Annotated in this window: 59 protein-coding genes and 1 tRNA gene (1 of these 60 cut by a window edge); 33 read left to right on the forward strand and 27 right to left on the reverse strand. The window is 70.1% G+C overall.

Going from position 1 to position 50,534, the window contains the following annotated elements; translation table 11 throughout:
* Positions 1-583, forward strand: partial view of a diphthine--ammonia ligase gene (locus DJ82_RS11460; RefSeq protein WP_094581844.1) — the 3' portion only. 134 nt of this gene lie to the left of the window's left edge; only the last 583 of its 717 coding nucleotides appear in the window; its start codon lies off the left edge, out of view; the stop codon is at positions 581-583.
* Positions 584-619: 36 nt separating this feature from the next.
* On the opposite strand, the gene DJ82_RS11465 is transcribed toward DJ82_RS11460, so the two are convergent.
* Both DJ82_RS11465 and DJ82_RS11470 read right to left on the reverse strand, forming a co-directional pair.
* On the reverse strand, positions 620-1,873 hold the full coding sequence (locus DJ82_RS11465; RefSeq protein WP_094581845.1) for a Glu/Leu/Phe/Val dehydrogenase: 1,254 nt from the start codon (positions 1,871-1,873) through the stop codon (positions 620-622).
* Between the two features lie 108 nt (positions 1,874-1,981).
* A complete protein-coding gene (locus tag DJ82_RS11470; protein WP_094523843.1) occupies positions 1,982-2,881 on the reverse strand; it encodes a CoA ester lyase in 900 nt (299 codons plus the stop codon).
* Positions 2,882-2,962: 81 nt separating this feature from the next.
* Here DJ82_RS11470 and DJ82_RS11475 point away from each other — a divergent pair, with 81 nt between their 5' ends.
* A complete protein-coding gene (locus tag DJ82_RS11475; protein ID WP_342764962.1) occupies positions 2,963-3,463 on the forward strand; it encodes a MaoC family dehydratase in 501 nt (166 codons plus the stop codon).
* A gap of 23 nt (positions 3,464-3,486) precedes the next feature.
* Here DJ82_RS11475 and cyaB read toward each other — a convergent pair whose 3' ends face one another.
* On the reverse strand, positions 3,487-4,128 hold the full coding sequence (cyaB, locus tag DJ82_RS11480; protein ID WP_094581846.1) for a class IV adenylate cyclase: 642 nt from the start codon (positions 4,126-4,128) through the stop codon (positions 3,487-3,489).
* Positions 4,129-4,243: 115 nt separating this feature from the next.
* On the opposite strand from cyaB, the gene DJ82_RS11485 reads away from it, so the two are divergent.
* Together DJ82_RS11485 and DJ82_RS11490 are read left to right on the forward strand one after the other, a co-directional pair.
* Complete coding sequence (locus DJ82_RS11485) at positions 4,244-5,179, forward strand: peptidylprolyl isomerase (RefSeq protein WP_094523840.1); 936 nt, start codon at positions 4,244-4,246, stop codon at positions 5,177-5,179.
* 118 nt (positions 5,180-5,297) lie between these two features.
* Positions 5,298-5,558 (forward strand): hypothetical protein, encoded by a 261-nt coding sequence (locus tag DJ82_RS11490; RefSeq protein WP_094523839.1) that lies wholly within the window; start codon positions 5,298-5,300, stop codon positions 5,556-5,558.
* Between the two features lie 26 nt (positions 5,559-5,584).
* Here DJ82_RS11490 and DJ82_RS11495 read toward each other — a convergent pair whose 3' ends face one another.
* From DJ82_RS11495 to DJ82_RS11510, 4 genes are all read right to left on the reverse strand, one after another.
* Positions 5,585-6,205 carry a transcriptional regulator gene (locus DJ82_RS11495; protein ID WP_094581847.1) on the reverse strand — a complete coding sequence of 207 codons (621 nt, stop codon included), beginning with the start codon at positions 6,203-6,205 and terminating at the stop codon, positions 5,585-5,587.
* Between the two features lie 74 nt (positions 6,206-6,279).
* Positions 6,280-6,960, reverse strand: coding sequence for a P-loop NTPase (locus DJ82_RS11500; RefSeq protein ID WP_094581848.1), 681 nt, complete (start codon positions 6,958-6,960; stop codon positions 6,280-6,282).
* A gap of 62 nt (positions 6,961-7,022) precedes the next feature.
* Complete coding sequence (locus DJ82_RS11505) at positions 7,023-7,397, reverse strand: YlbF family regulator (RefSeq protein WP_094527208.1); 375 nt, start codon at positions 7,395-7,397, stop codon at positions 7,023-7,025.
* A gap of 93 nt (positions 7,398-7,490) precedes the next feature.
* On the reverse strand, positions 7,491-8,162 hold the full coding sequence (locus DJ82_RS11510; RefSeq protein WP_094581849.1) for an alpha/beta hydrolase: 672 nt from the start codon (positions 8,160-8,162) through the stop codon (positions 7,491-7,493).
* Positions 8,163-8,262: 100 nt separating this feature from the next.
* Here DJ82_RS11510 and DJ82_RS11515 point away from each other — a divergent pair, with 100 nt between their 5' ends.
* The 3 genes from DJ82_RS11515 (at position 8,263) to DJ82_RS11525 (ending at position 11,257) form a co-directional block, all read left to right on the forward strand.
* Positions 8,263-8,964, forward strand: coding sequence for a hypothetical protein (locus DJ82_RS11515; RefSeq protein ID WP_094581850.1), 702 nt, complete (start codon positions 8,263-8,265; stop codon positions 8,962-8,964).
* Positions 8,965-9,076: 112 nt separating this feature from the next.
* On the forward strand, positions 9,077-10,120 hold the full coding sequence (gene dph2 / locus DJ82_RS11520) for a diphthamide biosynthesis enzyme Dph2 (RefSeq protein WP_094523834.1): 1,044 nt from the start codon (positions 9,077-9,079) through the stop codon (positions 10,118-10,120).
* 60 nt (positions 10,121-10,180) lie between these two features.
* On the forward strand, positions 10,181-11,257 hold the full coding sequence (locus tag DJ82_RS11525) for a HAMP domain-containing sensor histidine kinase (RefSeq protein ID WP_094581851.1): 1,077 nt from the start codon (positions 10,181-10,183) through the stop codon (positions 11,255-11,257).
* Positions 11,258-11,268: 11 nt separating this feature from the next.
* Here the strand turns inward: DJ82_RS11525 and DJ82_RS11530 are convergent, their stop codons facing one another.
* Complete coding sequence (locus DJ82_RS11530; RefSeq protein ID WP_094558298.1) at positions 11,269-11,718, reverse strand: TIGR00725 family protein; 450 nt, start codon at positions 11,716-11,718, stop codon at positions 11,269-11,271.
* Positions 11,719-11,812: 94 nt separating this feature from the next.
* On the opposite strand from DJ82_RS11530, the gene DJ82_RS11535 reads away from it, so the two are divergent.
* The 3 genes from DJ82_RS11535 (at position 11,813) to DJ82_RS15005 (ending at position 15,221) form a co-directional block, all read left to right on the forward strand.
* The gene (locus tag DJ82_RS11535; protein ID WP_094523831.1) at positions 11,813-12,469 is read left to right on the forward strand and encodes an HAD family hydrolase; all 657 of its coding nucleotides are present in this window, start codon (positions 11,813-11,815) and stop codon (positions 12,467-12,469) included.
* Positions 12,470-12,578: 109 nt separating this feature from the next.
* A complete protein-coding gene (locus DJ82_RS11540) occupies positions 12,579-14,945 on the forward strand; it encodes an ATP-dependent DNA helicase (protein WP_094523830.1) in 2,367 nt (788 codons plus the stop codon).
* Positions 14,946-15,068: 123 nt separating this feature from the next.
* The gene (locus tag DJ82_RS15005) at positions 15,069-15,221 is read left to right on the forward strand and encodes a hypothetical protein (RefSeq protein WP_170938322.1); all 153 of its coding nucleotides are present in this window, start codon (positions 15,069-15,071) and stop codon (positions 15,219-15,221) included.
* 1 nt (position 15,222) lies between these two features.
* On the opposite strand, the gene DJ82_RS11545 is transcribed toward DJ82_RS15005, so the two are convergent.
* From DJ82_RS11545 to DJ82_RS11560, 4 genes are all read right to left on the reverse strand, one after another.
* Complete coding sequence (locus DJ82_RS11545) at positions 15,223-16,398, reverse strand: Xaa-Pro peptidase family protein (RefSeq protein ID WP_094581852.1); 1,176 nt, start codon at positions 16,396-16,398, stop codon at positions 15,223-15,225.
* A gap of 103 nt (positions 16,399-16,501) precedes the next feature.
* A complete protein-coding gene (locus DJ82_RS11550) occupies positions 16,502-17,113 on the reverse strand; it encodes a translation initiation factor IF-2 subunit beta (protein ID WP_094523829.1) in 612 nt (203 codons plus the stop codon).
* 384 nt (positions 17,114-17,497) lie between these two features.
* On the reverse strand, positions 17,498-18,040 hold the full coding sequence (locus DJ82_RS11555; protein ID WP_094581853.1) for a hypothetical protein: 543 nt from the start codon (positions 18,038-18,040) through the stop codon (positions 17,498-17,500).
* The gene (locus DJ82_RS11560) at positions 18,037-18,651 is read right to left on the reverse strand and encodes a hypothetical protein (protein WP_094523827.1); all 615 of its coding nucleotides are present in this window, start codon (positions 18,649-18,651) and stop codon (positions 18,037-18,039) included. Before DJ82_RS11560 ends, DJ82_RS11555 begins: the two co-directional genes overlap by 4 nt.
* Before the next feature lie 462 nt (positions 18,652-19,113).
* Between DJ82_RS11560 and DJ82_RS14610 the strand changes: the two genes are divergently transcribed.
* Positions 19,114-19,770: a hypothetical protein gene (locus tag DJ82_RS14610; RefSeq protein WP_141211991.1), complete on the forward strand. Its 657-nt coding sequence runs from the start codon at positions 19,114-19,116 to the stop codon at positions 19,768-19,770.
* Between the two features lie 353 nt (positions 19,771-20,123).
* Positions 20,124-20,417 (forward strand): hypothetical protein, encoded by a 294-nt coding sequence (locus DJ82_RS11565; RefSeq protein WP_094523826.1) that lies wholly within the window; start codon positions 20,124-20,126, stop codon positions 20,415-20,417.
* Positions 20,418-20,506: 89 nt separating this feature from the next.
* Here DJ82_RS11565 and DJ82_RS11570 read toward each other — a convergent pair.
* Both DJ82_RS11570 and DJ82_RS11575 read right to left on the reverse strand, forming a co-directional pair.
* A tRNA-Met gene (locus DJ82_RS11570) sits at positions 20,507-20,581 on the reverse strand.
* Between the two features lie 128 nt (positions 20,582-20,709).
* Positions 20,710-20,919 carry a hypothetical protein gene (locus DJ82_RS11575; RefSeq protein WP_094581854.1) on the reverse strand — a complete coding sequence of 70 codons (210 nt, stop codon included), beginning with the start codon at positions 20,917-20,919 and terminating at the stop codon, positions 20,710-20,712.
* 152 nt (positions 20,920-21,071) lie between these two features.
* Between DJ82_RS11575 and DJ82_RS11580 the strand changes: the two genes are divergently transcribed.
* Entirely contained in the window at positions 21,072-22,688 is a 1,617-nt protein-coding gene (locus DJ82_RS11580) for a long-chain-fatty-acid--CoA ligase (RefSeq protein WP_094581855.1), read from the forward strand.
* A gap of 86 nt (positions 22,689-22,774) precedes the next feature.
* Here DJ82_RS11580 and ftsY read toward each other — a convergent pair whose 3' ends face one another.
* The 7 genes from ftsY to DJ82_RS11615 all read right to left on the reverse strand — a co-directional run bounded on the left by ftsY (position 22,775) and on the right by DJ82_RS11615 (position 27,129).
* A complete protein-coding gene (gene ftsY / locus DJ82_RS11585; protein WP_094558291.1) occupies positions 22,775-23,881 on the reverse strand; it encodes a signal recognition particle-docking protein FtsY in 1,107 nt (368 codons plus the stop codon).
* Between the two features lie 8 nt (positions 23,882-23,889).
* Complete coding sequence (gene pfdA / locus DJ82_RS11590; RefSeq protein WP_094523822.1) at positions 23,890-24,345, reverse strand: prefoldin subunit alpha; 456 nt, start codon at positions 24,343-24,345, stop codon at positions 23,890-23,892.
* A complete protein-coding gene (rpl18a, locus tag DJ82_RS11595) occupies positions 24,345-24,521 on the reverse strand; it encodes a 50S ribosomal protein L18Ae (RefSeq protein WP_094523821.1) in 177 nt (58 codons plus the stop codon). Before rpl18a ends, pfdA begins: the two co-directional genes overlap by 1 nt.
* A gap of 318 nt (positions 24,522-24,839) precedes the next feature.
* Positions 24,840-25,505, reverse strand: a complete 666-nt coding sequence (locus DJ82_RS11600) for a translation initiation factor IF-6 (RefSeq protein WP_094523820.1) — start codon at positions 25,503-25,505, stop codon at positions 24,840-24,842.
* A gap of 1 nt (position 25,506) precedes the next feature.
* Positions 25,507-25,785: a 50S ribosomal protein L31e gene (locus DJ82_RS11605; protein WP_094523819.1), complete on the reverse strand. Its 279-nt coding sequence runs from the start codon at positions 25,783-25,785 to the stop codon at positions 25,507-25,509.
* Positions 25,786-25,938 (reverse strand): 50S ribosomal protein L39e, encoded by a 153-nt coding sequence (locus tag DJ82_RS11610; protein WP_094523818.1) that lies wholly within the window; start codon positions 25,936-25,938, stop codon positions 25,786-25,788.
* A 72-nt stretch (positions 25,939-26,010) separates the two neighbouring features.
* Positions 26,011-27,129 (reverse strand): M20 family metallopeptidase, encoded by a 1,119-nt coding sequence (locus tag DJ82_RS11615; RefSeq protein WP_094581856.1) that lies wholly within the window; start codon positions 27,127-27,129, stop codon positions 26,011-26,013.
* Between the two features lie 431 nt (positions 27,130-27,560).
* On the opposite strand from DJ82_RS11615, the gene msrA reads away from it, so the two are divergent.
* From msrA to DJ82_RS11655, 8 genes are all read left to right on the forward strand, one after another.
* A complete protein-coding gene (gene msrA / locus DJ82_RS11620) occupies positions 27,561-28,097 on the forward strand; it encodes a peptide-methionine (S)-S-oxide reductase MsrA (RefSeq protein WP_094523816.1) in 537 nt (178 codons plus the stop codon).
* Between the two features lie 550 nt (positions 28,098-28,647).
* Positions 28,648-29,052, forward strand: coding sequence for a 6,7-dimethyl-8-ribityllumazine synthase (gene ribH, locus DJ82_RS11625; protein ID WP_094524008.1), 405 nt, complete (start codon positions 28,648-28,650; stop codon positions 29,050-29,052).
* Between the two features lie 34 nt (positions 29,053-29,086).
* Positions 29,087-30,241: a pyridoxal phosphate-dependent aminotransferase gene (locus tag DJ82_RS11630; protein ID WP_094524009.1), complete on the forward strand. Its 1,155-nt coding sequence runs from the start codon at positions 29,087-29,089 to the stop codon at positions 30,239-30,241.
* 133 nt (positions 30,242-30,374) lie between these two features.
* Complete coding sequence (locus DJ82_RS11635; protein WP_094557648.1) at positions 30,375-30,887, forward strand: universal stress protein; 513 nt, start codon at positions 30,375-30,377, stop codon at positions 30,885-30,887.
* 85 nt (positions 30,888-30,972) lie between these two features.
* Positions 30,973-31,275, forward strand: coding sequence for an Asp-tRNA(Asn)/Glu-tRNA(Gln) amidotransferase subunit GatC (gene gatC / locus DJ82_RS11640; protein WP_094557649.1), 303 nt, complete (start codon positions 30,973-30,975; stop codon positions 31,273-31,275).
* Complete coding sequence (gene gatA, locus DJ82_RS11645; RefSeq protein ID WP_094581857.1) at positions 31,276-32,583, forward strand: Asp-tRNA(Asn)/Glu-tRNA(Gln) amidotransferase subunit GatA; 1,308 nt, start codon at positions 31,276-31,278, stop codon at positions 32,581-32,583. It abuts the gene before it with no gap.
* A gap of 90 nt (positions 32,584-32,673) precedes the next feature.
* Positions 32,674-33,408 carry a hypothetical protein gene (locus DJ82_RS11650; protein WP_094581858.1) on the forward strand — a complete coding sequence of 245 codons (735 nt, stop codon included), beginning with the start codon at positions 32,674-32,676 and terminating at the stop codon, positions 33,406-33,408.
* Between the two features lie 117 nt (positions 33,409-33,525).
* The gene (locus tag DJ82_RS11655; protein ID WP_094524013.1) at positions 33,526-34,032 is read left to right on the forward strand and encodes a DUF5797 family protein; all 507 of its coding nucleotides are present in this window, start codon (positions 33,526-33,528) and stop codon (positions 34,030-34,032) included.
* A 443-nt stretch (positions 34,033-34,475) separates the two neighbouring features.
* Here the strand turns inward: DJ82_RS11655 and DJ82_RS11660 are convergent, their stop codons facing one another.
* Together DJ82_RS11660 and DJ82_RS11665 are read right to left on the reverse strand one after the other, a co-directional pair.
* Positions 34,476-34,799 carry a hypothetical protein gene (locus DJ82_RS11660; RefSeq protein WP_094524014.1) on the reverse strand — a complete coding sequence of 108 codons (324 nt, stop codon included), beginning with the start codon at positions 34,797-34,799 and terminating at the stop codon, positions 34,476-34,478.
* Positions 34,800-34,872: 73 nt separating this feature from the next.
* Complete coding sequence (locus DJ82_RS11665) at positions 34,873-35,415, reverse strand: carboxymuconolactone decarboxylase family protein (RefSeq protein WP_094524015.1); 543 nt, start codon at positions 35,413-35,415, stop codon at positions 34,873-34,875.
* Between the two features lie 106 nt (positions 35,416-35,521).
* Between DJ82_RS11665 and DJ82_RS11670 the strand changes: the two genes are divergently transcribed.
* Both DJ82_RS11670 and DJ82_RS11675 read left to right on the forward strand, forming a co-directional pair.
* Complete coding sequence (locus DJ82_RS11670; protein ID WP_094581859.1) at positions 35,522-36,451, forward strand: 1,4-dihydroxy-2-naphthoate polyprenyltransferase; 930 nt, start codon at positions 35,522-35,524, stop codon at positions 36,449-36,451.
* A gap of 3 nt (positions 36,452-36,454) precedes the next feature.
* Positions 36,455-37,597 carry a mandelate racemase/muconate lactonizing enzyme family protein gene (locus DJ82_RS11675; RefSeq protein WP_094581860.1) on the forward strand — a complete coding sequence of 381 codons (1,143 nt, stop codon included), beginning with the start codon at positions 36,455-36,457 and terminating at the stop codon, positions 37,595-37,597.
* A gap of 21 nt (positions 37,598-37,618) precedes the next feature.
* Here DJ82_RS11675 and DJ82_RS11680 read toward each other — a convergent pair whose 3' ends face one another.
* Positions 37,619-38,035 carry a halocyanin domain-containing protein gene (locus DJ82_RS11680; protein ID WP_094524018.1) on the reverse strand — a complete coding sequence of 139 codons (417 nt, stop codon included), beginning with the start codon at positions 38,033-38,035 and terminating at the stop codon, positions 37,619-37,621.
* A 99-nt stretch (positions 38,036-38,134) separates the two neighbouring features.
* On the opposite strand from DJ82_RS11680, the gene DJ82_RS11685 reads away from it, so the two are divergent.
* Entirely contained in the window at positions 38,135-38,590 is a 456-nt protein-coding gene (locus tag DJ82_RS11685) for a DUF5799 family protein (RefSeq protein ID WP_094581861.1), read from the forward strand.
* Between the two features lie 38 nt (positions 38,591-38,628).
* On the opposite strand, the gene DJ82_RS15010 is transcribed toward DJ82_RS11685, so the two are convergent.
* Positions 38,629-38,772 carry a hypothetical protein gene (locus DJ82_RS15010; protein WP_170938366.1) on the reverse strand — a complete coding sequence of 48 codons (144 nt, stop codon included), beginning with the start codon at positions 38,770-38,772 and terminating at the stop codon, positions 38,629-38,631.
* 68 nt (positions 38,773-38,840) lie between these two features.
* On the reverse strand, positions 38,841-40,943 hold the full coding sequence (locus DJ82_RS11690) for a hypothetical protein (RefSeq protein ID WP_094581862.1): 2,103 nt from the start codon (positions 40,941-40,943) through the stop codon (positions 38,841-38,843).
* A gap of 145 nt (positions 40,944-41,088) precedes the next feature.
* On the opposite strand from DJ82_RS11690, the gene DJ82_RS11695 reads away from it, so the two are divergent.
* Positions 41,089-42,099 (forward strand): phosphotransferase family protein, encoded by a 1,011-nt coding sequence (locus tag DJ82_RS11695; RefSeq protein WP_094581863.1) that lies wholly within the window; start codon positions 41,089-41,091, stop codon positions 42,097-42,099.
* A gap of 31 nt (positions 42,100-42,130) precedes the next feature.
* Here the strand turns inward: DJ82_RS11695 and DJ82_RS11700 are convergent, their stop codons facing one another.
* A complete protein-coding gene (locus DJ82_RS11700; protein ID WP_094581864.1) occupies positions 42,131-42,928 on the reverse strand; it encodes an aldo/keto reductase in 798 nt (265 codons plus the stop codon).
* A 161-nt stretch (positions 42,929-43,089) separates the two neighbouring features.
* On the opposite strand from DJ82_RS11700, the gene DJ82_RS11705 reads away from it, so the two are divergent.
* The 8 genes from DJ82_RS11705 (at position 43,090) to DJ82_RS15380 (ending at position 50,504) form a co-directional block, all read left to right on the forward strand.
* On the forward strand, positions 43,090-43,857 hold the full coding sequence (locus DJ82_RS11705) for a helix-turn-helix domain-containing protein (protein WP_094581865.1): 768 nt from the start codon (positions 43,090-43,092) through the stop codon (positions 43,855-43,857).
* A 91-nt stretch (positions 43,858-43,948) separates the two neighbouring features.
* A complete protein-coding gene (locus DJ82_RS11710; RefSeq protein ID WP_094581866.1) occupies positions 43,949-44,332 on the forward strand; it encodes a BlaI/MecI/CopY family transcriptional regulator in 384 nt (127 codons plus the stop codon).
* A complete protein-coding gene (gene nosZ / locus DJ82_RS11715) occupies positions 44,329-46,407 on the forward strand; it encodes a TAT-dependent nitrous-oxide reductase (RefSeq protein WP_094581867.1) in 2,079 nt (692 codons plus the stop codon). Before DJ82_RS11710 ends, nosZ begins: the two co-directional genes overlap by 4 nt.
* A 46-nt stretch (positions 46,408-46,453) precedes the next feature.
* Entirely contained in the window at positions 46,454-47,215 is a 762-nt protein-coding gene (locus DJ82_RS11720; RefSeq protein WP_094581868.1) for a hypothetical protein, read from the forward strand.
* Positions 47,215-48,756, forward strand: a complete 1,542-nt coding sequence (nosD, locus tag DJ82_RS11725; protein ID WP_094581869.1) for a nitrous oxide reductase family maturation protein NosD — start codon at positions 47,215-47,217, stop codon at positions 48,754-48,756. Before DJ82_RS11720 ends, nosD begins: the two co-directional genes overlap by 1 nt.
* Before the next feature lie 2 nt (positions 48,757-48,758).
* The gene (locus tag DJ82_RS11730; protein ID WP_094524028.1) at positions 48,759-49,496 is read left to right on the forward strand and encodes an ABC transporter ATP-binding protein; all 738 of its coding nucleotides are present in this window, start codon (positions 48,759-48,761) and stop codon (positions 49,494-49,496) included.
* On the forward strand, positions 49,489-49,971 hold the full coding sequence (locus tag DJ82_RS15375) for an ABC transporter permease (RefSeq protein ID WP_241881505.1): 483 nt from the start codon (positions 49,489-49,491) through the stop codon (positions 49,969-49,971). Before DJ82_RS11730 ends, DJ82_RS15375 begins: the two co-directional genes overlap by 8 nt.
* Positions 49,968-50,504: an ABC transporter permease subunit gene (locus DJ82_RS15380; RefSeq protein WP_241881506.1), complete on the forward strand. Its 537-nt coding sequence runs from the start codon at positions 49,968-49,970 to the stop codon at positions 50,502-50,504. Before DJ82_RS15375 ends, DJ82_RS15380 begins: the two co-directional genes overlap by 4 nt.
* The last annotated feature ends 30 nt before the right edge of the window (positions 50,505-50,534 follow it).

Here is a 50,534-nt window from a genome sequence, read left to right on the forward strand (position 1 = left end):
CACGCCGGCGACGGAGCTCGCCGAACTCGCGGCCGAGAGCGTCGGGATCGACCTCGTCGAGGTCTCGCCGGACGACTTCGGCGCGGACGACGTCGACGACGCGGGCGCGCAGGGCGACGCCGAGCTGGAGCCGATGGAGGCGGCGCTCCGGGAGGTCGCCGCCGACGACGACGTCGACCTCGCCGGGGTCACCGCCGGCGCGGTCGAGAGCGAGTACCAGACCAGCCGGATCCGAGGCATGTGCGACCGCCTCGAGATCGACCTGTTCGCGCCGCTGTGGGGCGAGGACCCGGTCGCGCTCGCGGAGGCGATGTTCGACGCCGGCTTCGAGATCCGGATCGTGCAGGTCGCCGCTTACGGGCTCGACGAGTCGTGGCTGGGGCGGCGCTTCGACGCCGACGCGCTCGCGGAACTGATCGACCTGCGCGAGGAGTACGGCGTCCACCCCCTCGGCGAGGGCGGCGAGTTCGAGACGTACGTCGTCGACGGCCCGCACATGGACCGCCGGATCGAGTTCGAGTACGACGCGGTGTGGGAGGGCGACCGCGGCCACGTCGAGGTGCGAGACGCGCGGCTGGAGTGAGCTAGCGACACAACGCGAAACGCCTCTGAAAGCGCGCTACGGCCAGCTGCCGGCCTGGTCGTATGCGTTCACGATCCGACCGATGGCGACGACGTAGGCCGCGGTGCGGAGGTCGCGAACGTCGCGGTTCTCGTAGGCCTCGACGATGCCGTCGAACGCCTCCGTGATCACGCGTTCGAGCTCCTCGTTGACCCGCGACTCCGTCCAGCTGAACCGCTGTCGATTCTGCACCCACTCGAAGTACGAGACGGTGACGCCGCCCGCGTTGGCGAAGATGTCGGGGACGACGTAGACGTCCTTCTCGGCGAGGACGTCGTCGGCGTCGGGAGTGAGCGGCCCGTTCGCGGCCTCGACGATCACGTCGGCCGCGACGTCGGTCGCGAGGTCGCCGTCGATCGCGTTCTCCAGCGCCGCGGGCACGAGCAGGTCGACGTCGAGCGTCAACAGCTCCTCGTTCGTGATCGGTTCGGCGTCGCCGTAGCCGGAGACGGCGCCGGTCTCGCTCTTGTAATCCTTCACCGCCCGCGGGTCGAACCCGTCGGGGTCGTGGATACCCCCGGAGGAGTCCGAGACCGCCACCACGTCGGCACCGAGGTCGTCGATGAGGGCGGCCGCGACGGAGCCGGCGTTGCCGTACCCCTGTACCGCGACCGTCGCGCCCGCGAGGTCGCGGTCGAGCCAGTTTAACGTCTCGCGCGCGGCGAGCGCGACGGAGCGACCGGTCGCCTCGACGCGCCCCTCGCTGCCGCCCGAGTCGATCGCCTTCCCGGTGATGACGCCGGGCGCGGTCGTGTTCTCAAGCGTCTCGTAGGTGTCTTTGATCCAGTTCATCTCCCGCTGGCCGGTGTTGACGTCCGGCGCCGGGATGTCGCGGTCCTCGCCGATGATCGGGCGGAGCTCGGTCGCGAAGGCGCGCGTCAGCCGCTCTAACTCGATCTCCGAGTACTCTCCGGGGTCGATCGCGATCCCGCCCTTCCCGCCGCCGTAGGGCACGTCGACGACGGCGCACTTATACGCCATCCAGCCCGACAGCGCCTTCACCTCGTCGCGGGTGACGCCCGGGTGATAGCGGATCCCCCCCTTGTACGGGCCGCGATCGCCGTTGAACTGCGAGCGGTACGCGCGGACCGTCTCCAGCGATCCGTCGTCGAGTTCGAACGTCAGATTCGTCTCCAGCAGTCGCTCCGGGTTCTTCAGCCGAGTGAGAATTCCCGGCGGCGCGTCGAGGTGCGCCGCGGCGTCGTCAACCTGTTCCTGCAGACTTTCGAACGGATTCGCCTGATCGCCCATGTGAACTCGTCTCCGGGGACCGGGGTTAATTGTGACGGACGATCAGCGGGATGCGGGATCGCGGTTGGGGGGCGCGGCGAACGGCTCCGCTTCCGCTCGCCGCGGTCCCTATCGCGGGTCGAGCCCGGCGGCCGCCGCTCGCTCGACGATCCGCTCCGCCCGCGCGATCAGCGGGGCGTCGATCATCTCGCCGTCGACGCTGAAGACGCCGCGGTCGTCCCGGTCGGCCTCGTCGCAGGCGTCGAGGACCCGCGCCGCCCACTCGACCTCGTCGGGGTCGGGCGTGAACGCCTCGTTGATAGGCTCGACCTGCGACGGGTGGATCGCGAGCTTCCCGTCGTAGCCGAGCGTGCGCGCGAACGCCGTCTCCTCGCGGAGCCCCGCGGTGTCGGAGAAGTCCGTGTACACCGTATCGAGCGCGTCGACGTCGGCGGCGCCGGCCGCGAGGACCGCGTGCTCGCGGGCGTACAGCACCTCGGTTCCCTCGTCGGTGCGCGTCGCGCCCAGGTCCGCCGCGAGGTCTTCGGCGCCGAAGACCAACGCGTCGGTCGGTTCCGCGTCGGCGATCGCCTCGGCGGCGAGCACGCCCCCCGCCGTCTCGACGAGCGCGAACACGGCGGGGTCGAGCCCGCGGTCGGTACACAGCGCGGCCGCACGGTCGACGCGGTCGGCGCCCTCGACCTTCGGGAGCATGACCGCGTCGAGTCGCGGCGAGCGCTCGGCGTCGTCGGTGCCGGGCTGGACGTCACCGGTCGCCGCGCTCGCTCCGACGAGCGCGTCGAGGTCGGCGGCGGGGTCCGTCGCCGTGAGCCGGACGCAGACCTCCGTATCGGGGTCGAAGTCGGGATCGGCGAGCAGGCCGCGGACGGCGGCTCGGGCCTCGTCCTTCCGGCCGGGGGCGACGGCGTCCTCGAGGTCGAAGCAGACCACGTCAGCGCCCGTCGCCGGCGCCTTCCGCATGAGTTCCGGGCGATCGCCGGGGGAGAACAGGAGGCTTCGTCGGGCCATGTCGGGCACTCCTCGCGGCCGAACATAAAGAGCCGGGCCGTCCGAATCCGAGACCCGCCCGGCGCCCGGAGCGGTACCGATTTGCCGCGGCGGGTCGACGGTCGGTCCATGACGGGACGCTACTACGAGGAGTTCGAGGTCGGGGAGACGATCGAACACGCGCGGCGGCGGACGGTGAGCGAGGCCGACAACCAGCGCTTCTGCGACATGACGATGAACCAGCAACCGCTCCACCTCGACGCCGATTTCGCCGAGGGGACGCAGTTCGGCGAACGGCTCGTCAACGGGCTGTACACCCTGTCGCTCGCGGTCGGCGTGTCGATCCCGGAGACGACCGACGGCACCATCGTCGCGAACCTCTCGTACGACGACGTCGAGCACCCGAACCCGGTGTTCCACGGCGACACGATCCGCGCGCGGTCGACGGTCACGGACAAGCGGGAGACCAGCGACGGCGAGCGCGGCGTCGTCACGATGCACGTCGAGGCGTTCAAGCTGGTCGAGGACGGCGACGACGTCCTCGTCTGCGAGTTCGACCGGACCGCGCTCTCGAGGAAGCGGCCGGACGGGAACGGGAGCTGACCCCTGTCACGAGCCGGACCCGACTACCCGTCGTCGCTCGCGTCGGCGTCGTCTTCCGCCAGCAACAGCCCGAGGTACGACGTGCGGACCTGCTCCGCGCCGTCGAGTCCGAGCCGGTCGAGGGCGTCGAGCGCGTCGTCCCTGACGGCCTCGATCGCTCCCTCCTCGGCGACCGCGCGCTCGATCTCGACGAACTCGCCGAGCCCGTCGACCGCGTCGAGCGTCACCGTGAATCCGTCGTACGCCCAGAACTCGCGGCGCTTCTCGACGGTTGCCGCCGGTTCGAACCCCAGCCCGGAGAGGATGCCGGCCGCGGCCTCCGGGTCGGCCACCTCGGTCTCGTGTTCCGCGCGGGTCTTCGACCCCTCGTCGAGCAGCGGCCCCTTGTACGTGATCTTGGTCGTTTCGGGCGCTGTCGGTGGGGCGTTCGACCCGGGGTCCGGACCCTCCGCCTCGTCCGCCGCGTCGGCCGGGGAGATTCCACTCGGAAGCGGCGTCTCGCGGCGGACCCGAAGCGCCTCGTCCGTCTCGGCGAAGTCGCGGTGCGGCGCGTCGTAGTAGGCGTCCCGCTGGCGACGCCCGTCGACGCGCTCGGCGCCCGCCTCGCGCAGGCGCTCGCGGACCGCGTCGACGTCGGCCGGCACCTTGATCTCGACCTCGAACATACCCGGATTCCGCCGGGCGCGTTCTTAAGCGCCGCGGGACGCTAACTCCGGCGCGACGCGGTCGCCGCCGCGTCGAACCGTGCGCCTTAAGGGTGTAACAGGTGACGTTCAGGGTATGAGCGATCAGGAGCAAGCGGACGCGGCCGAGGACGCCGACGAGGCCGAGACCGAAGCCGAGACCGAGAGCGCCGGACTCGCGGACGGCGACTTCGTGCGGGTCGCGTACACGATCCGAACGGCCGACGACGGCCGGGTCATCGACACCACCGACGAGGAGACGGCCGAGGAGGCCGAGATCGACACCGAGGAACACGAGTTCGAACCCCGCGTCATCGCGCTCGGCGCCGGTCACGTGTTCCCGGCGGTCGACGAGGCCTTCGTCGGCGCCGAGGTCGGCGACGAGGGCGTCGTCGACGTCCCCGCCGAGGACGCCTTCGGCGCGTACGACCCCGACGAGGTCGAGACCGTCAAGGCCGACAAGATCCCCGAGGACAGCCGGTACCCCGGCGCGCAGGTCCAGATCGACAACCAGCAGGGCTACCTCGAGACGATCATCGGCGGCCGCGCCCGCGTCGACTTCAACCACCCGCTGGCCGGCGAGGACCTCGAGTACGAGTACGAGATCCTCGAGCTCATCGACGACCGCGAGCAGCAGGCCGCCGGCATGCTCGGGATGTACCTCCAGGACGCGCCCGAGGTCCGCATCGAGACCGTCACCGAGGAGGAGGAGACGGTCACCGAGGACGACGAGGGCGAGGAGGTCGTCGAGACCGATGAGGTCGAGAAGGACGTCCTCTACGTGACGGCCACGCAGGCGATGCAGATGAACCAGCAGTGGATGTTCCAGAAACAGCAGATCGCGCAGGACCTCATGGGCCGGCTCGACCTCGACCGCGTCGTGGTCGAGGAGGTCATCGAGGGCGGCGGCATGGGCGGGCTCGGCGGCATGATGGGCGGCATGGGCGGCGCCGGCGCCGGCGACATCGAGGACGCGCTCGAGGACGTCGACGTCGACGCCGACGAGATCGTCGACGAGCTCGACGAGGAGTAACCCCCTTCGCGGCGTCTCGGCCGGACGACGAACCGATCCTTTTTGACCGACGGTCGACCCACCCAGAGACATGGAAACCGACCGGCCGACGGAGAGAGACGCGGAGGGCGGCTGACCGATGGAGATCGAACGGGCGCGGGACGACCTCGTGGTCGCCGCGAGCGCCGGCGCGACGACGGTCGCGGTCGCGGTGCTGTCCGGGGTCGCCGGCGTCGTCGAGGTGGGGACCCTGCCGACGCTCGCACCGATCGCGGTGTACGCCGCCTATCTCTTCTCGCGGAAGGGCGGCCCGTACGGACCGCTCGACGAGCCCCGGAACTGGGCGGTCGCGGCGGCGCTCGTCGGCGTAGTCGTGGCCGTCGCGGCCGCGGTGCTGTAATCGAACCGGATCGAGAAACGCCCGATTCAGGCGATGTCCCGGCTCGTGTCGACGGAGACCGAATCGGTGAGCTTCAGCTTGAGCGGCTCCTCCAGCGCCGCGCCGCCGCGGAACTTCGGGACGACGAGTCGGTTCACGATCTCCGTTCCGGTCACCGCGGTCCGGAGGTCGAAGACGACGTCCGCGATCTGCTCGGTGACGACTCGGTTTCGGTCGGCCGCTCCCCCTTTGAGCGCGTGAAGCACCGCGAGCCCGTCGGCGTCGTCGACGCGCCGACGGAGATCGCCGAGGAACGCGCCGTACTCCGCGCCGTCGTCGGACTCCAACGGGCCGACGGAGTCGACGACGATCGTCCCTCGCTCCGACAGCTCCGCGGCCGCGTCCAGCGCGGTCGCGAACGGGTCGTCCCCCGTCGCGTCCTCGACCACCGTCTCGTCCGCCTCGTCGTCGAGCGTGAGGCTCGCCTCCACCGCGTCGGCGGAGCGCACCGTCGTTACGTACCGGCATTCCCGGACCCGCGCGAGTCGGTCCAGGATGAGCTCGGACTGACTGGCGGGATCGGCCTCCAGCGCGACGACGCTGCCGCTCGGAATGCCGCCGCCGAACTCCCTGTCCAGCACCGAAATTCCGGTCGGGAGCGCCTCCATACGATCGCTGTCGTCTCCGGGGGTTTGGCTCTGTCGGTGACCGCCAAACCGCGATCGGGACGCGGAATCGACGGTCAGGCGATCCGCCATCGCCCCGCTCCGTACCCCCGCGCGAGTCGCCGCGCGAGGTCGTCGTACGCCGATCGAACGGCCGGGTCCGAGAGCGGCGCCGGCGCCCGAGCGGGGATCCGCCCCACCACCGGGCAGCCGAGCAGATCGGCGACCGGATCCGGGACGGACGACGCGCGGACGGCGACGACGCCCAGCGGCGGGCAGTCCAGCCGCCGCGCGATCGCGGCCGTCTTGGCGGCGTCGCGCAGGGCCGCTCGCCGGAGGGGCGTCACCAGGAGCGACCGATCGGCCGCGCGGAGCGCGGCCGCCGCGTCCGGCGACGCGCCCGCCGGACAGTCGAGGAGCGCCGCGGCGTCGTCGGGGACCGCCTCGCCGAGCGATCCGAACGTCGGACCGGGATCGACGGGGTCGGGGTCGTCGGGGGCGGCGAGCACCGTCGGCGACCGACGGTCGAGCGGGATCGAACCGCCGCCGAGGACCGCGTCGACGACGGTGGGGCGGTCCCGAGCGCCGGTCTCAGCGGTCCCGTCCGCGGTCTCCGACGCCAACCGCGCGAGGTTCGGGAGGTCCCAGTCGGCGTCGGCCGCGACCGCTCGCGCGCCCCGCCGCGACAGCGCCCGCGCGAGCCCGAGGGTCGTGGTCGTCTTCCCGCTCCCGCCCTTGCCGCCGGCGACTGCGATCACGCGCCGGGTTGCGTCGCTATCGGTGATAAAAGTCGACAGGAGAGCGACCGCGGAACCGCCCGTCAGTCCTGACAGCAGCCGCCGGCCTCGCCGCCGAAGTCGACCGCGAGGGGTTCCGAGATGGCCTCGTTGACCGTCTCGAGGGTGTCGGTCAGCTCGTCTTGCGCGTCGAGGAACTCCCGCATGGTGGGCATCGAGTGGAGCTCGTCCTGCGCCGCCTGCACCTTCTGGAGCCCGGAGTTCGTCGCTTGTCCGGTCTCGCGGGCCTGCATGAACTCGGCGCGCAGCTGTTCGAACTCGTCGATCTTCGCCTGGACCTCCTCGTCGCGCTGTACCGCCTCGCGCGCCTCCTCGAAGCGCTCGTACTCGGTGGTTCGGGCGATCCGCTCGCCGAGCTCGCGACCGAGGTCCTCGATGGAGGCCTGTTCGACGCTCATGACCGATCGTTGGCGCGGAGCGGCTTCAACCTGCCGGAGCCGGGGGTCCCGCCCTCCGATCCGTCGGGGACCGCGTCCGCGTTGGCCGCGCCCTCACGCGGCTCGCGCCTCGACGAAGGCGACGACGTCCGCCAGCTCCTCCTGCCCGATCCCGTGGCCGCCCGGGTAGTTGCCCCGGGTGACGTCGGCGCCGATCGCCTCGAGGCGGTCGGCGGCGGCGGCCGAGCGCGACGCCGGGATCACGCGGTCGCCGGCCCCGGCGCCGACGAGGACCGGCTTCCCCTCGATCCCGTCGGGCGCGAGGTCCGAGTGCGCGTCCGCGAGGTAGCCGTGGAGCGCGACGACCCACGCGTACCGGTCCGGCTCCTCTACGAGGAGCGAGAGGCTCGTGATCGCGCCCTGACTGAAGCCGAGCAGCCCCATCCGGTCGGGGTCGATGGCGTACGCCTCGGCGGCGGCGTCGACGCTCTCGGCGACGAGATCGAGGCTGCGGCGGAAGTCCGCGGCGTCCGGCTGGCTCGATTCGAGGCCGCCGGCCGAGAGGTCGAGTTCGTACCAGGTGTATCCGCCCTGCAGCGGGTCCGGCGCCCGGAGGCTGACCACGTGGAGGTCGTCCGGCAGGTGGCGCGCGACGGGTAGCAGGTCCTCCTCGTCGGCGCCGCGGCCGTGGAGAACGAAGACGGCGGGCGCGTTCTCCGGACCGTCGTCCGGCGCGACGTGGACGTGTTCGAGGGGGAGGTCGGCGTCGGGCGCGGTGTCTGGCATGGGTGCCGACTTGTCGAGGGCGGCTGTTAGGTCCGTCGGCCGCGGCAGCCAGGCCCGTCGCGGCGCAGCTTATTTGACCGCCCCCGCGAGTGCTTCGCGTATGCGTCCCCGTGCCCTCCTCCCGCTGGTCGCACTGCTCCTCTGCGTCACCGCAGCGGTCGCCGTCCCGGCCGTCGACGCCCGTGCGCCCCCGACGCCGGTGTGCGGCGTCTGCGACCTCGATCGGACGACGCCGAGCGGCGACCCCGTGGTCGCCGGCGAGAGCTCGCTCACCGTCACCGTCCACGAGAACGGATCGACCACCTGGCTGGCCCGTGCCGATCTCAGCGCCGGCGGCGACGCCCTCGCCGCGAACGACTCCCTCCGAGACGCGGTCGCCTCCGAGGCGGCGGCCGACGGGATAGCCGACCCGCGGGACGTCGACGCCCGGCTCGACGGAGACGCCCTCGTCGTCGAGTACCGCGACCCGGGCGCCGCGGAGCGATCGGTCGGGACCGTGGTGTTCACGCCCCTGACCCCGGCCTCGCCGAACGCGCCGATGGTCTCCGGCGGCGAAGGGGGCCGATACCTCGCCGCAGACCGACTGACCGTGCGGGCCGGGTCCGGGCTCGCGCTCCGCGGCGCGGCGCCGGCGACGGACTCCGGGGACCGCTTGGTCTGGACCCCGACCGCGATCGGGGACGGCGACGCGGTCCGCCCCTCGCTCGATGTCGCGCGCGACCCAGTCGCGATCAGGGAGGACGCCCTGCTTCCGGGCGTCCGGGCCTGGGTCGCTCGACGGCTCGTCGGGAACACGCTGTGAGGCCGAGCGGTTCCCCCCGACGCGTCGGCCGGGACGTCGCCGTGCGGGCGAACTCCGGATCGATCGCGGTCGAACGCGCCGTTTAACCGTCCTGCCGCACAACTCGGGCCATATGAGCGGCTCCACGGAGGGCGACCTCACCAAGACCGGGATGGCCCTGAAACACGACCGCGAGTGGGACTACGAGCTCGACCGGATCGTCGAGGCCATCGAGGAGCGCGACGCCTCCAAGGTCGGCCTCCAGTTCCCGGAGGGACTCAAGCGCCGCGGCCCGAAGGTCGCCGACGACCTGCGGGAGGCGGCGCCCGACGACGTCACCTTCATGCTGTCCGGGCAGCCCTGCTACGGCGCCTGCGACCTCGACACGTACCTGATGCGCCGGACGGACGTGTTCGTCCACTTCGGCCACACGCCCATGAAGGAGTCCGACAGCATCGTCTACGTCCCCCTCTTCTCGAACGTCGACCCGTTCCCGATCATGGAGGACGCGCTGGCGGAGGAGCTCGACGACCCCGAGGAGAACCCCGACGTCGGCCTCGTCACCACCGCCCAGCACATGAACCGGTTCGAGGAGATGACCGACTGGTTGGAGGAGCGCGGCTACGAGGTCCACACCCGCCGGGGCGACGACCGGCTCACGAAGGAGGGACAGGTGCTCGGCTGCAACTACGCCTCCGCGGACATCCCCGCCGACCAGGTGCTGTACGTCGGCGGCGGAAAGTTCCACCCCGTCGGCCTCGCGATGGAGCACCCGGAGAAGCGCGTCGTCATCGCCGACCCGGTCAACAACGCCGTCTCGGTCGCCGAACACGACCAGTTCCTCAAACAGCGCTACGCCTCGGTCCACAAGGCGATGGGCGCCGAGAAGTGGGGCGTCATCTTCTGTACGAAAATCGGCCAGGGCCGGTGGGAGACCGCCCAGGAGATCGTCGAGAACAACGAGAACGCGTACCTGATCACGATGGACGAGGTGACACCGGACCGCCTCCGCAACTTCGACATGGACGCGTTCGTCAACACGGGCTGTCCCCGCATCACGACCGACGACGGCCCGCGGTTCCACAAGCCGATGTTGACGCCGGGCGAGTACGAGGCCGCCATCGGCGAGAAACCCCTCGACTCGATCGAGTTCGACACGTTCCACGACACCTGGTAAGCCCGCGGCGGCCCTCCCGGTAGTTATACGTCGAGCGCGGCAACAGTAGACGAACACCAAATGGGTGCGCCCGGCGACGGCATCGCGATCGTTCTCGTTACGAAGACGCCGGAGCGAGCGGCGGCGATAGCGACGTCGCTGGAACGCGCGGACGACCGGCTCGTCGCCGAGCCGACAGCGGACACCGACGCGGCGCTGCGTGTCCTCCGGGACACGCCCGTGGACTGCCTGGTGACCGCGGGCGGACTCACCGACCCGACCGGGGTCCCGTTCGTCGAAACCGCCCGCGACCGACACCCGGAGCTCCCGATCGTGTTCTGCCCCGACGAGGCGCTCGACGCGGCGGCCGTCGGCGACGCGTTCGAGGCCGGCGCCACCGACGTCGCGCGGTCGTGCGGCGAGTCGGACCGGACGCCCGTTCTCGTCCGCCGCATCTCGAACGCCGTCGCGTCCGCTCGCGCGGTCGCCGAGGCCGAGCGACAGCGGCGGCGCCTCGAAGCGTTCACGAGCGGCGTGTCTCACGACCTGCGGAACCCGCTCACCGTCGCACAGGGACGGATCGAGTTAGCGCGCAGGGAGGGAGACGTCGGACACGTCGACGACGCGGCGGCCGCGATCGATCGAACGTTCGAGCTGATAGACGACCTGTTGACTCTCGCGAAACAGGGCGAGCGACCGCGGGAACTCGACTCGGTCGAGCTCTCGGACCTCGCCGAGCGGTGTTGGGCGAACGTCGCCACCGGCGACGCGACGCTCGTCGCCGACGGCGACCGACGGCTGCTGGCGCATCCGAGCCGACTGAAACAGCTGTTGGAGAACCTGTTCCGAAACGCGGTCGACCACGGGGGCGACGACGTGACCGTCTTCGTCGGAGACGTCTCGCCGATGTACACGACGACGCGCGCCGAGACCGACCTGCCGACGGGGTTCTTCGTCGAGGACGACGGGCGGGGAATCTCCCAGGACGAGTGCGAGGACGTGTTCGACGTGGGATACACGACCGCGGAAGGCGGCACCGGGTTCGGTCTCAACATCGTCAGGGAGGTGGCTAACGCGCACGGGTGGGAGGTCTCCGTGTCCGAGGGCACGCGAGGCGGGGCTCGGTTCGAGATCACGGGCGTCGAGAGCGGCGGTTGACCGCCGAGCGGTCAGTTCGGCCCCGCGGCGCTCTCGACGTGCTCGACCGCCTCGGTCGGGGTGTCGACGTCCTCCACGCCGGCGACCTCGTGCGTGTCGAGCCCGGCGACGGCGCGGCCGTGCGCGAGCGCCAGTCCGATCTCCGAGAGCGTGCCGTGCGAGCCGTCGATCGCGATCGCGGCGTCGCCGTTGAGCACCACGAGCGCGTTGCGGGCGTGACCCAGCCCCGTCGCCATCGGGACCGTGACGTGCGGGTTCGCGTCCGCGCGGCGGGCGGTCGGCAGGATCCCGATCGTCTCCCCTCCCGCGTTCGCGGCGCCGCGACACACCGCCGCCATCACCCCGCCGAGCCCACCGCAGACGACCGTGTGGTCGCGTTCCGCGAGCCGTTCCCCCACCGCTTCGGCGACCGCCGCCGTCTCGGGCGAGACGGAACTCCCGCCGATGACGCTGACGCGCATACCCCGGGACGGGCGGCGGACGCGTATAAAAGAGCCGGCGGTCGCGTCGCGGCGTTGGTGAAACCCTTTTAAGGGCTGAGCGACTCCGGACTGTATGACGTACGATACCGTCGTGTTCGACAACGACGGTGTCCTCGTGGGCCGCACGCGCTTCGACGTGCTCCGGGATGCGACCCGGAACGCGTTCGAAGAGTGCGGCGTCGAGGAGCCCGATCCGGACGACGTAGAGCGCATGACCATCGGTGCGACCCCCGGAAGCGTGGGGACCGTCTGTCAGACGTACGACCTCGATCCCGGGTCGTTCTGGCGGACTCGCGACGACGTGGTCTCGAAGGCCCAACAGCAGGAGGCCCGCGCGGGGCGGAAGACCCCGTACGACGACCTCAACGAGCTGCAGAGCCTCGACGTGGAGATGGGAATCGTCTCCTCGAACCAGCAGGCGACGGTCGACTTCCTCGTCGACCACTTCGACGGCTTCGAGCGGTTCGGCGCCGCGTACGGCCGCGAGCCCACGATCCACTCGCTCCAGCTCCGCAAGCCGAACCCCCACTACATCGAGCAGGCGCTCGGCGACCTCGATGCGGGCAACGCCCTGTTCGTCGGCGACAACGAGTCCGACGTGCGCGCGGCCGAGAACGCGGGCATCGACTCCGCGTTCATCCGCCGCCCGCACCGCCGCGACTGGGAGCTGAACGTGTGGCCGACCTGGGAGATCGACCGGCTCTCCGACCTGCACGACATCATCGGGTAGGATCGCCGGCGGCGGGGGACCGCCGCGGCCGCCCGTCGGTAGCCGCCGCGGCCGCCGCGGCCGTCGTCTCTCTCAAGGTTTAACTCCGATGGGAAGCTACGCGGCCACAGTGACGAACCCCCCGCCGTGGTCCGACCTCTTCGGCCACGAGGAGCCGTATCCGGAGCAGGCCGACGGGATCGACGCCGCCGTCGACGCCGCCGAGGACGGCGGCTTCCTCTCGTTAGAGGGCGCGTGCGGGACCGGCAAGACGATGCTCGCGCTCACCGCCGGGCTCGACCGGGTCCGCGACCCCGACTCCGACTTCGAGCGCGTCTTCGTCCTCACGAGCGTCAAACAGCAGCTCCGCCAGTTCGAGACGGATCTGGGGACGATCAACGCGAACCTCCCGGACGAGTACGACCCAGTCTCCGGACTGACGCTGGTCGGCAAGGCCGACGTCTGCCCGTACGCCCGCGAGAACCGCGGCGGGGTCGACCGCGAGAACGTGTACGAACGCTGCGAGGGGCTCCGCGAGCGCACCCGAAACCTCGTCGGCGACGGCGGCGCGACCACGACGTCGAACCTCGTGAGCGAGGCGCGGAGCCAGCAGGTCGGGCTGATGGACTCGGGGAGCGACACCGGATCGCACGGTGACGATTCCGCCGCCGCCGACTACCTCAGCGTCGACGGCGAACCCACCCCGTACCGCCCGGACACCGAGGAGTACGAGGGGACCGAGTTCTGCCCCTTTTACGCCGGGTTCCTCGACGACCTCCCGGAGGACGGTGACCCCGCGGAAGCGGTCCCGTTCGACGTGACCGACATCGGTCACGTCGACAGCGACGAACTGGTCCGGCTCGCCGCGGGTCACGGCTCCTGTCCCCACTCGATCATGGGGGCGCTCGTCCCCGAGGTCGAGGTCGTGATAGGGAACTACTACCACGCGTTCGACCCGGTGACGACCGGGACGTTCACGGGCGCACTGCTCGACGACGCGACGTTCGTCGTCTGCGACGAGGCGCACATGCTCGAACCGCGCGTCCGCGATCTCGTGAGCGACGCCGTCGCCGACGCCAGCCTCCGCGACGCCGAGAACGAGCTCACCCGCGTGGTCCAGCCGCTCTCCTTCGAGACGGCCGGCGCCGAGTCGGACGACGCGGAGCTCGTGCGCGGCGAGCTGGCCGACGCGGACGTGACCGTCGAGGAGATCGAGTCCGTCCGCGAGTTCTACGCCGACCTCCGCGGCGAGCTCGACCGCCGGGTCACGGAGCGACTCGACCGCGAGCGCCCCGACTGGCGGGCGTCGATGCGCGAGCTCGACGACGACGAGATCGCGCTCCGCGACCCCGAGGAGCCGGCGAGAGACGAGATCACGGCGTGGGCGGAACGCGAGGGGTACGGCGACCGCGTCTGGGCGCGCGCTCACCAGGTCGGTGCGGTCGTCAAGCGCGTCCTCGACTCGCTGGAGGAGGAGGACAAAAAGCGGGCGGCGCCCGGCGTCGGGCGCACCCTCAACGCCTGGTATCGCGAGGGCCACGAGGAGTTCTTCCGGGCGATCGATCTGGAACGGACGTGGGACGAGACCGCGCCGCCGGACTCGTGGCGGCGCGCCTACAACGCGAGCCTCGCGCTGTACAACTGCCTGCCGAGCGAGCCGATCGGCGACCGGCTCGCCGAGTTCGGCGGCGGCGTCCTCATGAGCGCGACGCTGGAGCCGATGGACGTGTTCCGCGAGGTGACCGGGCTCGATCACCTCGAATCGCAGGGCCGACCGGTCGTCGAGCGGACGTATGGGCTCTCGTTCCCCGAGGCGAACCGCGCGAGCCTCGCCGTCGACGCGCCGAAGTTCACCCACCAGAACCGCGGCGCGCCCGGCGAGTCGAACGACACCCGGCTCGCGCACCTGGACGCGACGGCGGCGGTGGCGGCCCGCGAGGGGAACGTGCTCGTCGGCACGCCGAGCTACGCGGAGGCGACGTGGATGGCCGAGTCGCTCTCGGAGCGGCTGGACAAACCGGTGCTCCTCGACGAGTCCTCCGGCGACCGCGCCACGGAGTCGCTGAAAGACGACTTCTTCGCGGGCGAGGGGAAGGTGCTCGTGACGAGCCTCCGCGGCACGCTCACCGAGGGCGTCGACTACCGCGGGGACCGCCTGTCGGCCGCCGTGGTCTGCGGGGTCCCGATCATCAACACGTCCCGGCCGCGGACCAGAGCCGTGATCACCGCCTACGACCGCCGCTTCGAGTCCGGGTTCGAGACGGCGCTCACGGTGCCGGCCGTGCGGAAGGCCCGACAGGCGGTCGGGCGGGTCATCCGCGGGCCGGACGAGCGCGGGGTGCGCGTCCTGCTCGACGCCCGGTACGCCCGCGAGTCGTGGAACAGCGTGCGGGAGTACCTCCCGGAACACGAGCGGGAGGAGTACCAGCCCGTGAGCCCGGACATGCTCGGCCTCGCGCTCGATCGGTTCGAGCGGCGAGCCGACGGCGGCGACTGACTCGAACGGCCGCGGCGAGCTGCGGTGATGTGCGGCGTTGCGGCCCTGAAACGGTCAAATAACAATTGCTTAAACCGCGGTACGATGCGTTTAACTAGGTCACGACAGCCCATGGCGGGTCCTATGAGTTCCGCAACGCAAAAGCCGAAGTACCACGTCGTCTGCCGGGAGTGTTCGGTCGAGCGCCTGTACGAGGACGGCGACGAGGCCACCGACCTCGAGCGGAAGCACACCAAAGAGACCGGTCACCGGATCGTCGTCGGGCGGGTCAAGTAGCTCACACGACGTTCGCGTCGATGTCGCGCGGGAAGTGCGTCAGCGTCTCGGTGCCAGACTCGGTTATCGCGACGGTGTCCGAGTGGCGGTAGCCGTACTCGTCGGTGTAGAGTCCGGGCTCTATCGTGTACACCTGTCCGGGGGCCATCACGGCGTCGTCGCCGTCGTAGCGCTCGCCCCAGCCGCGGTCGATGTACGGCGGCTCGTGGGCGCCGAGCCCGATGTTGTGACCGACGTGATGTCGCGCGAGGTCGGTCACGCCCTGCTCCTCGAAGTACTCCCAGACGACCTCGTCCACCTCGGCCACCGGGACGCTCGGCCCGAGCGCGTCGATCGCGAGGGTCTGCGCCTCCAGCATGAGCTCGAAGTAGTGCTCCTGCTCGTCGGAGTAGTCGCCGACGAACATCGTCCGCTCCAGCTCGGAGCGGTAGCCGTCGACGTTCGCGGTCGCGCCCGTGACGAGGACGTCGCCCTCGGCGAGCCGCTCGTTCGGGGTGTGGCCGTGGGGCAGCGCGGTCTCGCGACCAGAGATGTAGCCGGCGTGGACGGGACCGCCGCCGCGCACCCGGACGCTGTACGTCTCCCCGAGCGTGTCGAGCATCGCCCGTGAGGCCTCCGTCGAGGCGCGCTGCGAGACCGTCGCCGGGTGCGCGCCGGGCTCGGTGAAGTCGGCGAGGTAGCGGTGGCCGAGGTTCGCCCACTTGGCCGACTCGCGGATCAGGTCCACCTCGGCGTCCGACTTCTCCCAGCGCATGCGGTCGACCCACGACTGCGTCTCGACGTCGACGAACTCGGAGAGCGCGGGGCCCTCGTACCCCATCACGCCCGGCGCGCCGTCGGCGTCGGTCGCCACGCGGTCGGCGTCGAGCCCGTCGAGCGCGTCGACGATGACGCGGATCGGGTCGCCGCAGGGGTAGTCGAGGTAGTGGTGCACCGCGTCGATCCGGGGGTTCGGCTCGACGCGCTCGACCTCCAGTCGCGGGACCGTGATCTCGACCCGGTCGGCCGTCACCGCGAGGACGACCGGGCGCTCGGTCTGGATGTGGTGGAAGCCGGTGAGGTACTCGATCGCGGTCGCGCCGAACCACGTCGCGGCGTCGGCGTCGGTCGCCGCGAGCCGGTCGCGGACCGCCGCGAGCCGGTCGTCGAACGCGGCGTCGGGGAGTCGTGTCGCCATGTCTCACGATCCGCGAACGCGCGGATAAACGGTCGGGTTGCGGAACGAGTCGGACGACAAAACGAGCGGCTCGGTCCGGCTTGGACCGGGTGCGGCGGGCCGATCAGCTCTCGCGGCGGGCGAACGCGAGGTTGCCGGAGACGTTCTTGATGTACGCTTTGACGGTCTCGCCCTCCTGCGCGCCGGGGACGAAGACGGTGTACTCGCCGACCTCGGCGACGCCGTCGCCCTTGCGGCCGGTGCCGACGATCTCGAGCTCGTACGTCTTGCCCGACTCGATGGCCTCCTCCTGGCGCTGCGTGTTCGAGGTGTTCTGCTTCGCGACCGGGCGGAAGGCCCCGCAGGCCTCACACCGGAGCATCGGCGTGCGGTTCTCCGTTTCCAGCCGGGTGTCGGGCAGGCCGCACTCCGAGCAGGTGACGTACGACTCGATGTACGAGTCGATCGCGGCCTGGAAGTCGCGCTCGCGGAAGTTCCCGCTGTAGCGGGCGCGGCCCGACTCGTACTGGCCGGCGGTCCCGAGCTCCTGCTGGATCTTCGAGTGGACGTGCTCGGGGTCGCGGCTCAGGGCGTCGGCGATCGCCGAGAGGTTCGTCAGTCGGGTGAACGCGCCGTCCTTCTGCGTCTCCGGGTCCGGCACCGACAGGCGCTCGTCGGAGCCGCCCAGATCCGGCACCTCCTCCATCGCGCGGTCGAGGCTCGATTCGTAGTCCATGCTCGACGGAAGGCGGGGCCGACGGAAATCGCTTCCGGGTTCGGGAGGGTGTGAGACGACCGCGGCTGGGTGCGGTTAGTACGGTATCTGCAGTAGTCCGGCGAGGAGAAGGAACGCGAAGGCGTACACGAGAACGACGAGCGCGTTCCGCTTCGGGGCGTTCGGCGCCGTGCCGGGGAGGCATTGCGGAAGCGATCGGAGAGCCTCAGCCGGAACGCGGGGGATTCGGTAGGGATTGTCCGAGTCGGTCATCGTGTCACCGTGTCGAGTAATGCGTTCGCAGTTCGTGCGTTTAGATATACGGTGCGATACGGTCTTAACGCCGTATTAACAACCGACGGTGGGGATACAGTGGTTGCTCCGACCTCGCGTTCGGAGCCCGGATCAGCTACAGCTCACCGTCCGCGTGAGACGCACGGCCACGCCGTCTCCGGACGCCTTGATCCCGATCGAGTCCCCGCAGGAGACGGACGAAAACGTTTGCGTCGCGCGCTCGCCCGGGGCGAGCGGACCGAGTTCGACCGACTTACCCTGGGCGGTCACCTCAACCGTCGCGAGCCGCGTTCCCGCCGGGAACTGGTTGATCACCGTCACGTCCACGTACGCGGTCTCGTTCTCGTCACCCCGCGTGGCGTTCGTTGTCTCGTTTCTGGTCGTATTCCCCGTCGCGTTCGTGGCCGTCGTCTCGTTCCCTCCGTCGCTCAGGGTCTCGGTCCCGTTGTCGGTCTGCGCCGCGTTCACCGTCGCCGTCAGGTTCTCGCCGCTGCGTTGCGTCTGTTCGAGACCCAGGAACGCGTTCGGATCCTCGGCGACTTCGACGGACACGCCTCGGTCGGTCGCCGTCGCGCTGAACCCTCCGGTGCCCGCCACGAGCGCCGTCACGGCGAGGAGCGCGACGGCGAGAGACAGGTATCGACGTCGACTCATTCGTCATCCACCTCGGGCGGTCTGCTTCTCGCGCCGAGTCGCATCCGGCAGTAGTTGTCGTAGAGGTGTCCCGTCGCCGACACCGACAGCGCCGTCACGAGGAAGACGCCGAAGTGGAGTGGCGACACCAGCGAGAACGGGTGTACACCCACCCAGATCCCGACGAGGCAGACGACACTTATCATGGACAGCCCGCAGTAGTAGGCGCTCCACGGAATGTCACGCCCGGTCAGCGAGTCGACGTAGAAGTTGGCGTCCGAGGCCGCCTCCGTGAGTTCGATGACGCCGCGCTGGGAGTCGTAGTCGACGAATCCGTACTCGGCCATCTTCGGCAGGTGGAACTGCCGGAGGGCGTTTCGCACGCGCTTCCGCTCGCGGTGATCGAGCGTGTCGATCTCCTTTCCGTACTCCCAGCTCGCGACCCAGTCCGTGAGTTCCGAGACAGCGACGGGGTCCCCGTTCCGTCGTTTGAGGTAGTGAATCGCGTAGCGGCGGCGCTGGTTGCTGAGCACCTCGAAGACGTCGTCTCTGGTGAAGTCCGGTTCCTCTCTCGACGCCAACTCAGCGTCGCCGTCGACCGTGTTACTCGTCTCTGTCTGTGCCTCAGCCATGCTCCCTCCGCCCTACACACATCTCGTCAATAGAGTCAATCCAGTATCACTTTACTATAGATAGCGGAAACGATGACAAAGCCCCTCTACCACCGGTTGAGAAGAAGCTATTCGATATGACATATTATTCCGACAGACTCGTGGGTATCGCCAATAAACTGCTTCTAACTCGAATTAATTATACAGAAATAATGTATTTTATCATATATGATCTCTTGCGGTCGGCGCGTGAGCGTTAAGCCCATGTAAAGAGACTCAGGCAGTTCGACAAAGGGATCTTGCTCACTCTCCATAGAGCCTATTCCTCATTTACAGACACTCTCTCCCAGTTCCGCTGGCGGTATATTCCAAAGGGAGTCTCGCCTCTTGAGCGGAATACGCCCCGTGGACGGCGACGACGGACCGGCGTCGGGAGTCGTCGGCGTTCGTGAACGGGCGCGACACAACGAGGTTTGAAAACCAATGCAACGACGCAAATTCATAGTCGGACTGGGATCGCTCGCCGCCGGCGGGGTGGCTGCAATGGGTAGTGGTGCGTTGTCATCAGCCAGTGCGGAGAGGGCGATCAGCACTCAAGTCAGCACAGATACCAACGCATATCTAGGAATCACTGGGGATCCTGATTACACTGCAGAAACTAACGGTACGCTGGAAATTAATTTCGACAACAACGGAAATGGAACCGGACTTAATGCAAATGCAACTACAGAATTCACCGATCTTCTGACCGTCAGTAATCAGGGGACGGAACTTGTGCTGGTCTGGGTAAATCTTAATGATCTGAATGCATCGATTAGCGGCAATGGTTATGTCACGTCATACCTCTCCATGCAGGCTAATGCCCTTGCAAATGGTACAGGAAGTGGCATGGACGGTGGAGATGGTACCTCCTCAGGCATGGGGACTAGCGGGGCTCCCGGACAATGGGGTGTGTTCGTCCCACCAGGTGAAAGCGTGGACATTGCCCTCGGATTCTATGACATCCCTGCCGGTGATGTCGGTCAAGTTTACAACGCTGACATCGGAGTGAACGCTGCTTCAGAGGATTCAGAGATCTTCAAGAACGTCGTGACAGCATATAACTTCCCGAACAGTCCCAACCGTCCATACGTCCCGTAACATTCCAGAGACACCATTTTATCATGCAGATTACTCGACAAGTAGTACCAATCTCCAGCGGAGTCTCCGGATCTAGTTTATAATGGCGGATGTCGTGCTGTCAGGTGTTTTCACTTGACTCGACGTCGGTGATTACGATTCGAACCACGCCCGAGCGGATAGCTTTCTGACCGGGCGACTTGAGTACGACGGTCCCACGGGGCAATAAGCGTCGGCGACGGCTGACAGGGGTATCGAAGCCGATGCAGTCGATGACTCACGCGCCCACGCGGGCTGAGATTAATGTCCGCGGAGATCCGGATTGGGTTCAACGAAATCGTGAACGAAACGAACGGCAACGCACGAACGCGCCGATGAAGATCGTCTCGATCGTTACCGTCACGAATCGCTTCGACGCGTCGGTCCGCGTCACGTCGGTCGACGTTGACGTTGATGTGCCTGACGGCCTCAATACCACGGTGGAATCGACACTCACGGACCTCTCGAACGAGTCCGGGCAACTCGTGGCCGAGATCAACTGCGAGCGCGGCTTCGAAAGGGACGACCTGTTGGTAGGACTCAAAATCGACGAAGGGACGGTCAGCGCCGAGATATCCGGCGACGAAGCGGACAGACGCATCTCAATCACGTACGACGAGGAGTTCTGACTTTCACCCTCTTCGATCGCTTAGAGTTGACGGGTGCGTCGCTCAGGGGAATTAAAAACGCCCAGGAGACCGCGGCCGCAAACGAACAGTAGCGGGAGGTAGATTTGAACTACCGATCTCCGGGTTATGAGCCCGGCGGAATCTCCTGGCTATCCCATCCCGCTATCGTATCAAAACCCGTTGCGACTGTTAAGGGTTCTGATCCCGTCGCCCGTGTGCGATTCGACCACGCACGGTTTATATACGGACGGCGGCGGGATCGCCGGCGCAGTCGGGGCATCACTCGGTCGACTCACTCCGACCCGGCGTGTTTCTGCCGGAACCGCAGCGCGAGGATCGCGCCGAGCGCGAACGCGACCGGGAGGACCGCGTCGGCGAGGTCGCCGGAGAGCGCTCGACCCGCGGTCAGCCCCGCCATGAGCGCGAAGAACAGCGACAGGAGCCCGGCGATGGGGACCGCGTACCCCTCGGTGAACGTCGACCGGCCGGATCCGTCGCTCATACGCCCTGAACGCTCCGAGACGGGGAAAACCTCGCGGCACCGCGACGGCGGGGGCCTCGCGACGATGCCGGTGAGATCCGACGGCCACCGGCGGCGGCGCCGCCTTGCGCCGGCCGCAAACGCTTTTATCAATCAAAAATAGTGATAAATCGATGCGAAAACCGCTACTGACGACGGACTTCCTGGACCGGGCGCGCCGGCACTACGCGGACGAGGAGGCCGTGCTCGCCACCGACGGCACGCGGTACACCTACGCCGAGCTCGGCGAGCGCGCGGATCGGTTCTCGGCCGCCCTCCGGGCGCGCGGGATCGAGAAGGGCGACCGCGTCGCGGTGTTGGACCCGAACACGCACTACCACCTCGAAGCGGCGTACGGCGCGATGCAGGTCGGCGCGGTCCACACCCCGCTGAACTACCGGCTCACGCCCGACGACTTCGCGTACATGCTCTCCGACGCGGGCGTCGACGCGATCTACGCCGACGCCGAGTACGCCGACCGGATCGAGGCGGTCCGCGACGAGGTGCCGACGGAGACGTTCCTCACGAACGACGCCGACGCGGTCGCGGGCGACTGGGAGTCGTTCGACGGGGCGCTCGCGGACGCCGACCCCGACGCCTACGAGCGCCCGGAGATGGACGAGGACGAGGTGATCACGATCAACTACACCTCGGGGACGACCGGCGACCCGAAGGGCGTCTGTCGCACCCACCGCGCCGAGACACTCCACGCGTACCTCATCGCGATCCACCAGGAGATCACCGACGACGACGTCTACCTCTGGACGCTCCCGATGTTCCACGTCAACGGGTGGGGCCATATCTACGCGATCACCGGAATGGGCGCCCGGCACGTCTGCACCCGCGGCGTCGACGTCGCCGCGGTGTTCGACCGGATCCGCGAGGAGGAAGTCTCGTACTTCTGTGCGGCGCCGACCGTGCTCAACATGCTGGGCGACCACTACGCCGAACACGGCGGGGCGACGACCGGCGACAGCGACGTGCGCGCCGCGACGGCCGGCGCGGCGCCGCCGGAGGCGACGATCCGCACCGTCGAGGAGGAGTTCGGCTGGGAGCTCAAACACGTGTACGGCGCGACCGAGACCGGCCCCCTCATCACCACCTCGGACGCGAAGCGGCACTTCGAGGCGGGCTCGCCCGACCGCTTCGCGGTGAAGAAGACGCAGGGGATCGGCTACCTCGGCACCGACGTGCGCGTCGTCGACGAGGACGGCGAGGACGTGCCCGCCGACGGCGAGACGATCGGCGAGATCGTCGTCCGCGGCAACCAGGTGATGGACCGCTACTGGAACAAGCCCGAGGCCACCGAGCAGGCGTTCTCGGAGCGGCTGGAGGGGTACTACCACATGGGCGATCTGGCCGTCGTCGACGAGGACGGCTTCGTCTCGATCCAGGACCGCAAGAAGGACATCATCATCTCCGGCGGCGAGAACATCTCCTCGATCGAGTTAGAGGACACCCTCTTCGAGCACGCGGTCGTCTCCGACGTGGCGGTCATCCCCGCGCCGGACGAGCGGTGGGGCGAGACCCCGAAGGCGTTCGTCGTCCCCGAGGGCGGCGACCCCGATGACGCGGGCGCGACGACGGAGGAGCTGAAGTCGTTTGTCCGCGAGCGCGTCGCCGACTACAAGACGCCGGGCGAGGTGGAGTTCGTCGCTGAGCTCCCGACGACGGCGACGGGGAAGATACAGAAGTACGAGCTCCGTCAGCGCGAGTGGGACGAAGAAGAGCGGATGGTCGGGGAAGGGTAGTCGGAGGGAGGGTCGCACGACCGCCGACTCGGCGGTCACCGAGCCGACTGACCCGCGGTCACCGAACCAACTGACCCGGTCCGGCCCTACTCCTCGTCGAGCAGGCTCTCGACGAGCTCCTCGGGCTCGAACAGCGTGAGGTCGTCGTACCCCTGTCCGGTCCCCAGGAAGAGGATCGGCTTCCCGGTGACGTACGCCACCGAGATCGCGGCGCCGCCGGAGGAGTCGGCGTCGGCCTTCGTCAGGATGGCCCCGTCGATCTCGGCGGCGTCGTCGAACTCCTTCGCGCGGTTCACGGCGTCCTGTCCCGCGACCGCCTCGTCGACGAACAGCGTCATGTCCGGGTCGACGACGCGGTCGATCTTCTCCAACTGCGCCATCAGATCGTCGCTGGTGTGAAGCCGCCCGGCCGTGTCGCCGAGCACGACGTCGACGTCGTTGGCCGCGGCGTACTCGACGCCGTCGTAGATGACGGCCGCGGGGTCGCCGCCCTGGTCGTGGGAGATCAGCTCTCGACCGAGCCGGTCTGCGTGCTCCGCGATCTGCTCGTTGGCGCCGGCCCGGTAGGTGTCGCCGTTCGCCAGCACCGACGAGTAGCCGCGGTCGGCGAGCCACTCGGAGAGCTTCGCGATGCTCGTCGTCTTCCCGACGCCGTTGACGCCGGTGAAGACGATGGTGACCGGCTTCTCGGCCGCCGCGATCCGCTCCTCGAAGTCGAACTGGCCGACCGCGATCACGTCGAGCAGCGCGTCGTGGAGCGCCGACTCGACCAGCTCGCCGGTCGTCTCGACCTGCTTGCGCGACTCGCCGAGCATCTTCTCGCGGACGGTGTCGAGGATCCGCTCGGCGACGCTCATCTCCACGTCGCTCTCGAGGAGGGCCATCTCGAGGTTCCACAGCGGCTCCTCGAGGTCCTCCTCCTCGATGATGATCCGACCGGTGGCGAACGCCTTCGCGCGCTGGAAGGTGCTCGGCTCGTCGTCGTCTGCGTCGCTATCGCCGGACTTCGCCTCGACCTCGGCCCCCGTTTCGGCCGCGACCGCCTCCGCGTCACCGTCCGCGTCGGCGGCGTCGCTCGCGGTCGTCTCGTCGGGGGTCGGCTCGTCGCCCTCGGCGGGGTCCGCCTCGACGTCAGTGCTCTCCTCGACGTCCTCTCGGAACCCCGAGAGCTTGTCCTTCAGTCCGTCGAACACGGTCTACCTTACTCCTCGTCGCCCTGGCCCTGCCCCATCTGCTGCATCTGCTGCTGCTGCATCTGCTGTTGCATCTGCTGGGCCTGCTGTTCGAGCTCTTGGCTCTCGGACTCGAGCTCGTCGACCTCCTCTTGCGTCTCCTCAATGCGGTCGTTGAGCGCCTCCTGCTTGCGCCGAAGCACGTCGATGGCGTCGCCTTCGCTCTGCTCCGCGGAGTAGTTGCCGCCGAGCGAGACGATGATCTCGTCGATGTCCTGGACCTCGGCGCGGACGTAGGCGCCGCCGCCGAGCGGGACCTGCACCGTCGAGCCCGTGTCGAGGGTCTCGATCGCCTCGACCGCGTCGTCGATGTCGGACTGCTCCTCGCGGTAGTCGGCGATCTCCGCTTCGAGGGCCTCGATCTCCTCGTCGAGCGCCTGCAGCTCCTGGGAGAGCTGCTGGAGCTGCTGTTGTCCGCCGCCCATCATGCCGCGGACACCTCCTCGATCTCGATCTGGGTGCGCTTCCGGTTGTGCTGGCTCCCGACCGTGGTGTAGATGCGCTCGCGGGCGAGGTCCTCGTTCTCTGCCTCGACCTCCTTCGTGAACGGCTGGAAGTCGCCTCGACTCTGGAACCGTCCACTCACCGTGTAGGTACTCATGTTCTCCGATCCGGCAGGGACAGGGAAGTATCTTCCTAAAAGGCGAGAGACCGGCACCGAAGCGGGACCGGCTTCGTTCGGGGCGACGGGCCCGAATTCCGGTGGTATCCTCGACGGATCGAGCCGTCTCCGGGCCGGCTACCCGGTCAGGTCCGGCCGGCCGGTACGACACTGCGAGCGCGTGGACGGCGACGAGCGCGACGAGCGCGAGCGTCTCGCCCACGGCTCGCCTGCAGTCGGTAACACAGCGGGAGAAGCGAGTCGGGGGAGAGGGGTCGACCGAACCGCGATGAACAGCGGCCGTCGGCGACGCGGGCGTCAGTCGATGAAGCCGAGCGTCTCTTCGATCCGACCCAGCTCGGGGCCGGTGGTGTCATCGCCGACGACGTATCCCTCGTCGGTGGCGACGAGCCCGGAGCCGACCAGCGGCGCGCCGTAGTTGACCGTGCCGAGATCGGCCCGGACATCGAGCGCCTCCTCGACGTCTCGCAGCTCCGATTCGGTCGACTTGGGATGACAGAGCACGCCGGCGTTGTTGGCGACCGCCGCCGTCCCGACGGTGCGAACGTCGCCGAGGTCGCCGCGGGACACGGGGACGCCGAGGGTCTCTCTGATCGTCACGATCGTTTCGCGCGGGAGGTCCGGGTGGACGTAGGCGCCGTAGTCGTTCGCGAGGACGACGTTGCCGGCCGCGTTGATCTCGCCGGGGAGCTCGCCCACCTCGCGGTCGGCGGCCTCGGCGATCCGCGACTGCTCCCGTTCGGTCGCCCGCGCGGAGACGAGAACGCCGTTCTCGTTGCCCGTCGCGAGGGAGCCGACGGTGTTGGCGCCGCCGACCGTCGTGAGGAGGGGCTCGGCGCCCAGCTCCTCGCCGAGAGACTCGGCGAGCTCCTCGTCGACGTCCGGCCGGACCAACAGGAGGTCGTCGATCGCGCGGGCGAACACGCCCACGTACGACGAGCCGGTGAAAGTCGCCCGTAACACGTTACTCGGCGTACTCGGCTTCGACGACGGGCTCGCCGTCCTCGACGAACCTGGCCGCGCGGACGCGGACCTTGCTCGGCGGGTTCTGGCGCCCGTTCGCCCAGACCGCCTCGTTGACCGAGGTGTCGATGACGACGTCCGCCTCGTCGACGGAGAAGTGCTGCGCGAGGTGCTCGCGAATGATCCGCATCGCGAAGTCGGCGCGTTCCTGTACCGGCTTGTCGTTGGCGTCGCGGAGCGGCACGGTGACGACGCGCTCCTCGAAGTCGCTGGTGCTCATTTATTCGTCCAGGTCGTTCCGGCGCCAGTTGCGCCGCTTGGGGTTTCGCGTCACGTTCATGTCCGTCTTCATCATGACCCACGCCGGGACGCGGGTGTTCTGGCGTTCCGCCTTCGCCAGACGCTTCTTTTGAGCCTTCGATTTATTTCCCATAGTAGCCCACAGTTTCCGCGGGGCGCATAAAACCCCTTCCATACCGCGTCGCACGGCGTGCCGAGTGACCGCTCAGAACGGCCGTTCGGCGACTCCTTCGTAAATGCGATAACACCGGTCGAGGACGTCGATCCCGACGCTCTCCGTGTCGGTGTGCGCCTCGCCCGGCTCGGAGGCGCCGCAGACGAGGCAGTCGGTCCCGGCCCCGGCGAGCCACCCCGCGTCGGTCGCGTGCGGCTTGACGACGTGTTCGGGCGCGTCGAGCCCCAGTCCGTCGTGGACCTCGCGGGCGACCGCGATCGCGGCCTCGGCGAAGGCGTCGTCGCCGCAGGCCATCGGCGGGAGGTCCTGCTCGACGGTCAACTCGACGCCCGCGACCGCCTCGGCTGCGCGGGCGAGGTCGGCGCGGTCGCCGGGGACGGTGCGCTCGTCGATCGTCACCTCGCAGCGCTCCGGGATCACGTTCCACGTCTCGCCGCCGTGGACGATCGTGACCGCGAGCGACCCCGTGACGGCCTCGCCGAAGACGGTCGCCTCCGGGGCGTCGAGGTCGCGGACGACGTCGATCGCGTCGCTGGCGCGGTAGATCGCGTTCTCGCCGCGCTCGGGCTCGGAGGCGTGCGCCGCGGTCCCGTGCGCGACCAGCGTCGACGCGCGCCGGCCCTTGTGCGCGACCGCGACGTCGGTGACGCCCGGCTTCGAGTAGTCCGTCGACCCCTCGGCGACGACCGCGCGGTCGGGAGCGAACCCCTCGTCGATCGCGTGGCGCGCGCCGGTCCCGCCGACCTCCTCGCCGACGAACGAGGCGACCGCGAGCTCGCGGCCCGCCGGCGGCTCGGCGTCGCGGAACGCGAGCATGCAGGCCGCCACCGCGCCCTTCATGTCGGCCGATCCGCGCCCGTGAATCCGCCCGTCGCGGCGCTCGACGACGTACTCGCCGGCCTTCCCGTCGCCGGTCGTCTGGCGCTCGGCCGGCGGGACCACGTCGTGGTGGCCGACCAGCGCGAGGGTGTCGGCGTCGGGGTCCTCCGTCGCGCCTTTGTAAGCGATCACGTTGCCGACCGCGTCGCGCTCGACCCGCGCGTCGGTCTCGGCGCGGAGCCACTCCTCGATCGCGTCGCCGGCGTCGGTCTCGTCCTCGTGGGAGGGAATGCCGACCAGCTCCTCAGTCAGGTCCGCGAGTTCGTCCATGTACGAGTCTGGGCGGTTCAGCGAATTAAATAGCGGGGTGCGAGTTGTTTATAACTGAACTCGTGCGGTGGCGCGCGCCTGCGAGGCCCTCCGCGGCCGAGCAGCGCGTGCGAGGGAGGCGGCGGTCCGGCGCGGCTCCGCCCGCGCCGGGCCGTCCGCCGAGGCTGGGGAGGCGTGAGGCTGCGGTGCCGTGCGGGTGGGACCCAAAGGGGCAGCCGTGAGGAGCGCGGAGGCGACGTAAGCACCGCAGGAACGAGCGAAGCGAGTGACGAGGAGCGCAGCGAGCGTGCGCGCTCCTCACGGCTGGGGATTTGGCGGTGTTGACCGACGATCCGTCGTCAGAGACGTATAAATAAACGTCTGGGTTCGCCACCATCGTTCACACCTAAGCGCGCGTCATTAATACGTCTCCGAGCCCTTGGAACGAGTATATGTCCGATCAGCTCGAAACCGCGACGCTCGGCGGCGGGTGCTTCTGGTGTATCGAGGCGGCGCTCGAACAGCTCGCCGGCGTCGAGTCGGTCACCTCCGGCTACGCGGGCGGCCACGTCGACGACCCCACGTACAAGCAGGTGTGCTCCGGCAACACCGGCCACGCCGAGGTCGTACAGGTCGAGTTCGATCCCGACGTCATCGCCTACGACGAGGTGCTGGAGGCGTTCTTCGAGATCCACGACCCGACCCAGCTGAACCGCCAGGGTCCCGACGTGGGGAGCCAGTACCGCTCGATCGTCCTCTATCACGACGAGGACCAGCGCGAGCTCGCCGCCGCGTACATCGACGCGCTCGACGAGGAGTACGACGACGACGTGGTGACGGAGCTCGACCGGTTAGAGACGTTCTACCGGGCGGAAGAGCACCACCAAGACTACTTCGCGAAGAACCCGAACGACGCGTACTGCAGCTTCCACGCCAAGCCGAAGATGGAGAAGGTCCGCGAGAAGTTCGAGGCGAAGGTCGCGAAGTAAGCGGTAGATTCCGCAGCGAACGTCTTTTATGCCTCGATCGCTCGCAGATGACCGACTGACCACTCCGCGGTGAACACCTCCAAAGCCCCAGTCGCTCGTTTATAAATAGCTGACTGTGGATCGGCGGTGAACACCTCCAAAGCCCCAGCCGCTCGTTTATAAATAGCTGACTGTGGATCGGTGGTGAACACCTCCAAAGCCCCAGCCGCGAGGACTCGCGCGGCTTGCTGCGCTCCTCGCTCAGTCGCTGACGCTCCTTCGCTGCGGTGCTTACTGCGCCGTGCTTCGTCCTCGCGACTGCCCCTTTGAGTCCCGCCCCGCACCGCAACCGCGCCTCACCCCTCCCCAGCCTCGTCGCTGGCGGCTGGTGCCGCCAGCGACTCCCTCGCACGCGCTCCTCGCGGCCGACCGGCCGCTCGGAGGCGCGCGCCACCCGCGTAGTTCATTTATAACCGAACCACGTCCACGCCGCCCCCGTTCCCGAACCCGTTTGACCGGCAACCCTGCTCCGGAACGGTAGACCTTTGCCGCCGCCGGTGTGAGCGGGCGTATGGTCTCGCTGGGACTGGTGGTGGCGCGGTTCAACGACTCCGTCACGGAGCCGATGGCCGAGGCCGCCCGCGAGGCGGCCGCCGACCGCGACGCCGTCGTCGTCGACGAACTGAGCGTGCCGGGCGCGTACGACAGCCCGCTGGCCGCCGACCGGCTCGCGCGCCGGGACGACGTCGACGCCGTGGCGGTTATCGGCGCCATCGTCACCGGCGACACCGACCACGACCACGTCATCGCGAGCGCGACCGCCGAGCAGCTCACGCGAGTGAGCCTCGACCGCGACACCCCCGTCACGTTCGGCGTGAGCGGCCCGGGGATGTCCGGCGCGGAGGCGCGCGAGCGCATCGATAAGGGCGCGGAGGCGGCCGAGGCCGCGATCGACCTCGCGACGGAGCTCGAATGAGCGCCGGAGACGACCCCCGACGGAACACACGACAATGAGCGAAGCATACGACTTCTCGGACCGGATCGGACGCGTAGAGCCCAGCGCGACGCTGGCGATATCGAACCTGGCGGCTGAAAAGGAGGCCGAAGGGGCCGACATCGTCGACCTCTCGGTCGGCGAGCCCGACTTCGACACCCCCGCGAACGTCGTCGAGGCCGGCAAGGACGCCCTCGACGCCGGCCACACGGGCTACACCTCCTCGAACGGGATCCCGGAGCTCCGGGAGGCGATCGCGGCGAAGCTCCGCGGCACCGGCATCGACGCCGACGCCGACGAGGTGATCGTCACCCCCGGCGGCAAGCAGGCGCTGTACGAGACGTTCCAGACCCTGATCGACGACGGCGACGAGGTCGTCCTGCTGGACCCCGCGTGGGTCTCCTACGAGGCGATGGCGAAGCTCGCCGGCGGCGACCTCTCCCGCGTCGACCTCGCTTCCCACGGCTTCCAGCTCGAACCCGCGCTCGACGACCTCGCCGAGGCGGTCTCCGACGACACCGAGCTGCTCGTCGTCAACTCCCCGTCGAACCCCACGGGCGCGGTCTTCTCCGAGGCCGCCCTGGAGGGCGTCCGGGACCTGGCCGTCGAACACGACATCGCCGTGATCTCCGACGAGATCTACGAGCGCATCATCTACGACGCCGAGCACGTCTCGCTGGCGAGCCTCGACGGGATGGCCGACCGCACGATAACGATCAACGGCTTCTCGAAGGCGTTCTCGATGACCGGCTGGCGGCTGGGCTACCTCCACGCGACCGAGGAGTTCGTCGGGCAGGCCGGCAAGCTCCACTCCCACTCCGTCTCCTGCGCGACGAACTTCGTCCAGCGCGCGGGCGTGGAGGCGCTGGAGAACGCCGACGAGTCCGTCGAGGAGATGCGGCGGGCGTTCGCCGACCGCCGCGACCTCCTCGTCGACCTGTTCGACGAGCACGGGGTCGACGTCGACGTCGGCGACGGCGCCTTCTACATGATGCTCCCCGTCGACGACGACGACCAGGCGTGGTGCGAGGCCGCCATCGAGGAGGCGTCGGTCGCGTGCGTACCGGGCAGCGCGTTCAACGCTCCCGGACACGCGCGGATCTCTTACGCCGCCAGCGAGGAGCGCCTGCGCGAGGCGGTCGACCGGCTCGTCTCGAACGACCTGTTATAAACGCGGTCGAGTTCCCGGCCGATTTGGTGACCGATCGACGGTCCCGCTCCGGTCGTGACTGCGGATCCGCCGTTAGCGGGAATCTGCGGTGCGTTTTTATCGCTGTTCCGCGAAGTTTCAATTGGGTGGTACGATGTACGACAATATACTGTACCCGACGGACGGGAGCACCGGGTCGGAAGCGGCGGCAGCGCACGTGGCGGAACTCGCGTCGGCGTTCGACGCGACCGTCCACGTCCTGCACGTCGTCGACATGCGCGGGGGCGGGCTCGGCCTGAGCGGGGCGTTCCTCGAGGAGGAAAGCCAAGCGATGAGCGGGCGGTCGCCCGACGAGGGGTACATCGGGAGGCACGAGGACAGCCCCGACAGCGACGAGATCGAGGACGAGCTCACCGCTCAGGCGGAGGAGCTCGTCGAGAGCTCGGCCGGATCGCTCGACGGGATCGACATGACGACCGTCGTCGAAATGGGGACGCCGCACTCGGAGATCATCCGCTACGCCGACGAGCACGACATCGACCTCGTGGTGATGGGGACCCACGGTCGGACGGGTGTCGAGCGCTACCTGCTCGGCAGCGTCGCGGAGAAGGTGGTACGGATGGCGGACCAGCCGGTGGTGACCGTCCGGGCCGACGAGGACGAGTGACCGCGCGGGTCCCGTCTTCGCCGACTCGGACGTCGCCGATGCGACGTTCCGAAACCCTTACTCCCGGTCCGGGACACCTCGACGTATGAGCGATACGTCCGAGTCGACGGATGACGCGGCCGCCGTCGACGCCGATGAGGTCCGCCACGTCGCGGAGCTGGCCCGGGTTCGCCTCGCCGACGAGGAAGTCGAGGCGTTCGCCGCCCAGTTCGGCGACATCCTCGACTACTTCGAGGCCCTCGACGAGGTCCCCGAGACCGAGCGCGAGGAGGAGCTCGTCAACGTGATGCGCCCCGACGAGGTCGAGACGGGACTCTCCCAAGAGGAGGCGCTGTCGAACGCCGAAGAGACCGAGGACGGCTACTTCGTCGGCCCGAAGGTGTCGTAGATGGCGGCGGACTACAACGCCTTCATCACCGAGGCGACGATCGAGGGCGACGCCGACGCCGAGGGGCCGCTCGCGGACGCGACCGTCGCGGTCAAGGACAACATCTCCACCGAGGGGGTCCGAACGACCTGCGGCTCCGAGATGCTCGCCGACTACGTCCCGCCGTACTCCGCGACCGTCGTCGACCGGCTGACCGACGCCGGCGCGACGGTCGTCGGGAAGGCGAACATGGACGAGTTCGGGATGGGGACGACGACGGAGACGTCGGCGTTCGGCCCCACGCGGAACCCCGCGGACCCGGAGCGCGTCCCCGGCGGTTCCTCGGGCGGGTCGGCGGCGGCGATCGCCGCGGGCGAGGCCGACCTCGCGCTCGGCTCCGACACGGGCGGGTCCGTGCGCTGTCCGGCGGCGTTCTGCGGCGTCGTCGGGATCAAGCCGACGTACGGGCTCGTCTCGCGGTACGGCCTCGTCGCGTACGCGAACTCGCTCGAACAGATCGGGCCGATCGCGGGCACCGTCGAGGAGGCGGCCGCCGCGCTCGACGTCATCGCGGGCCCGGACCCGAACGACGGGACGACGCGCGACCTCGCCGACGTCGAGGGGGCCGACCCCGAGGCGAGCTACGCCGCGGCCGCCGACGGCGACGTCGACGGGCTCACGGTCGGGATCCCGACGGAGCTGTTCGAGGGCGCCGACGAGCGCGTCGTCGAGACGGTCGAGGCCGCGATCGCGGACCTCGAAGCCCGGGGGGCGGAGACGACCGAGATCTCGCTGCCGTCGGTCGAGCACGCGGTGCAGGCGTACTACGTGATCGCGATGGCGGAGGCGTCCTCGAACCTCGCGCGCTTCGACGGCGTGCGGTACGGGAACCGCGCCGAGTCGGACGGCAACTGGAACGAGTCGTTCGCGGAGACGCGCGAGGAGGGGTTCGGCGCGGAGGTCAAACGCCGGATCCTGCTCGGCACGTACGCGCTCTCGGCGGGCTACCACGACAAGTACTACGAGAAGGCGCAGGACGCACGCGCGTGGGTCCGGCAGGACTTCGAGGCGGCGTTCGACGACGTCGACGTGATCGCGTCGCCGACGATGCCGGTGCTCCCCTTCGAGCTCGGCGAGAGCCTCGACGACCCGCTGCGGATGTACCTCGCGGACGCGAACACGACCCCGGTCAACCTCGCGAACCTCCCGGCGGTTTCGGTGCCGGCCGGCGAGGCCGACGGGCTCCCGGTCGGCCTCCAGATCGTCGGCCCGAAGTTCGACGAGGAGACGGTGATCCGCGCCGCGAGCGCGGTCGAAGACGCCGAATAGCGGCCGCCGACTGCGACTCTTAACTCGCGTAAAACCGCGTTGAGCGTCTCGGCCGGTTATGTGCCTCGCACCCCTCGTCCCGAGCGCATCATGACCGAAACCGAATCGACGTCGACGGACGCGTTCGATCGCGACTCTGTTCGATCCGCCAGCCGGATCGCCATCGCGGCGCTCGCGCTGGTGGGCGTGCTGTCCCTGTTCACGCTGCTCCCGGGCGTCGGCCGCTTGGTTCCGCTGACGCCGGTCACGTTCGCCGCGGTCGCCAGCGCCGCGGTGACGGTCGCGGTCGTCGCCCTCCTCGCGTACGCCGCGCCGAAGGTCGCCTCGCTGACGCGCGCCGCCCTCCATCGGACCGACGCCGCGGAGCGCGTCGAGCGCATCGCCGAGAACGGCGGCGCGATGGCCTATTGGCTCGTCGTGCTCGCCGCCGTGCTGGTCGCCGACCGCGGGCTCGCCGGCGCGATCGTCCCGCTGATCGACGGCTTCGCGTGGGCGTACGACGCCGCGTTCCTGATCGCGTCGTTCGTCCCGCTCGTCTTCGTCGTGGCGCGGCTGACCGTGACCGTCGACCCGCTCTCCGAGCTCGTCGCCGACCGCGTGACGGGACCCGAATCGTCCGGCGCGGACGAGGACGCCGGCGCGGACGACTCCGAGACGACAGCGGGGTCCGCCGACGCCGACGAGTCGCCGGCCGCGACGGCCGAGGGCGACGCGACCGATTCGCGCACGCACTGGACCGAAGACCGCTGGAACGCCGACGAGGCCGCGGACGAGGGCGCCGACGCGGACGCGGACGCGTCCGACGACGAGCCGCCGACCTCCTGAGCGAGTCGACTGACCTCCTGAACGAGCCGCCGACCTCCCGACCGAGTCGACTGCCCCCGCCCCCCGTCCCGGACTGCGATCCGGAACGTCCATACCTGCCCCGGTGGAGGTGACTGTATGGCGCTGACCGACGAGGAGCGGAGCCGGCTCGCCGACATCGTCCGGCTCCAGCCGACGAAGAACGGCGAGCTGCAGGACGCGTGGGAGCTCGACAGCGGCAGCGAGGTGCACCAGTACCTGCAGAACCACCTCAAGGAGTACTACTACCGCGACGACGACAGCCTGATCCGGTCGACGGCCGAGGCGAACGACCTCGTCGACGTCGAGCCCGGAATCGAGGCGGACGCGGTCGCGAGGGGCGGCGCGCCGGAGACGATCCGCGTCCCGGAGCTGGTGGCGCAGGTGTTCGAGGTGATGGCCGACCCCGACGAGCGCTCGCAGTCGGTCGTCAGCGTGCTCAACGCGGTTCGGGAGGCGTTCGACGTCGACCCCGACGTCGACGAGGTGCGGCGCGCGCTCCGGACGCTCGAACGGAAGAACGTCGTCGAGGTCGTCTACCGGACCGTGCCGACGTTCAAGCTCGCCGTCGAGCGCGACGAGATCACGGTCGAAGTGAGCGAATAGTTGAGTTAGAAGGTAGCTGCCGGAGCGGAGATTGTCGAGGGAGGGGGAAATCGGGTCGCCTCGGTCGCCGGCTTATAAATATCCAAACCGTGTTCGGCTGAGAACGCTTCCGAAGCCCCAGCCGCTCGCTTATAAGTGATTGATTTCGGATCGCCGGTGACTATCTCCGAAGCCCCAGCCGCGAGGAGCACGCACGCTCGCTGCGTTCCTCAGTCACTCACTTCGTTCGCTCCTTGCGGTACTTGCGTCGCCTGCGTGCTCCTCGCGGCTGCCCCTTTGAGTCCACCCGCACAGCGACCGCACCTCACGCCTCCCCAGCCTCGGCGGCCGGCCCGGCGCGGCTCCCTCGCGCTCGGTTCGCGCCCGGTGGGGCGCTCACCGGAGCGCGCCGCCGCATACCGTTTATAACCAATTACTGAACGCGCTATCGAGACTCCCCCGCGTCACATCCCCATGTCGGCGGCGGCGTCGGGGACCGGCAGGTCGTTGACGGCGACGCCGAGCAGCTCCGCGGCGTGGTCCAGCGCCATGTCGAACCCGTAGTACCGCTCCAGCTCGTCGCCGTTCGGCCCCGGGCGAACCTTCAGCATCGCGTAGCCGTCGACGTTCTGCGCGACGGTCGCCTCGGCGCCGTCGGCGGAGAACGTGAGCAGCCGCTCGCCGTCGGTCTCCTCGTAGCGCGCCGCGACCCCGTTCGCTTCGGCCTCGCTGGACTCGCTCTCGGTCGACTCCGCTCCGGCCTCCCCGTCGGCCGTCGTGTCGCTCATACCACCGGTAGGGGCCGGTCCCTGTCGTATCTGTCGGTCGTCGGGACCCGACCTCGGCACCGCGCGGCGCCGCCTACCGCGGGTCCCAGCCGTGGAACTCGTCGCCCGGCTCCAGTTCGAGGTCGAACGCCTCGATCATCCCGCCGAGCCCGGCGTACCCCTGCGCGAGCGCGGCGATGCCGACCACGGTCTCGTCGTCGTACGCGGCGGCGACCTCGCCGTGGGCGATCGCGTCGACCTCGCGGCGGACGACCGCGACCGCGTACTCGACCAGCGTCGTCTCGTCGGCGTCGAGGTCGGTCAGGTCGTCGGTTCCGATCCCGGCGATGACGTCGTCGCCGATCCCGACGCCGCGGGCGATGTTGACGTGCTGGTGCCACTCGTAGCGGTTGCGCGTCTCGCTCGCGGCGGCGAGGATGACGAGCTCGCGGTCCCGGTCCGAGAGGCCGCTGTCGGTCCACAGCGAGCCGAGGAACGAGCGCAGTCCGGCGAGCACCTCCGGGTTGTTGCCGAGCGACCGATAGACGTGGAGCGGTTTCCCCTGGAGCGACGACTCCAGCAGCTCCTCGTACTCCTCGGGCACGTCCGACGCGTCGACGTATGGTACGCGGGCCATGCCGGGGCCTCGCCGCCGACCGGCATAGCTGTGGGTGTCCCGGACGACCCCGCCGGATCGATCCGGGATGGCAAGGTTAAGGGACGCCACGCGCGTATCGCTGCCAATGAGTACCGAGGTGTCGCGGCGGCGGGCGTGGGTGATCGCCGCGCGGCCGCAGACGCTGCCCGCGGCGGCGGCGCCCGTGATCGTCGGCGTCGGGCTCGCCCTCCGAACGGGCGCGTTCGCCCCGCTCCCGGCGCTCGCGGCGTTCGTCGGCGCGGCGCTGATCCAGGTCGGCACCAACTTCGCGAACGACTACTACGACGCCATCCAGGGGGCCGACACGGACGACCGCGAGGGGTTCACCCGCGTCGTCGCCAGCGGCCTCATCGAACCGGCCGAAGTGAAGCGGGCGATGTGGCTGACGTTCGCGGCCGCGATCCTCGTCGGCACCTACCTCGTCGCCGTCGGCGGCGTCCCGATCCTCGTGATCGGACTGGCGTCCGTCGCCGCCGGGATCGCCTACACCGGCGGCCCGTACCCCCTCGGCTACCACGGCCTCGGCGACCTCTTCGTCTTCGTCTTCTTCGGCGTGATCGCCGTCACGGGCACCTACTACGTGCAGGCCGCCGCGCTCGTCGGCGAGGCGTTCCCGCTGTGGATTCCCCAGGATACGGTCACCCTCGCCGCCGTCGTCGCCAGCCTCCCGATCGCCGCGCTCTCGACGAACATCCTCGTCGTCAACAACGTCCGCGACCTGGAGGAGGACGCGGCGACCGGCAAGCGCACCCTCGCGGTCCGGTTCGGCTACCGGTTCTCGCGCGTCCAGTACGTCGGGCTGCTCGCGCTCGCCTACCTCACCCCCTTCTGGTTCCTCGCCCGCGGGGACGGCCCCGCGGTGCTGCTCCCGCTCGTCACGCTCCCGCTCGCGGCCGCCGTCGCGCGCACCGTCCTGACCGAGACCTCGGGCGACGCGCTCAACCCGGCGCTGGAGTCGACCGGAAAGCTCCTCGCGGCCTACGCGGTCGCGTTCGCGGTCGGCCTCGCGCTCTGACCGATGCGGCTCCGCCCCTTCTCGCTCGACCTGACGAGCCCGCTCGGCACCGCCCGCGGCGCCATCACGGAGCGCGAGGGGTTCCTCGTCGGCGTGGGGCCGGACGACCGGGCCGGAATCTCGGTCCCGGGACTCGGCGAGGCCGCCCCGCTCCCGGGCTGGACCGAGTCGCGGTCGGCGTGCGAGTCGGCCCTGCGCGGCGTCGCGGACGACGGCGGTGCCCTCGTCGACGACGCGCTCGACCGCCTCGACCCGGGAGCCACGCCCGCGGCCCGTCACGGGCTCGCGCTCGCGCTCGCGGACGCCGCGGCGAGAGGCGAGGGGCGGTCGCTGGCCGCGCGGCTCGCGGCCGATCGCGGGCTCCCGACGCCGACCGAGACGGTCCCGGTCAACGCCACGGTCGGCGACGGCGACCCCCAGACGACCGCCGCGGCGGCCGCCCGAGCCGTCGCGGAGGGGTTCGACTGCGTGAAGGTGAAGGTCGGCGCGCGCGCCCTCGACGCCGACGTCGAACGTCTCCGCGCGGTGCGGGAGGCGCTCGGCGACGACGTCGCGCTCCGGGCCGACGCGAACGGCGCGTGGGACCGGTCGACCGCCCGAGAGGCGCTCGACCGCTTCGCGCCGCTGAACCTCGCCTACGTCGAGCAGCCGCTCCCCGCCGAGGACCTCGCCGGCGCGGCGGCCCTCAGGAGCGGTCGAGAGGGTCGAGAGGACAGAGAGGCCCGAGACGACCGAGAAGACCGAGACGACCGCGCCGGCGACGACGCCGACGCTCCGGTCCCGATCGCGCTCGACGAGTCGCTGGCTCGTCGCGACCTCGACGCCGTCCTGGACGCCGGCGCGGCCGATGTAGTCGTCCTGAAGCCGATGGCGCTCGGCGGGCCGGACCGCGCGCTGGCGGCGGCGGCGACCGCCCGGGCCGCGGGTGTCGAGCCCGTGATCACCACCACGATCGACGCGGTCGTCGCGCGGACCGCCGCGGTCCACGTCGCGGCCGCGGTCCCCGAGGTCGCCCCCTGCGGGCTCGCCACGGCCTCGCTGCTCGACGAGGACCTCGCGCCGGACCCCTGCCCGGTCGCCGACGGCGAGGTGGCGGTTCCGGACGCCCCCGGTCTCGCCGGCGACGCCTTCGACGGGCTTCGCTGAGATGCGGCCTCCCGGTAGCGACTACCGCTCGACGACTTCGATGACTCCCTCCATGTCCCGCGTCTGGTGGGGCGTACAGACGTACTCGTACGTGCCCGGCGTCGCGAACTCGCGCTCGAAGGTGTGGCCCTCGGCCGCGGCGAGCCCGGAGTCGAAGGCGCCGCCCCTGTCGACGACGTTGTGACTGCCGCCGACGCCGGTCCACTCCCAGACGACCGTCGTGCCGGCGTCGACCCGGACCGCCGCGGGCGCGAACGAGAAGCCGCCGTCCGCCCCCACCGCGACCGCGACGCTCTCCTCGCCGGTCCGATCGACCGGGGCCGCGTCGTCGCCCCCGCCGTCGCCTCCCGGGAGTAACGCCCCGGTACACCCCGCGAGTCCGGCGGCAGCGGCGGCGCCGACGCCCGCGAGCAGCTCTCGTCGCGTTCGCGTGTTCATGGCGGTTCGAAGGGCCGAACGGTATAAAACGTCCCGAGAGCGACGCTCCGAGAGCGACGAGGGAAAGGGGCTTGTACGGCCGCAGCCGAAGGGTCGAGTATGAGCGAGTGGACAGACGCGATCGTCGGCGACCGCATGACCGTCGACAACCAGTTCACGGACCGAGTGTCGGCCTCGCGGTTCTCCAGCCAGGAGTGGGGCCTGATCATGACGGCGACGGAGCTCGAGATCGAGGATGCCGCCGACCCCGAGGAGGCCCGCATCGTCGCCGACACCTCCAGCCTCCCGGCGATCATGCCGGAACTCGAGAACGTCCGGTCGCAGGTCGCCGCGATGGGCGGAGCGCCGGACCGGGGGGACGGCGGCGGCGCCGGCGGCGGCCTCGTCGACTCGATCAAGGGCGCGCTCGGCCTCGGCGGCTCGGGAGGCGGCGGCGGCAGCGACGAGGAGCTCGCCGCCGCCGAACAGCTCGTCCAGGAGTACGCCGACGAGCTGCAAGCGCACCTGGAAGACAACGGGAAGTGGGAACAGGTCAGGCTCGCGTATCAGGAGTAACCGGACGGCCGCGACCGACGAGGCCCTCGGTCGTTACTCTAGTCGCCGCTGCGGAACAGCGTCAGCCCCTCGGCCTCGTAGATGTTGATCAATTCCCTGACAATCTCGTCGTACTCCTCGTCGTCGACCCGGAGCGCGTCGAGGCGCTCGACCGTCTCCTCGTCCAGGTGGATCTGGGGCATACGCGGCGATTCGTCGGCTACGTAATAAAAATCCTCGGTGAGTTCGGACGAGCTGAGACCGCCGGCCGTCAGTCCGGCCGACGTTCCTCAGCCAGACTGCCCGATATCGCTCCCTCGGACGCGTCCTCCGCGAGGGCTCGGCGAGCCATTCGCTCGACGTCCGCCTCGGAGAGGTCGTCGCTCGGAAGCAGGAGGCGATCGTTGAAACGGACGATCGAATCGTCCTGTTCGAGCATCGCGAGGAGCTGTGAGGAGTCGACAGCGGGACCGTTGGTCCGCGTCGTTCCGACCAGCTCGCTCAGCTCGTCGAACCCCTCGAACAGCTGCGTTTGCTCGATTCCGATCCGATCCTGGAGAGAGAGCACCGATCCGCGTTCGAACCGATGCGAAGTCGGCGACTCCGACCGCACCGTGTTCACTTGCATCGCCGACACGCTGTTGGACGCCACCGGGACGCCGGGATCGCCGACGCGGCGGATCCGAGTCTCGTCTGCGAGACCGGACAGCGAAACGCTCGCGGTCATCGACGTCCCCGCCGCTAACAGGGCCACGACCGACCTGAGGGCCGTGGAAGACGGCGGTCCCGCGACGGCGACGGAACCGAGCCCCCCGTTCTCGACGGCGGCGAGTCCGCCGTCGACGCCGTCGGTCCCCTCGAAGACCGTCAGCGTCGGCGCGTCGCCGAGATCGGCGACCGCGACCGTGTCGTCGGCCGCGGCGACCGCGCCGTCCGCGACCGGGAGCGCGCAGTACGCGACGTCGACGTCGGGGTCCGAGAGCACGGTCCCGACCGCCTCCGCGTCGGGTTCGTCGAGCACTTCCCACTCCCCGACGCCATCGGGGACCGCCGGCTCCGAAAGCGCGCGACGGGTCCTCGTCGCGCGCTCAGCAGAGCCGACCAGCGCGACGAACCGGACATCGCCGCTGGCGGTCGTCTCCCGACGGAGCCGGTTCTCGTAGCTCGCCGGCGTCAACACCGACGTCCCCGCCGGAAGCGGGTCGTCGTCCGGGCTCGGGGTTCCACCCGCCGGAGCGAGCCACGGCGAGGTCGCGAGCGCGTCCGGCGCTCCGGAATCGACGGGCTCGGCCGTGCCGCGCACCCGAACCGGCGCCAGCACGTGCGCGAGGTGGGGAAGCAGTTCGGCGCCGGTCGGATTCGGCCGGAGCACCGCCTCGGTCGGCCAGTCGGGCGCGTACGGCGCGACGGTCTCCGCATCCACTTCGAGGTACTCCATCAGCCGCTCGCTCATCGACAGGTCCGCGAGCTTCGGCGGGTAGAAGGGGAGCTCCGAGCCGACCAGCTCGTACTCGTACCGGTCGGACGGGACGTACCCCTCGGTCCGGGTGAGCGTATCGAGGAAGAACCACGTCCGAAGCAGCTCCGCGGCCCGCTCTTCGAGCGCGACCCCCTCGGTCGGCAGCGATTCGATGTAGCCGTTTGCGAGCCGGATCGCGGGCGCGTTTCCGGTCACCATCCGCGCCCCGAGGTAGTACGACAGCGTCGAGAGCCGGTAGACGTCCGCGTAGTCGGGGCGGACGACGACCTCGACGCCGGTGTCGGGAGGGACCAACGGGCTCGGGATGTCGAGCGCGTCGCCGCGCTCGATGCGCGGCGGGTAGCCGCGGAGCGTCGGCCACGACCGCTCGGCGGAGAACTCCTTGATCGACGAGCCGAGCACCGAGACCGCCTCCGCCAGCGCGGCCGGGTCGTCGGGGACCGTGATCGTCGCCTCGGGGCGGGTGTGAAGCGACCGCGCGCCGACCGTGACGGTGACCGATCGGTCGAACTCGAGGTCGACCGCCCCGGAGTCGGCCATGCCGGTCGTCGAGACCGCCACGTCGGTCGCGCGGATCAGCGCCTTGGCCACCCCGCTGACGTCGAAGCAGTACGACCCTCGTCGGAGCTCCATCGGGTCGTCGAGCCGCGCGACGAACTCGCCGTCCGCCCTGCGCACGGTCACCGCCGAGTAGTCGGGAACCGAGATTGACCCCGCCTCGAAGCTGACCGCTCTGTCGACCGGAAACGGGAACAGCTCCGTGAGCGCGGGCTCCGGATCGGGTTCGGTGTCCGACACGAGCCGGAGCTCCTCACCCTCCAACGCGTCGCGAACGCAGAGCGTCTCACCCCGCGTCTCGAGGCGTACTCGTTCTCCGATCGCGTCGTCTCTCACTACCAATTGATAAACCGACAACAGTTATCAGGTTATCGGTGCTTCTCTGAATTCGGCATCTCTCGGCCGCAACAAAGGCATTTCACCGCCTCGTGTTAACAGGAGTGACAGCAATTTTAACACCGCCCGGCCGCGACGCATCGCCATGAACGACGCCGCGGCGGCCGCTCTCGCCGATGCGTTCCCGGAGCGGTCGGTCGAGCGCCTGACCGGCGTCGGCCCCTCGTGGAACGGGGCCAACGAGACGGTCGGGGTCGCCTTCGCGGACGGCGGTCGGGCGTTCTGCAAGGTCGCGGTCGACGGCGACGGCACCCGGATCGCCCGCGAGCTGGCAGTCCTGCGTTACCTGGCCGCCGAGCGGCCGATCGCGGTCCCGGACGTCCTCGCCGGTGACCCGGACGCGACGGTGCCGTACCTCGTCACCGCGCCCGCTCCCGGACGCGAGCTCCTCGACCTGTGGGACGAGCTCGGGGAACGAGAGGGCGGTGAGGCCGACCGCGCGGCGTTGCTCCGGCGCGTCGGCGCGACGCTCGCGACCCTCCACGCCGAGCGGTTCGAGACGCACGGCGAGATCGTCGGGAGCGACGGGCGGGGCGGACTCGCGCTCGATCCCGCGCCGTGGCCGGACGTGCTTTTAAAAACGATCGAGCGAACCCGCGAGATCGGCACGTCGGAGCGGCTCGGCCACCACTACGACGCCGTCGTCGACTGCGTCGAGGCGAACCGCGACCGCCTCCGCGACGCCCCCGCGGCGCTCCTCCACGGCGACGTCGCGATGCCGAACCTGTTCGTCGTCGGCGCCGGGACCGGACGCGACCGCGAGGCCGAGGCAGGCGACGGGATCGCTCCGATCGACTGGGAGCTCGCCCACGTCGGCGATCCCGCCCGCGACCTCGTCAGGGCGGAGGACCAGCTCCTCAACGGGTTCGACGAGCGGGGGCCCGAGCGGTACGCGGCGGCGCTCCGCGCCGGGTACGCCGAGTGCGCCGACGGGCTCCCGGCGGGATTCGCGGCCCGGAGGCCTATTTACGAGGTCGTCCGGATGCTCGGCCGCTCGGGGTTCGTCGACCAGTGGACGACGTACGTCGACGAGCCGATGGCCGACCTCGTCGACCGGGCGGAGGCGGAGATGGAGGCGCGGTTGGAGGCGGTGTGAGGGCCGTCGTTCGGGGGGGATCTGCCGCCCCTCAGCGGTTCCACGCCGCGTCGTCGGGGTCGATCCGTCGGTCGCCCCGCTCCAGCCCGTCGACGGCGTCGAGGACGGACGGATCGATCTCGGCGTCGACGGCGTCGAGGTTCTCGGCGACGTGGTCGCCCGTCGCCTTCGGGATCGGCGTGACATCTCGAGCGAGCGCCCACGCGAGCGCGAGGACGGCCGGCGAGCGATCGGCCCGGTCGGCGATCGCGAGGAACTCCTCGTCGTCGAACAGGTCGCCGCGGGCCAGCGGCGAGTAGCCGACGAGCCGGTGGTCGAACTCGGCGGCGAGCCCGCGCAGTTCGGCCTGCTGAAACCGCGGGCGACACTCGACTTGGTGGGCGGCGATCGGCGCGTCGAGGATCTCGCGGGCCTCGCGGAGCAGTTCGGGGGTGAAGTTCGAGACGCCGACGTGGTCGGTGAGCCCCGCGTCGCGAAGCTCGTCGAAGACCGGCAGCGTCGCGGCGGCGTCGTACGCGCGGATCGGCCAGTGGACGTACAGCAGGTCGACGCGGTCGAGCCCGAGGCGGTCGAGGCTCTCGCGGGCCGTCTCGCGGACGTCCTCGGGAGCGAGGTTCTCGGGATGGACCTTCGTGGCGACGACGACCTCGTCGCGCTCGACGTCGGCCGCGGCGATCCCCTCGCCGACCGCGGCCTCGTTGTCGTACATCTGGGCGGTGTCGACGTGGCGGTACCCCGCCTCCAGGGCGGCGGTCACGGTGGCGGTGCACTCCGCGGGGTCGTCGAGCCCCGACGTGCCGAGGCCGAGCGGGAGTTCCAGTGGCGGCATGTCGCCCGATTTCGACCCCGAATTTATAAGGGCGCGCTCACCGGAACGGATCGCGGGCTTCCGGCTGGCTTCCCGCGATCGGTCGCGGGGCCGGAGCGGTCTTTTCACCGCGCTGGAAACCGCTCGGCGTTATATGAGTCCCGGAGCGCCTAGCTTCGCACATGAGCACCGGGATTCACGCCGAACTCGCCCTCTCCTCCTGTGACGGCTGTCCCGTCGCGGCCCTCTCGGCCAGCACGCCGGTCGAGGAGGTACGGGTCGACTCGACCGACGACCGCGTCGAGTTCGTCGCCGCCGATCCGCCCGACGACCCGCCGACCGGGCTCGACCTCGTCGAGTTCGGCGGCCGAGCGCACGGTCGGTACGAGATCGAGTGCGAGCGTCCGGCCACCGACGGCGGGGTCCATCTCGGGGCGCCGAACTCCGAGGGGGCCCCGCGCTCGGAGCCCTCCTCGCTCGACCCCTCGCCGACCGATCCCGACGGCGGGATCTGTGCGGGCTGTTCCTGCGGCGGGCTCCCGGCGGCGTTCGCGAACTTCCCGGTGTCGCCGCGCCGGACCGAAATGGTCGACGGCGAGATCCGGGTCTCGTTCGTCCTGAGCGGCCACGAGGAACTGCGGGCGATCGTCGACGAGTGCGAGGCGGTCGGCCTCGACGTCGAGCTCCGTCGGCTCTGCGTCGACCGCGCTCGCGGCGACGGGGACGAGTATTGCCCCGACGTGGTCCCCGTCGACCTCGCGGGCGTGACCGACAGGCAGGCCGAGATCGCGACGGTCGCCGCCGAGAAGGGGTACTTCGAGACCGGCGGCGCCTCCGCCGCCGACGTCGCGGCGGAGTTCGACCTCGCGAAGTCCACGGTGTCGGAACACCTCCGGACCGTGACGGCGGCGCTCTTTTCGCAGACGTTCGGGACCGGCGACGGTACTTAAACCTCCGAACTGTTCGCCGACAGCTACCCCCGGGGTTAGAGCGTACTGATCAGTAGCGGAGTCGAACCGACCGGTTCGGCTCCGACCACCCATGACCCAGTGGACACAGCTCGGACCGCGGGAACGCGAGCTCCTCGCAGTCCTGCGGCGCGCCGACGAACCCCTCGCCGCTCGCGACCTGCACGACGCGGTCGCGGACCGCGGCGACGACGTCGCGTACACGACGGTGAAGCGGACCGTCGACCGGCTCGTCGAGAAGGGGCTCGTCGACCGCGGCGCGGAGCGGCGCCGGGGGACGACGCGACACCGCTACCGCTTCGACGCCGAGGCCGCGCGCGACCGGCTCGTCCCGCAGATCGAAGCCGAGCTGCGGGCGGTCCTCGGCGATCGGGCGGTCGAGCGGATCGCGGTCCGAACGGACGCCGACGGCGACGGCGGAGCGGACGGCAGCGCCGACGCCACCACCAGACAATGACTTCCCAACCCAACGCCAGCGACGAGCCGACGGCACGAGCCGACGAACAGCGCGACGAGACGCCCGCGGACGCGGGCGAGACGGGACCGGCGGACGGAACGGACGCGGCCGGCGACGAGCCCGAGATCGTCGACGGGCGGACGATCGAGCACCTGCTCACCGACCACGAGCGCGACATCGCCTCGACCGCGGAGGGGACGGACGCGACCGCGGCGAAGCGACCGAGCCTCGACCTGCCGCGATTGGAGCTCGGGCGGCGCGACTTCATGAAGGCCGGCGCCGCCGTCGGGGCCATGAGCGGCCTCGCGGGCTGTACGAGTATCCTCGCGGACGAGGACGACGACTCCGGCGGCGCGGCCGGGAGCGGCGAGCACTCCGTCGCGCCCGGCGAGCACGACGAGAACTACGGCTTCCTCTCCGGCGGCCACACGGGCGAGATCCGCGTCGTCGGCCTCCCGTCGATGCGCGAGCTGATGCGGATCCCGGTGTTCCAGACGGAGAGCGCGCGCGGCTACGGTCACGACGCGAAGTCGAGCCGGATGCTTGAGGAGGAGGGCGACGGCCACGTGTGGGGGGATACCCACCACCCGCGCGTCTCGCAGACCGACAACGACTACGACGGCCGCTGGCTGTTCGTCAACGACAAGGCCAACGGGCGGATGGCCCGGGTCGACCTGGAGTACTTCGAGACGGACGCGATCACGAACGTCCCGAACTGTCAGGGCGTCCACGGCGCCTGTATGCAGCTGCCGGACACGCAGCTCGTCTTCGGCGTCGGCGAGTTCCGCGTCCCCATGCCGAACGACGGCCGGGACGTGCAGAGCCCGGACGAGTACGGCTCCGTCATCACCGCCATCGACCCCGAGACGATGGACGTCGAGTGGCAGGTCGAGGTCGACGGCAACATGGACAACGGGGACGGCGGCAAGGAGGGCCGCTGGTTCTTCGCCACCGGCTACAACAGCGAGGAGGGGACCACCGAGGGCGAGATGGCCCGCTCCGACCGCGACTACGTGAAGGCGTTCGACATCCCCGCGATCTGGGACGCCGTCGAGAGCGGCCAGTACGAGGAGATCAGCGGCGTGCCCGTCGTCGACGGGACGAAGGACAGCCCGCTGAACGAGGGCGACCGCCCGATCGTCCGCTACGTCGCGACGCCGAAGAGCCCGCACGGGGTCAGCGTGACGCCGAACGGGAAGTACGCCATCGCCTCCGGAAAGCTCGACCCGAGCTGTACCGTCATCGACATCGAGGCCATCGCCGAGGTCGACGACCCGCAGGACGCCATCGTGGGCCAGCCCCGTATCGGGATGGGGCCGCTCCACACCGCCTACGACGGGCGGGGCCACGCGTACACGACGACGTTCATCGACAGCGAGGTGGTCAAGTGGGACTACGAGGCCGCCGTCGAGTCCGAGGCCGGCTCCGAGGAGCCGGTCGTCGACCGCCACGACGTCCACTACAACCCCGGCCACCTCATCGCCGCGGAGTCGTACACGGCGTCGCCGCAGGGCGACTACCTCGTCTCGCTGAACAAGCTCTCGAAGGACCGATTCCTGCCGGTGGGGCCGATCCACCCGGAGAACGACCAGCTGTTCCACATCGGCGACGACGACGCCGGGATGCAGCTGGTGAAGGACAAGCCGTCGTACCCCGAGCCGCACGACGCCAGCATCGTCCACAAGGACAAGATCGACCCCGCGAAGACGTGGGACCCGGACGACTACGAGCTGGAGTACGTCGCCGAGGGCGAGGAGTCCTTCGAGCGGGTCGACGAGAGCACCGTCGAGATCGAGATGTGGGCGCGCCGCAACGAGTACGCGTTCCCGGAGGTCACGCTTCGGGAGGGCGACGAGGTCCGCCTCAAGATCTCGAACATCGAGACCACGAGCGACGTGATCCACTCGATCGCGATCCCGGAGTACGACATCAACCTCGCGCTGGCGCCGCAGGACACCCGCGAGGTGACGTTCGCCGCCGACCAGCCGGGCGTGTTCTGGGCGTACTGCGCGTACTTCTGTAGCGCGCTCCACCTGGAGATGCGCTCGCGGATCCTCGTCGAGCCGTCCGCGTAGGGACCGAACAGCCACTCGACCACACCCGACCACCACCCCCCACCCTATGACACCCGCACTCGACCGACTGACCGAACTCAGACGGGCGCTGCCGCTGACGGCGGCGGTCCTGTTCGTCGCCGCGCTCGCGGTGCCCGTCTGGGAGATCGCCTTCGAGGCGCCGCAGTACCCGGACGGGCTCCTCGTGGAGCTGTACGCCTACCCGCGGCTCGGCGGCGACTTCGCCGAGGTGCAGGCGCTGAACCACTACGTCGGGTTCTACTACCCGGACCCGGTGTTCGTCGACCCGAACTACGCGGTCCACCCGGACGCGATCGCCGCGCCGGAGTGGATCCTCGGGCCGGTCCTGTTCCTCGCGGTGGCGGCCGCGGGGGTCTTCGTGGCGGTCGCGCCGACCGAGCGCAAGCTCCGCTACGGCCTCTTCGGCCAGCTCGTCGGGGCGACCGTGGCGTTCGTCGGCACGTTCGCGATCGTCCAGTACCGCCTGTACCAGGCGGGCCACGCGCTCGGGGAGGACGCGCCGGTCGTCGGCGTCGCGGAGTTCACCCCGCCGCTGTTGGGCGGCTACGAGATCGCCAACATCAGCGGGGTGGCGTGGTTCGGTCCCGGGGGGTACATGACGGGACTGGGGTTCCTCCTGCTGGTCGCGGCGTACCTGCTCCGCGACTCGCAGGTCACCGTCGGCGAGGCCGCGGAGCGACTCCGCGACCGCCTCGGGGGCGGGAGCGACGGCGACGGCCCCGACCGAGACCGGTCGAGCGACGAGCCGCCTGCGACCACCGACGAGCCCGGCGCGGAGGTGAACTGATGACCCGACGCCCGTCGGTCGCCGGCCTCGTCTCGGCGCGCGCGGTCTTCGTGGCCGCCGCCGTCGTGCTCGCGGCCGTCCTCGGCGGCGTCGCCGCGGCGGCGGGGGGTGGCGCCGTGTCCGGCGACGCGAGCGGGACGAAGGCGGCCAACGGCACCGACGGGCTCGTCGTCGACCCGCCGACGTACGACCCGGCGCGGCCGACGGCGACGGGGACCGCGACGGTCGTGAGCGACGGCGGAGGAAACGCGACCGACGGCGAGAACGCGACCGCCGGGACGTACGAGAGCCTGACCGCCGCGGTCGACGCCGCGGAGCCCGGAGACGCGGTCGAGCTCTCCGGCGTCTTCGAGCCGACGGAGCCGGTCGTCGTCGACGAGCCGAACGTGACGGTCCGGGCGAGCGAGACTCACGGAGCCCTGGTCGACGGGGGCGGCGAGGACAGCGTCGTCGTGTTGGAGGCGCCGAACGCCGCGATCGAGGGCGTCTGGATCCACGACACCGGCGAGGACCTCGAGTCGCAGGACGCCGGGGTGTACGTCGCCGGGAACGCCTCCGGGGCGACGCTCTCGGAGCTCTACCTCACCGACGCCGCCTTCGGCGTCTGGGTGAACGGCGCGGACGAGGTGACGGTCGCCGACTCGCGGATCGAGGGCACCGAGGCGCCGCGGTTCGCGAACCGCGGCAACGGGATCAACCTCTGGGAGACCGAGGGGAGCGAGATCCGCGACACCGAGATCACCGACGTGCGCGACGGGATCTACTACTCGTGGGCCTCCGACGTCGAGGCGACCGGGAACACGCTGTGGGACCTGCGCTACGGCGTCCACTACATGTACTCAGACGACAACCGGATCGCGGACAACGTCGCCTTCGAGAACGACGTGGGGTACGCGCTGATGGTCAGCGACTCCATCGAGGTCGTGAACAACACCGCGGTTGCGAACCGCGGGCAGAGCGGCCACGGGATCCTGCTCAAGGAGATCGACCGCAGCGTCGTCCGCGACAACCGCCTCGTCGCCAACGACGACGGGATCTTCCTCTACAACGCCCAGCACAACGAGGTCCGGGGGAACCTCCTGTACGCCAACGGGGTCGGGGTCCACCACTCCGCCGGGACCTCGGAGACGACCGTCGCCGGCAACGGGTTCGTCGAGAACGAGGAGCCGGTGTTGACGACGACCCGCGACCTCGTCGCCTGGAACGGCTCCGACCGGGGCAACTACTGGTCGGACGCCCGCGTCGCCGACGCCGACGGCGACGGCATAAGCGACACGCGGCATCGGCCGGCCGGCGCGGCCCAGCGGCTCGTGCAGGAGCACCCCGCCGCAGCGGTCTTCGCGGACGGCCCGGCGTTCGACGCGATCCGGCTGGTCGAGAGCCGGTTCCCCGCGGTCGAGACCGCCGGGGTCGTCGACCACCGCCCGCTCGCCGACCCCGTCCACGACGTCGAGCCGTATCGCCCGTACGCGGCGGCCGTCGACGCGACCGTCGAGTACGACTCGGACCCGGGAGACGACCACCACCAGCGGCACCAGTAACCATGCGCATCGATATTAAGCACGTTCACAAGCGGTACGGCGACGTCGAGGCCCTCGCCGGGCTCGACCTCACGGTCGAATCGGGCGACGCGTACGGCCTCGTGGGAACCAACGGCGCCGGCAAGTCCACGCTGTTCGGGCTGATCGCCGGCCGCGAGCGCCCCGACGCGGGGACCGTCTCGGTCGGCGGCCGCGAGGTCGGCGAGATCGGGTGGCGGATCCGCGAGGCGATCGGAATCTTACCCGAGGAGCCCGGCTTTCCGCCGGGCGAGACGGGGCGCGAGACCCTGCGCTTCCACGCCGACGTCCGCGGAGTCGGGTCGGGCCCGGAGGACGCCGCCGAGCGCATCGCCGGCGCGGCCGCGACGGTCGGGCTCGCTGAGGCGATCGACCGCCCCATCGACGGCTACTCGAAGGGGATGCGCCGCCGGCTCGGGCTGGCGGCCGCGCTCCTCGCGAATCCGGCGGTGCTCCTGCTCGACGAGCCGACCGCGGGGCTCGACCCGAACGGCGTCGCCGCGCTCCGCGAGGTCCTGACCCGCGTGCGTGACGAGACGGGTGTGACACTGCTCATGGCGACCCACGCGCTGCGGGAGGCCGAGCGCGTCTGCGACCGCGTCGGCGTCCTCGACGACGGGCGGCTGGTCGCGGAGGGGACGCCCGACGGGCTCGCCGCCGACCACGAGGCCGGTCTCGAAGGCGCCTTCGTCTCGCTCACCGGGGGTGGTCGAGATGCCTGAGCGCGGGCGCGGAGCCGCGCCCGAGGACGGCGAGGCGCCCGACGCCGACACGGCGTCTGACTCGGACCCGGCCCCGGACGGCGGCGTCGTCGTCGACGGCTCGACCGCCGCCTCGCGGACGGACGCTTCCGCGGAGGCGACGGAGAGGGAGACGGAGACCGCGGACGAGACCCCGACCGACGCCGAGGGGATCTCCGTTCCCCTCCCGCGTCCCGGGATCGTCCTCCGGATCGCTCGCCGCGAGACCCGGCTGACCGCCCGCCGGGGGTGGGCCGTCGCGCTGACGGTCGTGTTCGCCGCGTTCGGGCTCCTGCTGGCGACGTTCAGCGGGTCGAGCGTGGCGCCGACCGGCTACGAGCCGGTCGTCGCGAGCTACGTCGAACTGGCGACGTACCTCGTCCCGCTGGCCGCGCTGGCGTTCGGTCACGGCGCGATCGTCGCGCGGCGGAGCGCGGGCGCCTCGGGGTCGTGTTGACGCTGCCCGTTTCGCGGGTCGAAACCGCGATCGGCGTGTACGCCGGGCGGGCCGCGGTGCTCTCGGCGTCGGTCGTCGTCGTCTTCGGCGTCCCCGGGCTGCTCCTCTTGCGGGAGTTCGGGCTCGCCGGCTGGCCGACGTTCGCGTGGTTCCTGTTCGCGACGGTCGCCGTCGCCGTCGCGCTCCTCGGGCTGGGGGTGGCGATCTCCGCGGTCGCGCCGACCTCGACGGTCGCGCTCGCGGGCGCCCTGCTCGTCTGGGCGTGGTTCGCCCTGGTCCACGACCTGCTCGCGCTCGGCGTGCTGGCCGCGCTCGACGGCGCGGGGCGGTTCGTCGCCGTCGCGGTGGCCGCGAACCCGGTCTCGACGTACCGGCTCCTCGCGCTCGCCCCGACCGACGCCGGCGGCGCGGGGCTCGCGGCCGCGCTCGACGGCAGCGGTCTCTCGGTCGGCGTGCTCGTGGCCGTCCTGCTCGGGTGGGTCGCGGTCGCGACGGGCGTCGCCGCGGTGGCGCTCCGCTCGAAACGGATATAAAACGCCCCGCGTGTCTTTTGAACCCATCCG

The organism is Halorubrum sp. Ib24 (genome assembly GCF_002252745.1).
In the GTDB taxonomy this organism is placed as follows: domain Archaea; phylum Halobacteriota; class Halobacteria; order Halobacteriales; family Haloferacaceae; genus Halorubrum.

Bases quoted from the DNA above. Each gene is read 5' to 3' on its own strand.
- nosD (WP_094581869.1), top strand. From the start codon at position 47,215: ATGACCCGACGCCCGTCGGTCGCCGGCCTCGTCTCGGCGCGCGCGGTC.
- DJ82_RS11490 (WP_094523839.1), top strand. From the start codon at position 5,298: ATGGAGATCGAACGGGCGCGGGACGACCTCGTGGTCGCCGCGAGCGCC.
- DJ82_RS11685 (WP_094581861.1), top strand. From the start codon at position 38,135: ATGAGCGAGTGGACAGACGCGATCGTCGGCGACCGCATGACCGTCGAC.
- DJ82_RS14610 (WP_141211991.1), top strand. From the start codon at position 19,114: ATGCAACGACGCAAATTCATAGTCGGACTGGGATCGCTCGCCGCCGGC.
- DJ82_RS11525 (WP_094581851.1), top strand. From the start codon at position 10,181: ATGGGTGCGCCCGGCGACGGCATCGCGATCGTTCTCGTTACGAAGACG.
- cyaB (WP_094581846.1), bottom strand. From the start codon at position 4,128: ATGTTCGAGGTCGAGATCAAGGTGCCGGCCGACGTCGACGCGGTCCGC.
- DJ82_RS11695 (WP_094581863.1), top strand. From the start codon at position 41,089: ATGAACGACGCCGCGGCGGCCGCTCTCGCCGATGCGTTCCCGGAGCGG.
- DJ82_RS11720 (WP_094581868.1), top strand. From the start codon at position 46,454: ATGACACCCGCACTCGACCGACTGACCGAACTCAGACGGGCGCTGCCG.
- DJ82_RS11635 (WP_094557648.1), top strand. From the start codon at position 30,375: ATGTACGACAATATACTGTACCCGACGGACGGGAGCACCGGGTCGGAA.
- DJ82_RS11675 (WP_094581860.1), top strand. From the start codon at position 36,455: ATGCGGCTCCGCCCCTTCTCGCTCGACCTGACGAGCCCGCTCGGCACC.
- gatA (WP_094581857.1), top strand. From the start codon at position 31,276: ATGGCGGCGGACTACAACGCCTTCATCACCGAGGCGACGATCGAGGGC.
- DJ82_RS15005 (WP_170938322.1), top strand. From the start codon at position 15,069: ATGAGTTCCGCAACGCAAAAGCCGAAGTACCACGTCGTCTGCCGGGAG.
- DJ82_RS11565 (WP_094523826.1), top strand. From the start codon at position 20,124: ATGAAGATCGTCTCGATCGTTACCGTCACGAATCGCTTCGACGCGTCG.
- DJ82_RS11550 (WP_094523829.1), bottom strand. From the start codon at position 17,113: ATGGACTACGAATCGAGCCTCGACCGCGCGATGGAGGAGGTGCCGGAT.
- DJ82_RS11465 (WP_094581845.1), bottom strand. From the start codon at position 1,873: ATGGGCGATCAGGCGAATCCGTTCGAAAGTCTGCAGGAACAGGTTGAC.
- DJ82_RS11670 (WP_094581859.1), top strand. From the start codon at position 35,522: ATGAGTACCGAGGTGTCGCGGCGGCGGGCGTGGGTGATCGCCGCGCGG.
- DJ82_RS11505 (WP_094527208.1), bottom strand. From the start codon at position 7,397: ATGAGCGTCGAACAGGCCTCCATCGAGGACCTCGGTCGCGAGCTCGGC.
- DJ82_RS11530 (WP_094558298.1), bottom strand. From the start codon at position 11,718: ATGCGCGTCAGCGTCATCGGCGGGAGTTCCGTCTCGCCCGAGACGGCG.
- DJ82_RS11615 (WP_094581856.1), bottom strand. From the start codon at position 27,129: ATGGACGAACTCGCGGACCTGACTGAGGAGCTGGTCGGCATTCCCTCC.
- gatC (WP_094557649.1), top strand. From the start codon at position 30,973: ATGAGCGATACGTCCGAGTCGACGGATGACGCGGCCGCCGTCGACGCC.
- DJ82_RS11485 (WP_094523840.1), top strand. From the start codon at position 4,244: ATGAGCGATCAGGAGCAAGCGGACGCGGCCGAGGACGCCGACGAGGCC.
- DJ82_RS11495 (WP_094581847.1), bottom strand. From the start codon at position 6,205: ATGGAGGCGCTCCCGACCGGAATTTCGGTGCTGGACAGGGAGTTCGGC.
- DJ82_RS11705 (WP_094581865.1), top strand. From the start codon at position 43,090: ATGAGCACCGGGATTCACGCCGAACTCGCCCTCTCCTCCTGTGACGGC.
- DJ82_RS11680 (WP_094524018.1), bottom strand. From the start codon at position 38,035: ATGAACACGCGAACGCGACGAGAGCTGCTCGCGGGCGTCGGCGCCGCC.
- DJ82_RS11545 (WP_094581852.1), bottom strand. From the start codon at position 16,398: ATGGCGACACGACTCCCCGACGCCGCGTTCGACGACCGGCTCGCGGCG.
- DJ82_RS11535 (WP_094523831.1), top strand. From the start codon at position 11,813: ATGACGTACGATACCGTCGTGTTCGACAACGACGGTGTCCTCGTGGGC.
- DJ82_RS11515 (WP_094581850.1), top strand. From the start codon at position 8,263: ATGCGTCCCCGTGCCCTCCTCCCGCTGGTCGCACTGCTCCTCTGCGTC.
- DJ82_RS11610 (WP_094523818.1), bottom strand. From the start codon at position 25,938: ATGGGAAATAAATCGAAGGCTCAAAAGAAGCGTCTGGCGAAGGCGGAA.
- pfdA (WP_094523822.1), bottom strand. From the start codon at position 24,345: ATGGGCGGCGGACAACAGCAGCTCCAGCAGCTCTCCCAGGAGCTGCAG.
- DJ82_RS11470 (WP_094523843.1), bottom strand. From the start codon at position 2,881: ATGGCCCGACGAAGCCTCCTGTTCTCCCCCGGCGATCGCCCGGAACTC.
- dph2 (WP_094523834.1), top strand. From the start codon at position 9,077: ATGAGCGGCTCCACGGAGGGCGACCTCACCAAGACCGGGATGGCCCTG.
- DJ82_RS15010 (WP_170938366.1), bottom strand. From the start codon at position 38,772: ATGCCCCAGATCCACCTGGACGAGGAGACGGTCGAGCGCCTCGACGCG.
- DJ82_RS11655 (WP_094524013.1), top strand. From the start codon at position 33,526: ATGGCGCTGACCGACGAGGAGCGGAGCCGGCTCGCCGACATCGTCCGG.
- DJ82_RS11580 (WP_094581855.1), top strand. From the start codon at position 21,072: ATGCGAAAACCGCTACTGACGACGGACTTCCTGGACCGGGCGCGCCGG.
- msrA (WP_094523816.1), top strand. From the start codon at position 27,561: ATGTCCGATCAGCTCGAAACCGCGACGCTCGGCGGCGGGTGCTTCTGG.
- DJ82_RS11575 (WP_094581854.1), bottom strand. From the start codon at position 20,919: ATGAGCGACGGATCCGGCCGGTCGACGTTCACCGAGGGGTACGCGGTC.
- DJ82_RS11560 (WP_094523827.1), bottom strand. From the start codon at position 18,651: ATGGCTGAGGCACAGACAGAGACGAGTAACACGGTCGACGGCGACGCT.
- DJ82_RS11630 (WP_094524009.1), top strand. From the start codon at position 29,087: ATGAGCGAAGCATACGACTTCTCGGACCGGATCGGACGCGTAGAGCCC.
- DJ82_RS11660 (WP_094524014.1), bottom strand. From the start codon at position 34,799: ATGAGCGACACGACGGCCGACGGGGAGGCCGGAGCGGAGTCGACCGAG.
- ribH (WP_094524008.1), top strand. From the start codon at position 28,648: ATGGTCTCGCTGGGACTGGTGGTGGCGCGGTTCAACGACTCCGTCACG.
- DJ82_RS11605 (WP_094523819.1), bottom strand. From the start codon at position 25,785: ATGAGCACCAGCGACTTCGAGGAGCGCGTCGTCACCGTGCCGCTCCGC.
- DJ82_RS11710 (WP_094581866.1), top strand. From the start codon at position 43,949: ATGACCCAGTGGACACAGCTCGGACCGCGGGAACGCGAGCTCCTCGCA.
- DJ82_RS11730 (WP_094524028.1), top strand. From the start codon at position 48,759: ATGCGCATCGATATTAAGCACGTTCACAAGCGGTACGGCGACGTCGAG.
- rpl18a (WP_094523821.1), bottom strand. From the start codon at position 24,521: ATGAGTACCTACACGGTGAGTGGACGGTTCCAGAGTCGAGGCGACTTC.
- DJ82_RS11650 (WP_094581858.1), top strand. From the start codon at position 32,674: ATGACCGAAACCGAATCGACGTCGACGGACGCGTTCGATCGCGACTCT.
- DJ82_RS11555 (WP_094581853.1), bottom strand. From the start codon at position 18,040: ATGAGTCGACGTCGATACCTGTCTCTCGCCGTCGCGCTCCTCGCCGTG.
- DJ82_RS11665 (WP_094524015.1), bottom strand. From the start codon at position 35,415: ATGGCCCGCGTACCATACGTCGACGCGTCGGACGTGCCCGAGGAGTAC.
- DJ82_RS11510 (WP_094581849.1), bottom strand. From the start codon at position 8,162: ATGCCAGACACCGCGCCCGACGCCGACCTCCCCCTCGAACACGTCCAC.
- DJ82_RS11700 (WP_094581864.1), bottom strand. From the start codon at position 42,928: ATGCCGCCACTGGAACTCCCGCTCGGCCTCGGCACGTCGGGGCTCGAC.
- nosZ (WP_094581867.1), top strand. From the start codon at position 44,329: ATGACTTCCCAACCCAACGCCAGCGACGAGCCGACGGCACGAGCCGAC.
- DJ82_RS15375 (WP_241881505.1), top strand. From the start codon at position 49,489: ATGCCTGAGCGCGGGCGCGGAGCCGCGCCCGAGGACGGCGAGGCGCCC.